Raw genomic sequence first — 57,671 nt, 5'->3', positions numbered from 1 at the left:
ACGCGTTTGATTGCAACCAGCAGGTACTTAAGCCCTCACGTTGGCCGGCAATACCAGGAAAATACGGCAGAACCGTATGCTGACAGCGCCGAGTTCGTACATGATCTTGATATCGTTATTCGTTCCTTGAAACAACACCAATCAAACAAGCTGGCTCAAGGTGCCATACGAGACCTGCGCCGTGCGGTAGATGTATTTGGATTTCACCTCGCATCACTGGATATGCGTCAGCACAGCAAAATCCACGAACAGGTTGTGTCTGAATTATATGAAAAAAACGCTCAGGACAACCGCAACTATCCTGATTTGACTCGAGCGGAACGTGCTGAATGGCTTCTGGCCGAACTCAAGCGTTCACATCCACTGGTCTCATCCTTGTCTGATTATTCTGATATCACACAGGGTGAGTTGCGAATCTTGAGAATGGCCGCCGAAATCCAGCGTCGCTTTGGCCATGTCGCGCTGCCTAACTATATTATTTCCATGGCAACCGGGGTCATCCACATACTAGAAGCAGCATTGTTGCTGAAAGAAGCCGGGCTACTACAGTTTGGCGAAGCTGCACGATCGACTGTAAACATCATCCCGTTGTTTGAAACAATCGATGATCTGCGCGGTTGCGCCAATGTCATGGAAGAACTGTTTTCACTGCCCGAGTATCGTAAAATGTTGCGATCCAGGAGTAACTTGCAAGAAGTTATGCTGGGTTATTCAGACAGCAACAAGGATGGCGGATTTGTTACCTCCAACTGGGAAATACACAAAGCCGAAATCGAACTCACCAAGGTATTTAACCGTCATGGAGTACGGCTGCGCCTATTTCATGGGCGCGGTGGCACGGTGGGACGCGGCGGCGGTCCCAGCTATCAAGGAATACTTGCACAGCCTCCTGGCAGCGTCAACGGCCAGATCAGATTGACCGAGCAGGGAGAAGTCATTGCCAGCAAATATACAGATCCTGAAATCGGGCGGCGTAATCTTGAAACGCTAGTGGCTGCCACCATTGAATCCACCTTGCTTGATCGTGATGCTATCCACTGCCACACACCACAGTGCTATCAGATTATGGAAGAACTGTCTGCCAGCGCATATGCAGCCTATCGCGACCTGGTCTATAAAACACCTAATTTCACACAGTTTTTTCAGGAATCCACACCCATCCGTGAAATTGCCGGCTTGCATATCGGCAGCCGCCCGACTTCACGTAAACCTTCCAATAAAATAGAGGATCTGCGTACCATCCCCTGGGTTTTCAGCTGGAGCCTGAACCGCACTATGATTCCTGGCTGGTATGGATTCGGTACCGCTGTCGAGAATTTTGTGCAACAGGCCGGAAATACGCAGGACGTATTAATACAGATGCAAAAAATGTACCGAACCTGGCCATTCTTTCAAACCTTGCTTTCCAATATGGATATGGTGTTGGCCAAGAGTGATCTGGGCATTGCCTCACGCTACGCAGAACTGGTTACTGATTCTGAATTACGCCAGTATGTTTTCACTGCCATCCGGACAGAATGGGAACTTTGTGTGAAATGGCTGTTTGCCATCACCGGGCATACCGAACTTCTACAGGACAATCCCACGCTGGCGCGCAGCATCCGGATCCGCACGCCCTATATCGATCCGATGAATCATCTTCAGGTCGAACTCCTTCGCCGCTATCGCTCAGGGGATGATGATGATGCGATCCGGCGTGCAATTCATCTGACCATCAACGGCGTGGCCACCGGGTTAAGAAACAGCGGTTAGTATTTTCGAAATACCTTATTCAATCAGCTATTGTGAATTAAAGTACTGTGCCTTACAGTAATAACAACTACGATCTAGGGAAAGATGCTGGTAAGTAGTCGTTTTCAGATCGTATACTCAGCACCTCATGTATATTTAACGAAAAAAATTGAAGACTACGATTAAAGGTTTATCTCTGATTTCGGTTTATCTCCGAATCTAACTTTTGATGCTGAAAAAATTATGAAAACAGAGAGCCCTCAACTGGAAAACACCATGTCTATCGCAGAAAGGGCTCGCTCTTTCATAAATCGCCTTGCTCGACTCAAGCCCACCAGGCTGCTAATCTTTACCGTAGTTTTTCTATCTTGCCTGTTACTTTCTCTCGGTGCCGTTTTTTTACAACCCGCGATTTACCAGAGTTACGCCACCTTGCTGACAGTCGCCAAAACAGCGATTGATCAAGCAAGCAGGGAAGCAGATATTCAGCATGTCACCATTCAAAAGCAGGTTCTCCTTGGCCCAGAGCTATTAACTGAAACAGCAAGCCGTCTGCGCGAAGGAAGTGACACTGAAGCAGGCATTGATCTGACACCCGCAACCATTCGCGACATGCTGGATGTTCGGCCAATAACCGATACTAATCTAGTCGAAATGGTTGCCGAAGGAAGCGATCCTGCGCTGCTCCCACGCCTGATCAATACCTGGATTGATGTCTATCTGGATGCACGGGCAGAAGAAGTTGCCCGATCCAAAGGCTCAACAATACAAATGATGCAGGAAGAACTGGCTGCGCTAACTGCAAAAATTGAACAAAAAAGACTTGAGCTTGAGCAGTTTAGAAAACATAACAAAATTATTACAACCGAACGGCAGGATAATGAAGCACTAGCGCGTCTCAAGGGCCTGACCGACTCGTTGAACAAAGCCAGTGAAGAAGAAGTCAAGGCAAAAGCACGACTCGACGCTATCAGAAAGTCGATTGAACTAGGACAGGTTGTCGTACCCACTGAAGATACCCGCACGCTAAGTGCACTCGAAAAACGCGCCCAGGAATTACGGGAACAACTGGAAGAGCTTGACCGGCAATATACCCGCGAGTATATGGCCTTAACCCCTTCCCTCAAGGTTATCCCGGACAAATTGCGGGTATTAGATGATGAAATTCAGCATATCCGCCATAAAGGGCAATCTGTAGTCATCAGTGAAGCCGAACAGAACTATGCTGCTGCTCTACAAGCTACTCGTTCAATACAAGAGCAACTGGACCAGCACAGACAAAAAGCAGCCGAGTTTACTGCTCGCTTCACCGAACATGATGCATTGAAATCTGATCTGGAAGAGCTAGAGCAGCTCTATCGGGACACACAATCAAGACTGGCTCAGATTGAAGCGCAACACACCGGGAGATATCCCTATGTTGATATTATCGAACGAGCTTTTTTACCCCATCACCCAATCAGGCCGGATTATTTATGGAATGCCATGATTGCGACACTGCTATCCTTGCTAATGGGCTTGGCTGCTATCTGGATTTTTGAATTTCTGATGCACAAAGAACAGGAAAAACTAGCCATTCACCTGTCCGATATTCATCTTCACAATCAGAGTAATTTACCTCGCAGCGCTCTTGGCATACCGCCATCAACGCCCACCAATCTGCTTCGAGAACCTATACAGGCACTAGAGCACATCAAAATAGATGAATACACGCCCCGGCAAATTGACGAACTATTTCACGCGGCAAACGCCAAGGAAAAACAGCTGCTTATCTTTCTGCTAAGCGGCCTGACACCTGATGAGATCGCAAACCTGCAAAATGATGACGTTGATCTTGAAAACAACTTGCTCACAATTAGAAATGTATCCACCAGAACAATCCCTCTACACCCTGCCCTGGCTACACTCTACAGTAAACATGGCTGTTGCCTGACTGATCCCACCGGGAATCGGTTGGGTCGGGAAGATCTGGAAGCGTTGCTGACCTGTCTGCAAATTGATGCCGATCTGCTGATAACCAGCCGGATTTCTGCTGAAACACTGCGGCAGACCTATATTCTCTATCTGATCAGACAGGGAATGCGGCTGGCCGACCTCGAACCTGTTGTTGGTTATATCTCGCCGACAGAACTGTCAGAATACGGCGCTTATGCTCCACCGGGAGCCAAGCAGCCGATCGAAGCAATAAACTTATTTTATCCTCTTGAACAAAAACAGGATTTATAACTTTGAGTTTAATAGCGCATCAACCAGATTTTTTTCAATCAAACGATACTGATCATCATGATTGTGAAGGCTTAATAATCCGCTCCAGGCAGGGTTTTGTCTGAGTATATTAATAATTCCATGCCATCCATCAGGTGGATCACCACGCTCCGGTTGTTGATCCACCTGATCAATATGGCGAGCAGCATGGCCCCGGTTCATCAGCTTGTCCAGCAGCTGATGCTGACGCAGATACAGTAACTGTAACGTGTTGTCATCTACACACAACCATCGAGTCCCCTGAAACTTTGCCTGAATCTCCTTACCATAGCGTCTGAATGTAGACCAGCCAGTGCCTGCAATTGCGCCCAATATACTGGCAGTACCAAGACTCAATCCCCCGGTCATCAAATCGATTCCAGCTCCGGCAGCCGCACCTTTTAGCGCGGCACTGCCAATATCCAGCCCATAAGCCTTTAGTATGCCGGGGGCAAACAGATCAAGCTGCCAATATCCGTTTTGTACCGGTATCTTTTGCAGAGCGACATCCTTGTCTGTGAAATTAAACATCTTCAGCAAGTCGGTCAGGCAATTTTGCTCTGCCTGACGCACAAAATCCTGCAACCTTATCGCCGCCGAGGATGTATCCACTGAATTCCGATCATCATCGGTTGGCTCCCGATAACAGGCTGCGGTAATGATCAATCCGGCAATCCGTCTGGCGGCGGATATACAAAGCTGGTTCCATATTCGTGCACGGTGGTCAATCAGGCGTTGCAGACGGGTGTAGTGTATTTCCAACAGGCTTTGTATTTTCTGATACAAACGCTTTTCCGCCTCAAAAGCAAATGCAACAGTATCCAGCTCAAGTGAGGCATAGATGTTGAATGCCGCCAGTTTCTTTCTCCACAGATCAAGCTCGGCCCGATGCGCGGCAGTAAAGTTGAATATCGGAATGATGGGTTTTATTGCTTTGCCAAGTATCTCGATTTCGATGAGATATTTTTCAAGTACTGGCTCACGCACATCAATTACATACAGCAGGACATCGCTGCGCAATATCTGCCGAATAACCTTGGCTTCCTGCTCCAGTGGATCATTGAGGGAGGTGGTTAATACAAACTTCTCCAGCTGCTCATTCGGGGTTAAACGTTTATTCCTGGAAGCGATTATTTGCAGCTCGTCCTGCAGTGCGTACACATCCTCAATTCCGGGTGTGTCATGCAGATTCAGCACTGCTTCGCTGCCTGCAAAAATAGTCGCCCGTTCAACATGCCGAGTTGAGCCGGCAGCATCTTCAACCTTACCAAAGCTGGTACTGCGCAACAAGGTACGAATCAGTGAGGTTTTTCCTGTGTTAGTATGGCCAACAACAGCAATCTCCAGAAGTGGTGCGTCTTGTTCTACAGCCCTCCCGCTTGCTTTCATATCAAAATGGATCGTCATCAGGAAAGAACATGTTCGGCTGGAATTGTACTGGCTTGTGCCAACCGGAACCAGGCTTGTTTACGTGACTCCGTAATTGGAATAGCAGCATTATTTTGCAGTAAAACCAGCCAGATCTGGCCAGATGCCAATGCAGTCAGTTTTTTTATGATCCGTTGCACCCCGCGATCAGGCAGCCGATGCGCAGCCACACCAATGAGCAAGGAATATCTGGATTTCTTGATCATCTCTACCGCCCGCATAAGCGTTTCCTGATCTGCCACATTTTCCTGGCAAACCATTCCTTTCGGCCAGATGATGTGATTATCCAGCTCAATGCCGATCACCAATGCTTCCTCCGGCAAATGCCGATTGTGCCCCTTGCGGGCAACTTGCACCGGCTGCTCTTGTGCGACTCCCGGATCGCGATCGATCACACTCGCCATAAATTCATTTGCAATCAGGCTCTGCCGCAACGTGACGTAGTAGGGCAGGTATAAATCCAGCTTGTAACGATACTCCGATAATTTCAGCATTAAAAATGCGAACAAAGCCAGTATTATCCGAGGCAACACTCCATAAACAATCAGCGCTCCCACCAGAAATTTCGCCCAGGCGTTTCTGATCGAAGCATCTTGCATGCCTGCCCCAATCCGGCTGGCTGCGATCTGCTGACTGTCAGGAGAGGCCAGGCCGATCAATTCCATGGGGGCAGCCAGAAGCCGGGTAAGTTCAGGCAGACTGTTTTCTGGTAACAACGTTGTCCCCCAAACAAAATCGTACTGTTTTGCCAGCATCAACAGGATTAGTGTTCCCATCCCTGCAAGCAGATAAATCATCCAAAACTGGTGAGTCAGCAGGCTGATTCGCCACTTACCCACCTTGCCGAACAGACAGGTTTCCCACCAGGCGTGCGCAGCAAGCGTGCCAATGGAATCCTTCTCCTTTTTCTTGAGCTGGAGGAAGGGCAACCAGCGCGCCAATTGTGCAGCAATACCCGAACTTAACCCTTGAATACCCAGCGTAATCCCCGCACTCCACAGCAGCATCGAGAAAAAATTGAATCCGAGTAACACAACCAGCAGCCAATAAATATTCAGCGTCGAAGAATCACCGGTTGCATTAATCGCTGCCAGTCCGCCAAGAATTGTTGCCAGAACCAGAATGACTCTGCCCGCGCGCACAAACAGCTTCTCTGGCTGTTGGAGAATATCGTCCAGGTGATTATCGTGAATCAGATGATGGGCACGATTCAGAAGTCTTTCCAGAAAAGCTGCGTAACTGAAACCAGCAACAGGATACGATTCCATATTGGCAACACCCGCATAGGAAAGCGTCTTCGCCTGACCGGTTTCAATATGCCGCAGCTGCTCCAATCGAACCAGATCATTAAAATCATGGTTTTTAAAAGCCATTACTATTGATATATCAAAGCAGAAGAAATAAAAATCAGATTACCCCAGAATACCCGGACGGCGACCTGAAAACCCTGTCATCAGGCAGTACAAACTACCAATATATGGCAACAGGAAGCGGCTATCACATGGCAGATCGTAATACAAGCTTCCACCCGCAAAAACCCGGAAAACCGTACAATTCACACGCTACTGAACAAAACAGAATACCCGAAAGGGAACAGTGAAATCCGTTCATTTATTCCAGGAAGGATATTATTAATGAAACCCGTCGCAATTCTCAGGTTTTTCCCACTTGAAGGGCCCGGCTATTTTGCCACATTTCTTGATCAGCATCATATTCCCTGGCAGCTCATCTGCCTGGATAAAGGCATGCTTCCTCCGAATAATCCAAGGGGATACAGTGGTTTGGTATTAATGGGCGGGCCAATGAGCGTGCATGATGATCTTCCCTGGATCAACCTCGTATTATCACTCATCAGGCAGACAGTAGCCATTGATATCCCGGTGCTGGGCCATTGCCTGGGTGGGCAACTGTTATCAACCGCCCTCGGGGGTATCGTAACAAGTAACCCAGTTAAGGAAATTGGCTGGGGACAAGTGCATATTGAAGAAAGCACACCTATCGCACAGGATTGGTTTGGCAGCGATCTCTCAGAATTTGACGCCTTTCACTGGCACGGTGAAACCTTCAGCATACCGGCAAATGCTGTACGACTGCTATCCAGCCCTTATTGTCCTAATCAGGCTTTTGCACTGGGCATCCATCTGGGTATGCAGTGTCACATTGAAATGACAGCGGCGATGGTCAAAGCATGGTGCGAAGCGAATATTGATGAGCTGTTGCGTAACCATGGAAATCCCGCCGTCAGTAGTAGTGAGGAAATTCAGACGAACCTGGAGGAGCGCATTACTGCATTGCAATCAGTTGCAGATCGTCTGTACAAAAAATGGATAACTGCATTAAAAAATTGATGGCCGCAAGCAATACGGCCATCTATCAGGAGATTACATAAAGCAGTTGTTAAATAGCTATTTCAGCTCGCATTTTCTTCATGGCCTTAGCTTCAATCTGGCGCACCCGTTCGGCAGAAACACCCAATTCTTTAGCCAGTTCATGCAGGGTTGCGGCCTTATCTTCCCGCAGCCAGCGGGCCTCAATAATACGACGACTGCGCTCATCCAGGCTATCTAGAGAATCTTTCAGTTTCGCATGCGTCAACCGCTCCAGCTGTTCTTTTTCCAGCTCTCTGGACGGGTCTGATCCATCTGTCAGATAAGCAATCGGGCTGAAATCCTCTTCATCACTGTCCGTTAGCGGCTCAAGCGAAATATCCCGACCACTAAAGCGTGTTTCCATCTCGACAACCTCTTCCGCCTTAACGCCCAGTTGCTCTGCCATGGTCGCAACCTCTGCCTGATTCATCGTATCCAGCCCTTCTTTCATGCTGCGCAGATTGAAAAAAAGCTTTCTCTGCGGTTTGGTGGTGGCAATCTTGACCAACCTCCAGTTGCGCATAATGAATTCATGGATTTCCGCCTTGATCCAGTGAATTGCAAAGGATATCAGGCGAACACCGCGTTCCGGATCAAAACGTCTGACAGCCTTCATCAAGCCGATATTACCTTCTTGTATCAAATCAGCATGCGGCAACCCATAGCCCAGATAACCACGTGCAATCATCACAACTGTACGCAAGTGAGAAAGTACCAGTTGATGCGCTGCATTGATATCCCCATTTTCCTGCATTTTTTTAGCCAGCGATATTTCCTCTTCCCGTGATAAAACAGGAAAACTGTTAGCTGCACGAATATAGCTCTCCAGATTCCCTCCACTTATTACCGGTAAAGTTAAAATCTCACTCATATATATTTTCCTCCTGATTTCCGAATGAATATTACGGAATATAAAATCAACAAGCATATTTTAGCACTCTCACCCCTCGAGTGCTAATTCAATATTAAGGTAAAACAACAAAAGATCCTGTCATCAAACAAAGAACAAATATGCTTTTATTTGAGGCTGTTCTCTCTGCGAAATATCCCGAAATATTTGATCACAAACCACAGCAACTATCCAAAAGATAAAAGATGACACCTGGCGATCCGATTGGCAAGCAGCAGAGGAAAAGCTGAATAAATTATAGTGGTCAAGATGGTTGAAATCCGGTTCCGTAGGAGTATGCTATTTTTTCAATTTTCATCACAACACCATACATCTTGATCAGTCCGCATTTTTAGATACCCACTGGAAATTGTAATAGTTGCCAAAGGAGACCCAATGAAAATGTATCATTTATTACTTCTACTATGGCTGGGCGCAGGAGCGCCATCGCTCAGCCACCCGCTGTAGAAAAGGCAGCTTTTAATCCTCCTGATGAATCCACCATTCCTGCCAGCCCGCAGGGAGATGCCATTCGTCTGGGTCAGAAGCTCCTGTTTCAGACATCTCTGCTTCTAAAAAATAATTCAGGGAGTGCATTGAACTGTACAAGCTGCCATCTCAATGGCGGCCGCCAACCCAATGCCGCACCCTGGGTCGGAATTTGGGGAGCATTCCCTAGGTACCGTGCCAGAAACGCCAGGATCAATTCTTTGCAAGATCGGATTAACGACTGTTTCGAGCGTTCTTTGAACGGAAAAACATTACCCTACGAGTAATGAAATGCTCGCCATTCTCGCCTATATGCACTGGCTATCAAAAGATGTCCCAACTGGCGTGGATGTAGAGGGTCGCGGTTTTATCAGAATTACCGCGCCTCAACCTCCAGATATGGAAAGAGGGAAAAAAGTTTATGCCGATAAATGTGCTATTTGTCATTAGCCGGACGGGCAAGGGCAATATGGGCCAAACGGTGAAGTAATTTTTCCTGCGCTATGGGGAGACAAATCCTTTAATATCGCTGCCGGCATGGCCAGACTAAATACAGCGGCTGCGTTTACCAAAGCCAATAGCCTCTTGGGCAAGGCAATACATTAACCGATCAAGAGGCCTTTGATGTAGCACTATACTTTACTCGACAACCTCGGCCGGATTTTGTAAAAAAACTCCAGGACTGGCCTAAGGGTAAGAAACCGAAAAACGCACGCTATTAACTTATCAGCCAATTTCCGGTTCACATCCGAACCACGAACCCAATCGAGTAGCTGTTGAACAGCTCCCCGGACCACCTGTCGACAACTTGTATTCTCCCTTCTGGGAAGAGATTTTCTGCTTCAGATAAAAACAAATGAAATATTTCAGCTGGATATGGCTTATCCAAGCCATTTTTTCTTCTACCAGGCCATAATTCACGCAGATAGTAGTTTGTTACCCGCCAAAGATCGCCAAATCGAACAAACGGACATCAACACCATTCAAATCGTGAATCGTCTACCTTTTATCGCCGTTCACGTAGTTATTATGTGAGTCACTCTACAACGTGATCATCCCGCATATGTCCGCAACCTTTCTCAAGCCGGAATTGATGCTTTCAAGAATCTTTACTGGCTGGATGCCGGGCTAGAGAACCGCACATATTATTAATTTCACAACAACGATATCCGACGCTCACAAATCACCAATGATTATCCCATTTTGCTCAGATCAAGGGTTTAGCGAGTTTGTAAAGAAACAACAATTGGTGACACCAGGAAAAGTTACTAACTCCCCTAATCTGTTTTATATCGAAGTATCAATCCACGCCTTCTAATAACATCTGATCACCCTTGAATAAACTGACGGGTGAATTACCAACAATTTATTCGAAAAAAATCTGCGGCCTACAAAGCAGCACGAGCAGCAACAAAAAGCCCTTGATTACCCGGGTTGATCTTCACTCAACCGCGTTTCTCAGCTACTTATCAAACTCTCCTCACAGCTGAGTCATTTTCTTTATATTCAAAATAACAATAAAGAAATCATTATTTATTATTTTTAATAATAAGCGATCGTTGGTATCTTCTCCCCACTCATGCGGAAACACCGAGAATCATCAACTGACAACCACAACAAGAATAATTGTCATTATTGAAAATATTGCAACCATCCGGCCAGAAGAACTGGATAACTTCTTCCCGACACGGGGTATGAATGAAACGCCCAACATGGATATGGCTTTACCTGATTATATTTTTGTCACAGACAAATATGGCTTACGCAAAAGAAGATTTCACAACAACTGGAAGCAGCCAAACGATACAGACAACGTCATGGCCAAATTTATACCAGCGCGCTCGCAGCTACAGTACGCACCCGGAATCCGATCCACCTCGTTATGTTCGTAATCTGTCTCAAACCGGGATTGATGCCCTCAAAAATCTTTACTGGCTGGATGTCGGGCTGGATTACCGCATACGTTATGAACATCGCCACAATGATATCCGGCGCTCACGCATTACCACAGATAACCCTGTTCTACTCAGAACACGAGCCTATCTAGGTATCAGGGAAATTCTGGATCCCCTGCGCTTCGTCGTCGAATTTGAAGATGCTCGCCGCTATAACAGTAAATTCCCTAAAGATAATCGCGACTGGAATGAATTCGAACTGATCCAAACCTATGGTGAACTCTATTTTAAGGATGCGCTGGGGCGGGATGACCTGGGTAATCATCGCCCTGTCAGAATTCGAGGTGGCCGCATGGTATGGGAAGCACTGGATCGGCGCTTACTGGCCAGCAATCAATGGCGTAACACTACCAATAATTTTGAGGGTTTCCGCATGACATTAGGCCAGGAATCGAATAACTGGGAATTTGACGCATGGGGCGTGCAGCCGGTCATAAGACTGATAGACAAATTTGACCGGCGCGACAAAGGTCAGTGGTTTTATGGCGTAATCGGACATTTTCGCCAGTGGTCAAAAATAGTCACCATCCAACCCTATTACATGGGACTGATACAGGATGACGATGGTGGAACACGAGCCAAACGTGAAATCCACTCTCCCGCCATCCGGGCCTACGGCATTGTACCTGACACTGAAGTGGATTTCGATCTCGGCGCTGTTTATCAGTTTGGGCGCGACGGCGGACAGAAAAAATCAGCGCACGCCTATTTACTTGAATTTGGCTATACCTTTCAGCAGGCTGCCTGGAAGCCTCGCATGAGTGCCTTTTACGGTTATATAAGCGGTGATCGTGATCCCAATGACCATACAAATAACCGTTTTGAAAGATTTTTCGGTTTCGGACGTCCCTGGTCAGCTGATGACTATGTCATTATGGAAAATATCCAGGCACCAAAAATCAAAGTAGAGTTCCAGCCACACCCGGATTTACAAATCGATGGTGGCTATAACGGCTTCTGGCTCGCCAGTAAAGCCGATCGTTTCAATAACCTTCTCAGTAGCAATGGAAATAACCGTGATCGCAGTGGTAACAGCGGAAGCTTTCTCGGACATTCAGCCGATATTCGCGCCCGTTACAGGCTGACGCCCCATATCAGTACCACACTGGGCTATTCGCATTGGTTCAACGGTGGATTTGTAAAAAATCGGCAACTGGCGGAACTAGGAGAAACAACTGCCGGTACGGACTTTTTTTATGTAGAAATCGCTGTCAGCGCATTCAAATAACATCGACTTATTTACAAAAGGAAATCAAATGCAATTCAACACATGGTTGTCAGTCGGTCTATTAATATTGGTTATGGTAAATTCTAATCAGGCACTTGCTGATCGGGCCATTCTCAATGTTTCCTATGATCCGACACGCGAGCTGTATGAGGAATATAATCGTAAATTCACCCGCTACTGGCAGGAAAAAACCGGAGAGAAAATTACTGTCAGACAGTCTCATGGCGGCTCCGGCAAGCAGGCACGTGCGGTCATCGATGGTGTGCCTGCAGATGTAGTGACACTTGCCCTTGCTCACGACATCGATGCAATCAGCGAACAATCCGGACTGATCCTGGCCGAGTGGCAGAAACGCTTATCCAACAACAGCTCACCCTATCTCTCAACAATCGTCCTGCTGGTACGCAAAGATAATCCCAAAGGAATCAAGGACTGGGATGATTTGATCAAACCGGATGTCGCCGTCGTAACCCCCAACCCGAAAACATCGGGTGGCGCACGCTGGAATTATCTGGCAGCGTGGGGTTTTGCACTAAAAAAACATGATGGTGATGAAGCAAAAGCACAAGAATTCCTCACCAGACTTTATAAGAATGTCTCGATACTCGATTCAGGGGCGCGTGGATCAACCATCAACTTCATCCAGCGCGGTATAGGGGACGTTCTGATTTCCTGGGAAAATGAAGCTTTTCTGGCACTCAAGGAATATGGCCCGGAGAAATTCGAAATAATCATGCCTTCGATCAGTATTCTTGCCGAACCCCCTGTCACCGTCGTTGACAAAAATGCTGACAGACATGGCGTACGTAATATCGCGCAGGCCTATCTCGAGTATCTATACAGCAAAGAGGGACAGGAAATTGCTGCACGCAACTTCTATCGGCCGAGCGATCCGGAAATAGCCAGGAAATACGCTCACCAGTTTCCGGCAATCGATCTGTTTACGATAAATGAAGTATTTGGTGGCTGGCCGAAAGCGCAGAGCATCCACTTCAAGGATGGCGGCCTGTTCGACAAAATATATGTAAATCAATGATTGATTCTGTATCCAGCATATTGACTGCTCATAAATTCAAATTCAAGAAGACCCGGAAATGTCAGATTTTTCTGAGTGTACACCCACGCCTATTGAGTAGTAACGAGCTACCGCACTATCAGATGGATGGCTATTCAGAAGACAGCAGCACTCGTGATACCAGATCCCTCCTGCCTGTCAGAAAAATCGAAATACAAGAGCAACTAACAGCAGCAAAGCAGGCGGATATGTATTATCCGCAGGGCGGTTTTTAGGACAGGCAGCATAACTCGCAATATGATCTCGGCAGCCATCTAGCAAAGATTTTCACAATCGAATAACAGGAGCTTGAATTTTGAGCACTTTCAAACAATACAGTGTGTTACCCGGGTTCAATCTGGCACTTGGATTCACCCTGCTCTACCTGAGTCTGGTCGTGCTAATTCCCCTGTCGGCAGCATTCATCCACAGCGCGAAACTGACCTGGCCGGAATTCTGGAGTACCGTGACCGCACCCCGAGTTATCGCATCCTATCGACTGACATTTGGAGCCTCATTTGCAGCCGCAGTGGTCAATGCATTTTTCGGATTGCTGGTAGCCTGGGTGCTGGTACGTTACCCGTTTCCGGGCAAGCGTCTGGTCGATGCCCTGATCGATCTGCCTTTCGCACTGCCCACCTCCGTTGCCGGCATCACACTCACCGCAATTTACGCGGGGAACGGCTGGATCGGACAGTACCTGGAACCACTGGGAATCAAGGTTGCATTCACACCCATCGGCGTATTTGTTGCCCTGACATTCATCGGATTGCCGTTCGTTGTGCGTACCGTTCAGCCCGTACTGGAAGATATCGAAAAAGAACTGGAAGAAGCTGCAGCCATGTTAGGTGCAACTCGCTGGCAAATTTTCCGGCGCATTATTTTCCCCACAATTCTGCCCGCACTGACCACTGGCTTTGCATTGGCGTTTGCCCGCGCTATCGGGGAATATGGATCAGTGATTTTTATCGCCGGCAATATCCCGATGATTTCGGAAATCACGCCGTTACTGATTATCACCAAACTGGAACAATATGATTACACCGGTGCAACTGCTATTGCTGTCGTGATGTTGGTGATTTCATTCATTCTTTTGCTGATCATCAACCTGTTGCAATGGTGGGTTCACCATCGCGGCATAAAAGTATAAAGGAATCATGACTACCATCCCATTACTTCAAGCCTCTTCGGCACCGCACAAGATACTGGTTACACAGGAATCACCATGGGCACGCTGGATACTCACCCTGCTGGCGCTCTCCTTCCTATCCCTTTTTCTTTTACTACCGCTGGTAGCAGTCTTTTTTGAAGCGCTGAAAAAAGGATGGGATGTTTACATCGCTGCTATCACCGAACCAGATGCTCTCGCTGCCATCCAGCTCACACTGACCGCTGCAGCCATTGCCATACCACTTAATCTGGCTTTCGGCATTGCGGCTGCCTGGGCAATTGCCAAATTCGAGTTTCGCGGCAAAAGTATTTTGATCTCCCTGATTGATCTGCCCTTCTCCGTCTCTCCCGTCGTTGCCGGATTAATTTACGTACTAATATTCGGTCTGCAGGGCTGGATGGGACCGTGGTTGAGAGAGCACGATATTTCTATCATTTTTGCAGTGCCCGGCATTGTTCTGGCCACCATCTTTGTGACTGTGCCATTTATCGCACGCGAACTGATTCCACTGATGCAAGCCCAAGGAACAGAGGAGGAAGAAGCGGCCATCATTCTCGGGGCGAATGGCTGGCAGACGCTCTGGTATATCACTCTTCCCAACATCAAGTGGGGATTGCTGTATGGCACCATCCTTTGCAATGCAAGGGCAATGGGCGAGTTCGGGGCGGTATCGGTTGTTTCTGGGCATATTCGCGGCCTGACCAATACACTTTCCCTGCACGTCGAAATTCTTTACAACGAATACAACTCTGCTGCTGCTTTTGCAGTGGCCTCCCTGCTGGCGTTACTGGCACTGATTACGCTGGCACTAAAAACATTTATTGAATCCAGAGTTGCGCAGAAAACATCCAGATAAGGAAATTACACATGAGTATCGAGATACGCAATCTTTCCAGGCAGTTTGGCTCTTTTGTTGCCCTGCATAATATTAATTTACAAGTTAATCCAGGCGAACTGCTCGCCCTGCTTGGCCCTTCCGGTTCTGGTAAAACCACGTTGCTGCGCATTATTGCTGGCCTGGAAACTGCTGATTCCGGGCAGGTGTTATTCAACCAGGAAGATTCAACTACCAAACATGTCCGTGACCGCCATGTTGGTTTTGTTTTTCAGCACTATGCGCTGTTTCGTAATATGACCATTTTCGAGAATGTGGCATTTGGCCTGCGTGTGCGCCCCCGAAAAGAGCGTCCCAACACCCGAGAAATCAATCGTCGCGTGACCGAGCTACTGCAACTGGTGCAACTCGACTGGCTGGCAGACCGTTATCCACACCAACTTTCCGGAGGTCAGCGCCAGCGCATCGCACTGGCACGGGCACTGGCGGTCGAACCCAGCGTTTTATTACTGGACGAGCCTTTCGGCGCGCTGGATGCCAAGGTGCGTAAAGAATTGCGTGCCTGGCTGCGCAAACTGCACAACGACATGCACATTACCAGTGTCTTCGTTACACATGATCAGGAAGAAGCACTGGAAGTGGCAGACCGGATCGTCATCATGAACCGGGGGCGTATCGAACAAATCGGCACCCCTGATGAAGTTTATGAAAAACCAGCCAATCCATTCGTGTATGAATTCCTGGGCCACGTCAATCTTTTCCATGGCCGTGTACACCATGGTCAGGCATGGATCAGCGGCTTGAAAATCGATGTGCCCGAACATGCTGCAGCAGAAGATCTCAACGCCATTGCTTATGTTCGCCCCCATGATATTGAGGTGAGCCGGGCCATAAACGGTGAATCCGCACTGGCAGTACATGTTGTTCACATTCTCTCAATTGGCCCGGTAGTACGACTGGAACTGATGTATGGAGATAATCCGACCCAGCACACCATTCACGCCGCAATCAGCAAGGAACATTTTCGTGAATTACAGCTGGTAAAAGGAGATCAGGTTTTTATCAAGCCCCGTCGTCTCGCCTTGTTCCCAAACCATGATCAGGAACAGCTGATTTATTAATAGGGTAACGGTATTCTTTAAATGCTCTTTATTGAAAATCAGCCTTGATTGCCCTGATTATCGCTCGAGTTATAACCGCTTGTATCAGCAGGCCAGGCAGAAAATGGAAATGGACGCCGCTCGCTATTGAAGGTCAGAAACAAACTGATCTGATAGTCATACATTGCCAGTTGACGGCCCAGCTTAAGCAGCTGAGTATTGGTTTGTCCGGCCAACAGGGTTGAGACTGTCTGGAATACCGCTAGCAGCATAATCAGAAATTTTACTCCTCCCTGGACGAAAAAAAACAACAGCATAAAAAGTACCCGGGTCCAGGTTTCAGTATTTTGCAAACGTTGTTTTACTTCATCATTCATGGAGAAAATACCAGTGAAATAAGGTTGATAATCAGCGAGTTCTCCCTGTTCTTTTCTGCAAAATTTTGAGCATTTCCTGCAAAAAATGAATCGACCAGGTAACGCCGAACCCGGTAACATCCGTACTGACCGCGCCCAATCCATCCTGATGACGGGAAGCAGAAAGATCCATATGCAACCAGGGAATATCATTCACAAAATGTCGCAGGAAACAGGCGGCAAGAATATGGTCTGCCTCACTTTCTATGGAGCACTGCTTGATGTCGGCAATTTTGCTTTCGAGATCAGCTTCATAATCATTGTCCACCGGAAACACGCATACCCGTTCGCCACTTGTTCTGCCCACTGCCACCGCATTTTGCGCCAGATAATCACGGTTGGTAAAAACACCGCTGTAGCGAGTGCCCAGTGCGGTAATCAGGCTGCCTGTCAACGTAGCATAGTCGATAATCAGATCAGGTTTTTCTCTGGCAGCAAGTGTCAGCGTATCCGCCAGTACCAGTCGCCCTTCCGCATCCGTATGAACGACTTCTACCGTCATACCATTCAGAGCAGTAATCACATCATTTTGCTTGAACGCATCGGGGCTCACGTGGTTCTGGGCAATAGCAAGCCAGCAATCTATGTTGATTGGCAGATCGGCCCGGGTTGCAGCCAGAAGTGCCCCAAGCGCTACCGCTGAACCATTCATATCCTCATGCATGCCATACATATAGCGCGCCGATTTAAGATTATGTCCGCCTGTATCAAAGCAGATACCCTTTCCCACCAGGGCGATTGTTCTGTTAGTTTCACTGTTTTTTGCCGTTCTACGTAAATAAACAATTGCCGCATCATCCGTCAAGCTGCCCTGCGCGACGGCTGTAAATGCACCTGCCCCCATCTCGCGCAACCGGGATAATTCATATTCCTGGTATTGCCAGTTTTCACTGGCAGCCAGCTTTTTTATTTGTTCACGGTAAGTCTTGGGAGTCAGCTCGTTGGGAGGCAGGATAGTCAATCCTCTGGCAAGAAAATTTCCCTCTGCCTGTGCGCACTGTATGGCAAATCCAGTGGAATCAGCCGCGCCATGCAAATAAATTCTCTCCAGTGGCTTGTCATCCGCCTTACGCTGTTTACGTATCGGTAGTATTGCCCCGTTAATCCAGGCGATATAAACTGCGAGTTCGGCCAGATGTCGTCTTTGTGTCTCATCTCCATAAACAGCCAGATGAATTTCAACCGGGTTCTCATTCAGCAGCAGTTGCATTGCCTTGCGAATTCCGGTTTGTTGTTCAAATACCGATTTGCCGGTATCCACCATCGTCCAGGCATAAAGCGCACCACTCTGCAGGTTGACAGATAACGGTGTTTCCGCCAACCGGCCTGGCGATGCGCCTTGCCGCTGCAGTAAATCATTGAGCACCTGCTCAGCAGGCAATGGGTATTTCCCGGGTATTTTCTCTGTCTTGGGAAAGATGATCAGTAAGTGAGAAGCCTGAGTCGATTCGTCAAAAGTATCGTCGTTTTGAGTAAGAGTTGCGAGCATTATTTTTTTAAGTAAACTGGCTTTAAAAAAGCCACCTGTACTATTCAATTGATATAGCGCTCTATTATATCTGCTTGATTCATACTTTCAGGATTATTCATGCATCCATACCTTGATCTAATGCGACATGTGTTGCAATACGGTCATAAAAAAACTGATCGCACCGGTACCGGGACACTTTCCATCTTCGGTTATCAGATGCGTTTTGATCTGCAACAGGGGTTCCCGTTGGTAACAACCAAGCAATGCCATGTCAAATCGATCATCCACGAATTGCTGTGGTTTCTGCGCGGCGATACCAATATTGACTATCTGAAGAAAAATGGTATTTCCATCTGGAATGAATGGGCAGATAAAAGCGGGGAGCTGGGACCGGTTTATGGCCACCAGTGGCGTTCCTGGACTGTTTCCGGTGACAAATCCATCGATCAGATTGCGCAAGTAATCCAGCAAATCAAAGCAACACCGGATTCACGCCGGATGATTATTTCTGCTTGGAACGTGGGAGATCTCGACAAAATGGCACTCGCTCCCTGCCATGTCCTGTTTCAGTTTTATGTGGTGGATGGCAAGCTCTCCTGCCAACTTTATCAGCGCAGCGCGGATATTTTCCTGGGTGTTCCATTCAACATTGCTTCCTATTCGTTGCTGACACTAATGATCGCGCAGTGCTGCAATCTCAAGCCTGGTGAATTCATCCATACATTTGGAGATGCACACCTGTATCTGAATCACCTTGAACAAGCTCGCCTGCAACTGACTCGTGAACCAAAATCCCTTCCCATAATGGAGCTGAATCCGGCAATCAGAAATATTCTTGATTTCAGGTACGAGGATTTCACCTTACATAATTATGATCCACATCCGCCCATCAAGGCGCCTGTTGCCGTATGACTATACTGCAACCTGCCACCTCCCGGCTTGCCATTCTAGCTGCCATATCAGCCAACCGAGTGATCGGATTGAATAATTCATTACCTTGGCACTTACCAGCAGATCTGAAGCATTTTAAACAGCTAACCACCGGTCATATCGTTGTGATGGGGCGTCGTACATTTGATTCCATTGGCAAACCTCTGCCTGACCGCACCAATGTTGTGCTCTCTCGTCAGCATGTTCTTGATGTACCAGGAATTATCACGGCACACTCGATTCAGGAAGTGCTGGATCACTTTGCCAATGATGACAGGCAGATTTTTGTCATTGGAGGTGCTGAGCTATACCGACAAACACTACCACTGTGTCAGCGCCTGTACCTGACCGAGATTCAGGAGGATTTTGAAGGCGATACTTTTTTCCCGGAGTACGATCACGATGACTGGCAGGAAATTTCTCGCGAAATCCACCATGAAACAGGAGGTAGTGGCCTGGAATACCACTTTGTGATGCTGGATCACAAGCTGCCAGATTCTGGTGGCTGAACAACATAACCTGGCCTACCTGCTGAAGAACTCTACTGCGCTTGCTCCTCACCCCCGGAAACGAGTGATTCAGCTTCTATTCGAGCACGCCACTTTTTCACCCAGCCACCCAGTTCTTCAGCTGGCATAGGCTGCGCAATAAAGTTGCCTTGCGCCAGATCACAGCCGGTCTGGCGCAGTAATTCCCAGTCTTCACGACTCTCCACCCCCTCGGCGACTACTTCCATATTTAACTGCTTCGCCAATGCCAGACTGGCATCATAAATTGCACGCAGCGTTACATCCTTGGAAGCGTGATGCACAAACCCTTGATCAATCTTGAGTTCATCAAACGGAATATCCCGCAACTGTGTCAGTGAAGAATGTCCCGTACCAAAATCATCAATAGACAAATGAAAACGTTTCAGGCGCAAGCGGGTTAGAATTTCCAACGGAACCCGTTCATCTCCCATCAACTGACTTTCAGTAATCTCCAACACTATTCTATTGGGAGGAATCTCAGTCTCGGCAGCCAACCTAACTACTGTATCTTGAAAATCAAGGGATGTCAGGTTGTCCATTGACACATTGACGGCCACTTTTAGATCACAACCCAGCTTCTGCCATATTCCCGCCTGAGCAAAAGCCTGCTCGAGTACCGTTTGAGTGAGGTGATTAATCAGGCCATATTTTTCCGCAGCACCAATAAACTGATTGGGATAAATCACTCCGTCCACGGGATGATGCCAGCGCACCAGTGTTTCAACTCCAACTATTTCCCCGGTCTCTACTCGGACTTTTGGCTGGTAATAGTTGACCAGCTCTCCGGAATTAAGCGCATTTTTAATTGCTTCCACATCATAGGTTTTGGGGACGGCTCCCTTCTCACTCTGTCCGGATAACGACGAAGCCAGCTTCATCAATTGCATTCGTAGCGCCTCAGGCTGTACCGGTTTTTGCAAGTAACCCAGAATGGGAATCTTGTGTGCCTGTACCAGTTTTTCCGTCGTTTTGAGCATGCGCTCATCCTCACCACTGACAAGAATCAAGCTGCCAGTAAATTTTCGTTCAACCAGATAGCGCACAAATTCAATACCATCCATACCGGGCATGTTGAGATCCAACAAAATCAGATCAGGCCGGGTAGTAGCATCATCCAGCAACTTCAATGCATCCACACCGTTTTCGCAACAATCAACAGACGGAAATCCCAGATTGATCAACATACGCGCCAACAACTTCAGTATGAACGGATCATCATCCAGGATCAGGATTCTGGTTGTAGATATATCAGTCATCATCGCCTTTATCAATTATCTGTGTACAAATTTCAGCAACCTGACAAAAGCATAGCACGCCGAAATAATCCCGGACGGAGTTAAATAAAATTTCTCATCATAATAGGCAGGTAATTCTTCCTTTGTTTGCTAACTAAGAGCGACTTCAAGCACAGCAGAATACCAAAAACCTGATCTCTAAAAACCATTCCAGGAATCTGAAAGATATGAATACTGGAAAAAATACGACTTTTCTAGCTCATGTCCGTCATGATAAAGAAAATCTCTGGCATGAACACGCCCTGGATGAACACTTGCGTGAAGTCGGTCGCCGTGCAGGTGAAGCAGCCAATGCTTTTGGTAGCGCCGACTGGGCCAGGCTGGCGGGAATTTGGCACGATTTGGGGAAATACAGCAATGAATTTCAACGATACATCAAAAATGCAAGCGGCTACGAAGCTGCCGAAGCACATATTGAAGGTGCACCGAGCCGTGTGGATCACTCCACTGCCGGAGCTATTCACGCAATACGTCAGCTGGGTAAATCTGGTCGCATTCTGGCTTATCTGATTGCAGGTCATCACGCTGGCCTGCCGGACTGGTCCGCTTCGGAAACCGGCGGCAAGTCGCTTTCCGTACGTTTGAACTCGGAACATGACTATCTGCTCGATCGTATCCCGCCCCAAGCTGTTCCCGCAGATATTTTTGATCAAACCCTACCGACCACCAAACCTAAAGGGGGCACGAAAGGATTGCATCTTTGGTTGCGCATGCTGTTTTCGTGTTTAACCGATGCTGATTTTCTCGATACCGAGGCTTTCATGGATGGCAGCAAAGCCGCCGTCCGCAAAGGTTATCGCGATTTGGCCGACTTGCTGGAAACATTTGATAACTACATGATGAGTAAAGCCAAAACTGATACACCGGTTAATGTCATCCGTACCGCTATCCTGAACCAATGCCGGAAAAAAGCGCAGCTTGCACCGGGAATGTTTTCCCTGACGGTACCGACAGGAGGAGGAAAAACCCTGTCCGGAACAGCCTTCGCATTAGAGCATGCGATATGGCACCAGAAGCGGCGCATTATCTATGTCATTCCGTACACCAGCATCATCGAGCAGACTGCCACTATTTTTCGCGATGTTTTTGGTGACAACATCGTTGAACATCACGCCAATCTCGATCCCGACAAGGAAGATGCCTGCTCCAGGCTGGCAACGGAAAACTGGGATGCACCGATCATCGTCACCACCAATGTCCAGTTTTTTGAATCCCTGTTTGCTGCCCGCACCAGCCGCTGCCGCAAGCTGCACAACATCGTTAATAGTGTCGTCGTGCTGGACGAAGCACAATTGCTGCCACCAGAATTCTTGCAGCCAATCGCTGACATCATGAATCTGCTGGCAGCTCATTACGGCGTGACATTCGTACTTTCCACTGCTACCCAACCGGCATTGGATTCTTTTCAATCTTTCGGTGAACAGCCTTTTCGCGGACTGGATAATGTGCGCGAGATCATGGATGACCCGGACAGCCTGTACCGGAAACGGGTTGAAGTCACAGTTCCCGATGATCTGACAACGCCTGACAACTGGCAAAGTATCGCCAATGCACTGCAAAAACACTCAACCGCACTTTGCATTGTCAATCGCCGCGACGATGCACGTGAACTGTACCGATTGATGCCGGAAGGAACCATACATTTATCGGCACTGATGTGCGGAGAACACCGCAACCACGTCATCGCTGACATCAGGGCAAAATTGAAGAATAACCAGTCTGTTCACGTGATCAGCACGCAACTGGTAGAAGCCGGCGTGGATTTTGATTTTCCGGTAGTGTATCGCGCACTGGCCGGGCTGGATTCAATTGCGCAGGCTGCCGGGCGCTGCAACCGGGAGGGTAAACTTTACACACCGGGGAAAGTAGTGGTTTTCGTCCCCCCCAAACCTGCGCCTCCCGGCTTGTTGCGCCAGGCTGCACAGATCTCGGTCAGTCTGTTATCCGGCAATAAAAATGATGTGCTGGAACGCGGACTTGCCAAGCGGTTCTTCGAACATCTTTACGTGCTCCTTCACTCGACAAATATGGCATCCATGATTTGCTTACACGCGATGCCGGCGATGGTGTAATTCAGTTCCGCACCGCAGCAGCCAGATTCCACCTGATAGATGACAGTGCTTACCAAACCATACTGGTGCGCTATGACAACAATGATGCGCTGCTCGGCCAACTGAAAAAGGAAGGGCCACACCGCTGGTTGATGCGCAAGCTGCAGCGTTACTCGGTCAATCTGCCCAGGCATGTATTCGCACAGCTTGAAGCAAAGGGCGACGTATATCAGATATGGCCCGGCATTTACGCGCAGACAAGTGCAGCACTTTACAACGATAAGCTCGGCGTGGTGTTCGACAGCAACATCACGCCGGATAGCCTGGTGATTTGAAAAAGGATAGAAAACATGAAAACCTATTGTCTGGAAGTATCGGGTGATTTCGCCTGCTTCACTCGGCCGGAAATGAAAGTCGAACGTGTCAGCTATGACGTGATGACTCCTTCTGCCGCACACGCTGTGTTTGAAGCCATTCTGTGGAAACCTGCCATTCAGTGACATATCACCAAAATAGAAGTGCTAAATCCGATTAAATGGATCAATCTGCGGCGCAATGAAGTCGGGGCGGTTATATCAACGCGCAATGTACAGACTGCTATGAACAGTGGTAGCGGTGACCTTGGCCTGCACATTGAGAATGAACGCCAGCAACGTGCTGGGTTATTCCTGCGCGATGTTGCTTATCGTATTCATGCACACTTCGAAATGCGCGATGCCTCACGGCACAAGCATCACTATCCGCATCTGGTGAAACATTCCATCAATGATGCGGAAGAACGGCAAGCGGCTGGCATAGTCAATACCGCGGCAAAATTTCTCGCCATGTTCGAACGTCGCGCTGCCAAAGGACAATGCGTAAACCAGCCTTATCTGGGTTGTCGCGAATTTTCTGCCAGCTTCAGGCTGATCGAGGATATTTCTGCCGAGCCCTCGCCAATTACCGAAACCCGTGATCTGGGCTGGATGCTGTACGACCTGGATTATTCCAACTCCGCCAGCCCCGATCCGCGCTTCTTCCGGGCTGAAATGAAAAATGGTGTGCTGGATTTGAACAACGTGGAGGTGTGAGGATGATTTTGCAAGCGCTATGTAAATACTACGAACGCAAGCCGGACTTACCTCGCCCTGGTTTTGAAATCAAACCCATCCCGTTCATCATCGAGATCAATGCTGATGGTAGATTCGTACAGATCGAAGACACGAGAACCATGGCAGGCAAGAAAAAAATTGCCCACAGCTTTCTGGTACCCCAAGGGGTAAAGAAAACTTCCGGAATTGCAGCCAATCCATTGTGGGATACCACTGAATATGTGTTGGGCGTAACCAGTACAGGAAAACCGGAACGGGTACAGGAACAGCACGCAGCATTCCTGGCAAAACTGGAAGTATTAGCCAACGAGATTAATGATGCCGGATTGAATGCTATTTGCACATTCCTGCACTCTCCTGAAAAAGAGCGATTGGAGAATAACCCGCTCTGGTCAGAAATTCGTGACACCAACTCCATTCTTACCTTCCGGCTAAGTGGTGATAAGGAGCTGGTTTGCCAGCGCCCGGCAGTCTACACCCTGTTTGAAAATGCAAGTACAGAAACAGAAAAAATCATCTGTCTGATTACTGGCAAACCTGACCACTTCGAGCGCCTGCATACCGCCATCAAAGGTGTCTGGGGCGCCCAGACCAGCGGTGCGAATATAGTTTCCTTCAATAAGGAGGCATTCAACTCTTTTGCCAAAGAACAGGGTGCCAATGCACCCGTTGGCAAACATGCTGCTTTTGCCTACACCACTGCACTCAACCATTTATTAAGCAGAGAAAGTACCCAGCGCATTCAGGTGGGTGACGCTTCTACCGTGTTCTGGTCCGAGCAATCTTCTCCACTGGAGGATTCATTTGCCAGTATTTTTGATGAGCCGCCCAAGGATGATCCAGCAAGACAAACGCGCGCCATTGAAGCCTTATTCAAGTCACCAGAGACCGGCACATTTTCCAATGAGGGGGGTGATACTCCTTTTTATGTGCTGGGGCTGGCTCCCAATGCAGCGCGCATCAGTGTGCGTTTCTGGCTGACAGGCACGGCTGCCGGAATGTCGCAGCGGATACGTCGGCATTTCGAGGATCTGAAGATTGTTCACGCCAGCTTCGAGAAACCTTATCTCTCGCTTTTCCGTCTGCTGGTTTCCACAGCCGCACAAGGCAAATCGGAAAACATTCCGCCCAATCTGGCCGGTGATTTCATGCGAGCCATTCTGGAAGGGTTACCTTATCCGCAAACTCTGCTGGCTGCCGCTGTGCGCCGCATTCGTGCAGAACGGGAAATCACCTGCCCTCGTGCCTCACTCATCAAAGCCTGTTTGAACCGGCAGGCACATCGTTCATCCTCTCAAGAAAAGGAGATCACAGTGTCACTCGATAATTCCAATACCAATCCCGGTTACCGTACCGGCCGTCTGTTTGCCGCGCTGGAAAAGATACAGGAAGAATCCAGCCCGGGGCTAAACGCCACGATTCGGGATCGCTTCTATGGCGCAGCCTCCAGTACGCCGGTTACCGTATTTGCCAACCTGATGAAGCTGAAAAATCATCATCTTGCCAAGCTGGAAGAAGGACGTAAACGCTTTTTTGAAAAACTTATCGGCGAAATTATGGCCAGTATCAGCGACTTCCCGGCACATCTAAATCTGGCCGATCAAGGGCGTTTTGCTATCGGATATTACCATCAACGACAAGCCTTCTTCACTAAATCCGAACCTGCTAATAAAGGAGAATAATCACCATGACACTGAAAAACCGCTATGACTTTGTATTGCTATTCGATGTAAAAGACGGCAACCCGAATGGCGATCCAGATGCAGGCAATCTGCCGCGTGTCGATGCGGAAACCGGGCTGGGATTGATGACGGATGTCGCCCTGAAACGCAAAGTGCGTAACTTTGTCAGTATGACCAGGGATCAGTCAGAAGTAACAGAATCCTTGAATGGAGACAAAAAACGCTTCGAGATTTACGTTAAAGAGAAAGCCATTCTCAATAACCAGAACAAGCGCGCCTATGTCGGCATCGGCAAACCCGAGCTGCTGGAAGGAGAGGATAAAAAGCGTAAAGGAGGCAATGCCGTTGAAGAAGCTCGTCAGTGGATGTGTAAAAATTTCTATGATGTACGCACGTTTGGGGCTGTCATGTCTACTGGCATCAACTGTGGCCAAGTACGCGGCCCGGTACAACTCACCTTTGCCCGCTCTATCAATCCTATCGTGGCGTTGGAGCATTCCATTACCCGCATGGCTGTCGCTACTGAAGTGGAAGCTGAAAAACAGTCTGGCGACAACCGTACCATGGGCCGCAAATTCACCGTACCGTACGGTCTCTACGTTGCCCACGGTTTTATCTCTGCCCATCTTGCCAACCAAACCGATTTTGGTGAAGACGACCTCGAATTGCTGTGGCAGGCACTCGAAAGCATGTTCGAGCATGATCGCTCTGCTGCACGAGGTGAAATGGCAACCCGGGGGCTGTATGTGTTCAAACATAACAGCGAACTGGGTAACGCTCCGGCTCACAGTTTATTCGCACGCATTCAGCCCAAACTGAAAAATGAAAATTCCATCGTACGTGACTTTAGTGATTACACCGTTATGGTAGATGAGGCGGACTTGCCACAGGGCGTGACATTACAGCGTATTGTTGGCTGATAGCAGCATGAGTGGTGAATCCGACGACCCCATCATGCTTTCCGCCCTCCAGCACTGGAGCTACTGCCCGCGCCAGTGCGCATTGATCCATCTGGAGCAGGCCTTTGATCAAAACGTTCACACCATGCGAGGTAACGCCGTCCATGAGCATGTGGACGACCCTGGTTTCGAAACCTTTGAAGGCGTACGCAGCGAACGTTCTTTACCGGTATGGTCCGATCGGTTGGGGCTGATCGGCAAGTGCGATATCGTTGAATTTTACCCCGACGGGCAGATTCATCCGGTGGAATACAAACATGGGAAAAAACGGGCCAAACTGCATGATGATCTGCAACTCGCCGCTCAAGCAATATGTCTGGAGGAAATGACCAGCAAACCCGTCACGCACGGTTCAATTTATCACCATTCCTCACGGCGCCGGCGGGAAGTCATCATCACCTCTGCTTTGCGAGCGCAGGTGGAAAAAACAGTTGCTGCCATTCGTGCATTGCTGGCGACCGACACTTTACCACCTCCTGCAAATGACGCACGTTGCAGGGAATGTTCGCTGAAAGACATTTGTCAGCCAGAAGTATTGGCGCAGAAGTCGAATTACCGAACAGCACAGGCAGCGTTATTTACTGTCAATGATTAACTGATCAAAACAGACTATGCGCCAGATTCTCAATACCCTTTATATCCTGACTCCCAACGCTTATGCACATCTGGAAAACGATACCCTGCGCATCGATGTGGAACGAGAAAAGAAATTACAGGTACCGTTACATCATCTGGGCTCAGTCGTATGCTTTGGTAACGTGCTGCTTTCCCCGGCCCTGATGCATCGTTGTGCCGATAATGGCATCAGCCTCGTACTGGTGGATGCTAATGGCCGCTTCAAGGCTCGCCTGGAAGGTTCGGTCAGCGGCAATGTTTTACTACGCCAGGCTCAGCATCGCAAAGCGAACGATAAAAATTTTGCGTTGGCAACTACACAGGCAATCATTGCCGGCAAATTGCGCAATGCACGGCAGGTACTGCTACGCGGTGCACGCGAAAGTAACGACGAGGCTGACCAGAGAATATTGAGCGGTGCCTCGGAATCTCTGGCCTTCTCAATCCGAAGCTTGCCACAATCAAGAAATCTTGATCATGTACGCGGGATTGAGGGAGATGCGGCTAAAACTTATTTTTCTGCTCTGCCCCATCTGGTCCGCAAAGATATACGTAAATTCTTTACAATGGACGGACGAACACGCCGCCCGCCACGTGATCGTTTCAATGCCATGCTTTCATTTATTTATTCCATGGTCATGAATGATTGCCGCTCGGCACTGGAAAGTGTCGGACTGGATCCGCAAATAGGTTTTTTGCATGCAATACGCCCAGGAAGAGCTGCACTAGCACTGGATCTGATGGAGGAATTCCGTGCATTCCTGGCCGACCGGCTGGTACTGACGCTGATCAACCGCGGGCAGATCACCGCACAGGATTTGCAGGTGCGGGAAGGCGGGGCAGTCCATCTGGAGGACAAAGCCAGGAAAGCTGTAGTTGTTGCTTATCAGGAACGCAAGCAGGAAGAAGTTACCCATCCGTTACTGGGAACCAAAGTGCCTATCAGCCTGCTGCCGCAACTTCAGGCAAGATTCATGGCCCGTGTTATACGCGGCGAAATGGATGGTTATCTCCCTTTCCTGACCAGATAGTGATGCTGATTATTGTTACCTACGACGTTTCAACAGAAACCAAAGCTGGCCGCAAACGATTGCGACGAATCGCAAAAGTTTGCGAAAGCATCGGGCAGCGTGTGCAAAAATCCGTATTTGAATGCCGTATTGATTTGATGCAATATGAAGAACTGGAACGCCGCCTGCTGGCAGAAATAGACGAGCAGGAAGATAATCTGCGACTGTATCGGTTAACCGAACCAATTAAACTCCACGTAAAAGAATATGGAAATTTCAAGGCAGTTGATTTTGAAGGGCCACTCACCATCTGATACGCGCGAACCTGTAGCATCGGCCAAATACCGATCGGTTCGCGCCACATCTAACTACATGATACAGAATAGAAAAATAATTTACCCCTCCTTTTATCTGTTACATGCAGTCAAGGAAAATCTCATGTTCGCGCAAACTGCTCGAATTTTGATGATGTATCAAGAAGTTGTAACTGTACTGTAGCGCCCGGTCACCCGACTGGGCGAGGATTGAAACGCATTGCCAATTAATTTTTTTTTATTTACAAATTGTAGCGCCCGGTCACCCGACTGGGCGAGGATTGAAACCCGACAATGATTGTGTTGGCGGCAAGCGTACTTACACGTAGCGCCCGGTCACCCGACTGGGCGAGGATTGAAACATGAGAATGATCCGGTGGAGCGCGCCGGGATTGAGTAGCGCCCAGTCGGGTGACCGGGCGCTACTCAATCCGTTGGAAGTGACTATACAACCTGGCGCGAGGTCAGCAGTAGCCCAGTTAAAAACCGCTTTGTGCGTAAAACCAGAGCTTTGATAGGCTTGTTTGGGTCACTATGCGCCTTATCATAGAAAAATCGGGCTTGGCTGAACCATCTTTCTAATCAGGAAAAATTATGCCACACTCATTCTTCTCCAAATTAGTGGATTCTATCTTTCACCAAAGTTATTTTTCATGCTAAAGTAGTAATCAATTACTTACTTTAAAGGTGTAGGCAGTGAATGAGCGTCCTCAATACTTGTCCGCTGAAGAGCGACGAGCAGCCACAGTGCAAGCAGTGCTCGATTTGGCTGCCGAGCAGAACCCGGCCGAGATCACAACCACAGCCATTGCTGACCGGATGGGTTTGACGCAGGGCGCGTTGTTTCGTCATTTCCCCACCAAGGACGCCATCTTGGAAGCAACGGTGTCCTGGGTTGGCAAACGCTTGCTGACCAGTGCGGACAAGGCGGCAGCTGACGCTGTATCCCCTGCAGCAGCGCTCGAAGCCATGTTTATGACACATATCGACTTTGTCGCCAAACACCCTGGTGTGCCACGTATGCTGTTTGGAGAATTACAGCGCTCTGGTGAAACGCTCACCAAGCATATGGCGCAGACCTTGATCCGTCAGTACCGACAGCGGCTGCGTCACCTGGTGGAAGCTGGCAAAGCTCAGGGTGAGCTAGACGCAGAGCTGAACGTGGATGCCGCTACTACGTTGTTCATAGGCACTATCCAGGGATTGGTCATGCAGGCACTGTTGGCCGGCAAGGTCAATCAGATTCGACGCGATGCACCAGCCGTGTTTGCCATCTATCGCCGTGGTATTGGAGCGACAAAATGAAAACTCTCTGTGTTAGTACATCCAGTCTGCCAACGTCGAACCAGAGCACCATAAAACTCCGGCTTCAGCACATGAAAGGCGTGCAATGAGTAAAATCATTTTCGCTCGCGCCACAAAGCTGATCATCGTCATCGTGGTGGTTACTACTCTAGGTCTCGGTGGCACATTCCTGTGGATGCAGCATGTTGATCAAGATGAGAATCTGCTCTATCTGTATGGCAATGTCGATATTCGGGAAGTACAACTGGCTTTCCGCCAACCTGGGCGAGTTGAGCAAGTTTTGTTTGATGAGGGAGACTTTGTTGCCGCCGGCACACGGGTGGCAACACTGGATGCTCAACCGTATCAGGAAGCATTTGCGGCAGCAGAAGCCTCCGTGCAGGTGGCGCAGGCAGAGCTGGCCAAGATGCATAGCGGCTCACGCCCACAAGAAGTCGCCCAGGCACGAGAAGCGCTCAAACAGGCACAGGCACTTGCGTATCAGACCGAGCGTAATTATGCACGTGCACGTAAACTGCTGCCTTCCAAAGCCAGCAGTCAGCAAGATGTAGACAATACCCGTGCTGCACGTGATCGGGCTGTCGCTGGAGTCAAAGCAGCCACAGCGGCCTTATCTCAGGCAGAAGAAGGGTTTCGAAAGGAAGACATTGCCGCAGCCGAAGCCCGGCTGGCAGCTGCGATGGCCGCGCGGGATCAGGCTGCTACTGCACTGGCAGATACCGAACTTTTTGCACCTAGTAATGGCACGGTGATTGCACGTATCCGAGAGCCTGGCAGCATGGTAACCAGTCAGAACACCATCTACAATTTGAGTCTTGATTATCCAGTCTATGTGCGCGCCTATATTAATGAAACTGTATTAGGCCGTATTGCTCCCGGCACTCCCGTTCGGGTGCGGAGCGATTCCTCGGAAAAAACCTACCATGGCCAGATCGGTTTTATTTCACCCCGCGCTGAATTTACCCCCAAAACAGTGGAAACTATTGAACTACGTACCGATCTGGTTTATCGCTTACGGATTGTAGTGAACGATGCTGATCCAGCACTACGTCAGGGGATGCCGGTTACGGTTACGGTAGCGGTAGATACGCATCCTGCGACTGATCTGCCAGTTGATGACTTCTGATATGGATGCTGCAGCGGATCCATCTATTTCTACTATTGCCACACCTGACAATGCAGCCGTTGTTATTGATCAACTCAATAAATCTTTTGGTAATGTACACGCCCTACACAACCTGAGTGCCAGAATTTTCTATGGTTGCCTGACTGGCTTGGTTGGCCCGGATGGTGCGGGCAAAACAACTTTGTTGCGTATCCTAATTGGTTTACTCAAACCGGATAGCGGCCATGCCACGCTGGCCGGTTTTGATACTGTGACAGACAATGATGCCATTCATGTGGTCAGTGGCTACATGCCGCAGCGCTTCGGCCTGTATGAAGATCTGTCGGTGATGGAGAACATGCGCTTGTACGCGCAGTTACGCGACATGGATGCCGACCATAACACTGATCTCTTTGCCGAATTGCTCGATTTCACGCGGCTCGCACCCTTCACCAAGCGCCTCGCCGGCAAGCTCTCCGGTGGCATGAAGCAGAAACTCGGACTAGCCTGCGCGCTCATGGCACGACCCAAGGTACTACTACTGGACGAGCCCGGAGTGGGTGTCGACCCAGTCAGCCGTCAAGATTTGTGGCGCATGGTGCAAGTGCTCACCGACGAGGGCATGGCCGTGGTTTGGTCCACCGCCTACCTCGACGAGGCCGAGCGCTGTGAAAGCGTGCTGTTGCTGAACCAAGGGAAACTCCTGTTCGATGGTCCTCCACAAGATCTGACTGCACAGCTTGAGGGCCGCAGTTTCCGACTCGAAAATGTCGGTGCCCAGCGCCGATCGATCCTTACTGAAGCGCTCAATCTCGACAGCGTAAGCGATGGAGTGATCCAGGGTGCCGGTGTACGCGTGGTGCTGCGCGTGGGTGTGAGTACAGAGCAAATCCAGGCACTGGCCGATCAGGCGCAAGTACACCTGGTACCGGTACCCGCGCGCTTTGAAGATGCTTTCATCGATCTGCTTGGCGGCGGCCCTGGCGGCACTTCAACCCTGGCTGAACGTCTGCCGCCGATTGAGCTCGGTTCGGATATTGCCGTGTCGTGCCACAACCTGACCAAGCGCTTCGGCGACTTTACCGCCACCGACAATGTCAGCTTCGAGGTGCGAAAGGGCGAAATCTTCGGCTTGCTCGGCCCTAACGGCGCCGGCAAATCCACCACCTTTAAAATGCTGTGTGGGTTGCTTAAACCTACCAGTGGTGAGGCGCATGTAGTCGGATTGGATCTACGCCGAGCACCTGGTATTGCCAAGGCACAATTAGGCTACATGGCACAAAAATTTTCACTTTATGGGTTGCTCTCAGTACAGCAAAATCTGGAATTCTCAGCAGGTGTCTATGGATTAGACAAGGTCACGCGGCGCGAGCGCATTGCAGAAATGATCAACATCTTCAATCTGCGCAACTGGTTATCCGCCGCGCCTGGTTCATTACCACTAGGACACAAACAACGCCTGGCATTGGCCTGCGCACTGATGCACCGTCCACCTGTACTATTTCTGGATGAGCCGACTTCAGGCGTTGATCCGATCACACGTCGTGAATTCTGGACGCATATCAATGGTCTAGCGCGTAAAGGGGTCACCATTATGGTGACCACCCATTTTATGGATGAAGCTGAATATTGTGACCGTGTAGCTGTGCTTTATCGTTCGCGCCTGATCGCGCTAGATACACCTGACACACTGAAAAAAAATGCGGCCAACACTGATTGCTCTGATCCAACCATGGAAGATGCTTTTATTCACCTGATAGAAACTTCAGCACTAGCTGATGAAGCGGAAGCGTGAGTAATACAGCTAACCAGGAACAAATAACAGTACGCCGTTTTGATCCGGTGCGTTTCCTTGCATTGGTACGTAAGGAAAGTCTGCAAGCTATGCGTGATCCATCAACGTTGCTGATCGCTCTAGTGCTGCCACTGATTCTACTGTTTCTATTTGCCTATGCTGTCTCACTGGATGTGCGCCATGTGCGCATCGGTGTCGTGCTGGAATCCCCGGGAGCAATCGCACGCACGCTGGCAGAAGCATTTTCCGGCACGCTTTATCTGGATGTAACCTACGCACATGATCGTCGCGAAGTCGCCGAAAAATTAGTTAGTGGAGAATTACGTGGTTATGTCGTCATTTCACAGAATTTTGAGCAATATTTTGCGGAAACAGGCCAACCACTGGTGCAGATTATCACTGATGGTTCACAACCCAACACGGCCAATTTTGTTGCCAATTACAGCCAAGGAGTGATACAAACCTGGGCAGCTGATCTTACTGGAATAACTCCTATACCGGCGGTTCAACTGGAGCCGCGTTACTGGTTTAACCCCGAACTGGCCAGCCGGCGCGCACTGGTACCAGGCGCCATTGCCATCATCATGACTATTATTGGCACCCTGTTGACAGCGCTAGTAGTGGCTCGTGAATGGGAGCGCGGCACAATGGAGGTTATCTTGTCCACACCGTCATCCGTGCTAGAAATTTTAACCGGCAAGCTGTTGCCCTATTTCGTACTAGGCATGCTTTCCACACTGATGGCAGCAACGCTAGCCGTATTCCTATTTGACGTACCATTACGAGGCTCACTGCTTGCTCTGTTGTTGCTTTCAGCTGTTTTCATGATCCCGGCTCTGGGTCAGGGATTATTGATTTCATCACTAACACGCAACCAGTTCCTTGCTTCACAACTAGCCTTGTTTTCCGGCTATCTACCTGCATTTATGCTATCTGGTTTTCTGTTCGAAATCGATGCTATGCCCGCCCCTGTCCGGGCAATTACCTGGCTGATTCCAGCACGTTATTTCGTCTCTTCACTGAAAACAATATTCCTGGCAGGCGATATTTGGGGTGTTTTTATCCCTGATCTGATCGGTATGGCGACAATTGGCCTGGTGTTTTTTCTGATTGCGCAGCGCCACACACGTAAAAGTTTGGAGTAGCGACGATGTCTTACCAGCATTTCCGCGTTATTCTCATTCGCCTGTACGCTCAGTTCGTCAAGGAGCTGCTCTGTATCCTGCGTGATCCACGTAACCGAGTCGTAGTGTTTGTGCCACCATTGTTACAACTGCTGATATTTTCTTACGCCGCTACCCTGGAAGTAAGCAATGTCGATATTGCTGTGTATAACCAGGATACGGGACGAGAGGCACAGGAAGTCGTATGGCGCCTGGAAGCTGCCCGCTTCATTACACAGGTTCATCATGTCCACAGTAATACGGTGTTACGTGAGCAACTAGCACAAGGCAAAGTAATTGCTGCCATTGCTATTCCATCTGATTTCTCTCGTACTGTTGCGATTGAGGGAAGTGGCCGTGCACAGGTATTAGTCGATGGTCGCCGTAGTAATTCCGGCCAGATTGTTGTCGGTTATCTCTCCGTCATCGCCAAAAACATTCACTTTACAGCTGATCCTACTCCACTACCGGAAACATCCGTAGTGGTACGTCACTGGTTCAATCCCAATCTGGTTTATCTCTGGTTCATGGTTCCCTGTTTAACCGGTACACTCGCCTTTTTTAGTGCACTCATGATCACAGCACTTTCTATTGCCCGGGAACGCGAGCTTGGAACCTTCGATCAACTGCTGGTATCGCCCGCTTCAACGCTGGAAATTATTTTATCTAAATCACTACCGGCACTGGTCATCAGCACCTTACTCGCACTTTTAATGATCAGCATGGCAATCTGGTTTTTTCGCATTCCATTTACGGGATCATTTGGATTATTACTCATCGGACTCATCCTGTTTATCCTGTCGGCAGTAGGAATCGGCTTGGTGGTTTCTGCCATCAGCATGACGCAACAGCAGGCCATTCTGGGTGGATTCGTTATTGGCGTACCGACCGTATTGATCTCCGGCTTTGCCACACCAGTAGAGAACATGCCTGCCGTCTTGCAATGGCTGGCCCAGGCTATTCCGCTGACGCACTTCTTGGTCATCATCGAAGGCAGTTTTCTCAAGGCGATGCCGCCAGGAGACATTCTTGCCAGCCTGTGGCCACTGGCAGTGATCGCCGCGGTGACACTCACGATGGCGACCGTATTTGTCCGAGGACGCCTACAATGAGATCTGGACTGTGTATGTCATCGCCATGGAGAACGATCATCTGCCCCGGTGCCAATAAACAAGGACGCCTGCCCATGCTGGTGCTGGATTTTGCGATGCTAACAGGTTACGGTACCCGAGTATGGCCATGCACTGCGCTGGCCGGATTTTTGGCGAATGAGCAATGAACCTCCTGGCGGATTTTGATGCGCACCAATCCGGAGGATGTTGGGCTGAGGCAAGAGCTTGCCAGAGCCCGTGGCCGGGTCGATCAAGCACACCACTACGAACAAGCACCCAACCCCCTGCATGTGCCTGGAACTGACGTTCCGATTCCACTATTTCGCACTGCGCAAGATGCACTTTTTGCTGCACGCAAGGGAGTTGGTGGCTTTCCCTGGTGGCTATGGAACGCTCGATGAGCTGTTCGAGGTGCTGATCCTGATCCAGACCGGCAAGATGCAGCGGATTCCGCTGGTGCTGGTGGGCTGCACGTTCTGGCGTCACATGATTGATTTCGATCTTCTGCTCGACGAATCTATGTCTTTCCATCCAATCTCGACTTGTTCACTTGCGCGGACGAAGCCGAGGAAATCCTCATTACCCTCGAACGCTTTTATATCAACGAGGCAGCAGGACATGAACACAAAGCAGCGGTCGATCGCTGAATCTGGGATCATGATGCATACGGTTGACTCGCTGCTCGATACGCAGCGAGCTGCAGCCGGCGGTGCACATCAATGCGGTCAAGCTGCAACAACATGTGGCGCGCCAGCGTGCCGACATTCTCAGCAGCAGGATCCTCAGCGCGTCGACTATGCAGACCCTCAGCATGAGCGGCCTGGACCTGCAGCCGTGCGCCACGCCATCCTCAAGTACCTGCCATTCCGGCGCTGGCTGCGGCACCCGGCTTGTCGAATGAAGACAGGTTCCGCATTGGCCGAACTCTGGCTGCAGCAGGCCATGGCAGCACAGCCGGCAAGGTCTGCAAACTCCGCAGCCGCAGGCCTGCAACCCTGGCTGGAGACAGCACGCCACGCCTGGGCATACCTCTTTTTCACCGAACACACGCCAGGCGAGCGTGCGTTTGACGAGCGCCAGGCGCAGGTCCGTGACTGGTACAACGTCGCGTTGTTATCCGACTGTTCCAGGCCCACGGCGCTCAGTCAACGACGGCAACTCACATTGAGGATACCGCCAGCACCACCATGAGCAGGGACAATTGGCACGTGCGCGTTCGCCTGCAGGCACGCTTGCCTACCAGCGTGACCGCGCCGCAAAAATTGCTGCCGGCGGCACAGTTGGATTTCCAGGGCGTGCGCAGCATGCATCGCCGCGCCGGATTCGGCGCAGAGCTGGTGGCCGTGCTGCATCCGCAACGCCGCATCATCATCATCATGCAGCCATTCGCCAGTTGCTGATTCAGTCCCGTGATCACTTTGATCCGGACGGCACTGTGTCCACCTTGAAAAACATGGTGGTCATCGGCCATAGCATGGGGGGAATGATTGCTCGCCTGCTGGTCTCATCGGCTGACAATCAACTGCACGACTGGGCCATGGCCGATGCAAGAACCGACCCGAACCAGAACGACCCCGAGCGCACGCTGCTGGATCCCATGTTGCGCTTCGAATCCCTTGCCGGTATTGAGCGTGCAATTTTTATCGCGACCCTGCACCGGGGCACTGCAATCGCTGGCTACCAACCTGTGCGCTGGCTGTCCGGCTTGTTTCGGTTGCCATTGACGGCGCAGGAAGCCGTGACCGACGCCGTGGTCCCTTCAGTTCAGGCCACAGGGCAGACTCAGGATGGCTATCTGCAAGGAACCCTGAACAGCATTGACCATCTCAATCAGGACGATCCCTTTGTTCAGGCTGCCACAAAACTGCCGATCTCACCCGAGGTACGTTACCATTCCATCATTGCCCGCACCAATGCCGACGGGCCGCTGGCCGATTCCGACGCCGGCCTGGTACCGTATCGCAGCGCGCACCTGCCGGACGCTGTATCTGAAAAAATCATCATCTCAGGCCACAAGCGTGCAGGAAAACGTCGCAGCGATCCTAGAAGTACGCCGCATCCTGCGGAGGATTTGGCCGCCTCCACACAAGTATCACCACACTAGGTTAAGGGTAAACGGGCAAGCGCGTCGCTCGGCAGGGCCAGTTGCCAGTCGTGAGCAGCCAGTGTGAGTCCGTCCGGCAGTGGCAAGCCCAGGTGGTATGCCTTACGACTGGCAACTGCAATGTAATTTTGCCCCCCTGAATTAAGTTGGTCATTTTTCTACGAAGTGGCTGCTATTCTATTGTTAACACAGGAGAGGGCAATGACCATTAGGGTATTAAAGAAACAGGGAAAGAGGATTAAAGCAAACTGGTATATCACGCAATACGGTTAAAAAATATCTCGACGATCAAGTGATGCCGCGTTACAGCAAACTCGACCCGTTTAAAGCCTATATTCAGCAGCGCATCCAGGCCGCACATCCTGACTGGATTTACAGCGGTAATGTTATCAGGAGATACTGGCACAGGGTTACCAGGGCAAGATACGGGTATTGAGCAGCTATATAGCTTGTTTGAAACCGTGAGCAAAGCCATATCCAGTAGTGCGTTTTGAAGCAGAAAATGGCTGGAAAAAAAGCTATGTTTTGCCTGAAATTGATAAAATTTTAGGAAACATTAAAGAAATCATAATTTTTGGATCAATGATGGTTATCGGTACAAAGACTCCTTAATCACTACATCCAAAAGTAAAATACATGTAAAAGTTATAAACTATAAAATGTACCACGCGTATCCATGGGGCAAAAGAATAGAAAATGAGTTGGTACAACTTCAAATATCAGTATCTGGTACGTTTTTGGTTACCTGTACCTGCAGTGATTGCAGCCGGTATTCTCTCTGCCTTTTACTTCGGCGTTACCGGCACTTTCTGGGCCGTAACAGGTGAATTCACCCGCTGGGGCGGTCATATCCTGCAATGGCTGGGCCTGGATGTTTCCCACTGGGGTTATTTTCAGGTCATCGGTCTGCAGGGCTCACCGCTGACACGTATTGATGGAGTGATGATCCTCGGTATGTTTGCAGGGTGTTTCTCGGCAGCATTATGGGCCAATAACGTCAAGTTGCGTTTACCACAGCACCGCATTCGTGTGTTCCAGGCCATTGTGGGGGGCATTATTGCCGGCTTTGGAGCGCGCCTGGCTATGGGATGTAATCTGGCGGCGTTTTTTACCGGTATTCCACAGTTTTCTTTGCATGCCTGGTTTTTTGCTATTGCTACCGCAATCGGCTCGCTGGCGGGCGCCAAGGTCAGCCTGTTACCGGTATTTCGCATCCCGGTACAGCTGCAAAAAGTGTCGGCAGCGCAACCGCTTAATCAGCATGCAACCCGGGAACGGCAACACTTTTGCATCGGCATGCTATTGTTTATCGCTTTTGTGCTGTGGGCGGCTTCCAAGGCGCTGGATGAACCCAAGCTGGGTTATGCTGCCTTGTTTGGCCTGGCTTTTGGCCTCATTATTGAACGTGCGCAGGTGTGTTTCACTTCAGCGTTTCGTGATCTGTGGATTACTGGTCGTACACAAATGGCTAAAGCGATTATCGCGGGTATGGCAGTAGGCACAATTGGTGTTTACAGCTACGTACAACTGGGAATGGATTCTAAAATATTCTGGGCCGGGCCAAATGCAGTCATTGGTGGATTGTTGTTCGGCTTTGGCATCGTGCTGGCAGGTGGTTGCGAAACAGGCTGGATGTATCGCGCTGTGGAAGGACAGGTGCATTTCTGGCTGGTGGGATTAGGTAACATCATCGGTTCCACACTGCTGGCACTGGTGTGGGATGATCTGGCACCCCTCCTTGTCGTAAATTTTGACAAGATCAATCTCCTTAAAACATTCGGACCGCAAGGCGGTCTACTGGCCACCTACATTATGCTGGGTGTATTTCTGGCACTGGTGCTGTACTGGGAAAAATATTTCTTTGCCCGGAAAGCCCGACAAGCTTCGCAAACAGCCTGAACATAAGCGCTTCCCATGAAATCAACTACCATCATCCCTGATTTTCGTCTCGATATGATAGGAGAACCCTGCCCCTATCCTGCTGTAGCAACGTTGGAAGCTATGCCCCAGTTGCGGCCGGGGCAGATTCTGGAGGTGATTTCCGATTGCCCGCAGTCAATTAACAACATCCCGATTGATGCCAGAAATCATGGCTACGAGGTTCTGGAGATTCAGCAGGATGGTCCCACTATTCGTTATTTGATCCGCCGTTAAGATAACGCCCGTCACCAAATCAGCTGAGGTTTGAGGCTAAGGGTGTTTCGAGTAGCCAGGTGTGTTTCCCAAAGATTCTGAAGTCGAATTGAACCAGGCAAGTCTCTGACGAAGCTTGACCACTTCTCCCACAATAATGAGTGTTGGCGGCTTCAATGGATTTTCCTGAATGATTGTCGGCAACGTTGCAAGTGTGCCGGTGAGAACACACTGATTGGGGGTTGTACCCTGCTGAATAATAGCAGCTGGTGTCGTTTTTGGCAGACCATGAGCAATCAACTGTCGGCATAACTCGGAGACGCCCAGCAATCCCATGTAGACGACAATCGTCTGGTTAGGACGCGCCAGCGCTGACCAGTCAAGCTGTACAGTGTTGTCTTTCAGATGTCCGGTTACAAAAACGCAGGAATGCGCGTAATCCCGGTGGGTCAAAGGGATACCTGCATAACTAGCTACACCGGATGCGGCTGTAATTCCGGGAACAACCTGGAATGGGATCTGATGTTGTGACAAAGTTTCGATTTCCTCGCCCCCTCGTCCAAAAATAAAAGGATCGCCACCTTTCAACCGCAGCACACGTTTACCTTCTTGCGCCAGCTTGATCAACAGGTTATTGATTGATGTCTGCGGCAAAGTATGTCGATTACGCTCCTTACCGGCATAGATACGGTCAGCATCCTGTCTGACCATATCCAAAATGGCCGGAGCAACCAGCCGATCATAAATCACCACGTCTGCCTGCTGCATCAGGCGCATAGCGCGGAAAGTCAACAGATCCGGGTCTCCCGGGCCTGCTCCCACCAGATAAACTTCCCCGATCGGAGGTTGATCCACACTATTATTCAAGGTTTCTAATAAATAATCCTGGGCAGCCTGATCCTTGCCGGCAAATACCATTTCTGCAAACGGCCCTTGAAGCATTTTTTCCCAAAAGAAGCGACGATTTTCCTGACGAGAAAAATGCTGCCTGACTTGCCCGCGAAACTGCGCAGCATAAGTCGCCAGTCGACCATAAGCAGCGGGGATTAATGCTTCCAGTCGTGCACGCAACAGCCTTGCCAGTACTGGAGAACCGCCACCGCTTGATACCGCAACGATAATCGGAGAGCGATCCAAAATGGAAGGCATGATAAAGGTGCATAAATCCGGATTATCGACAACGTTTACTGGAATACCTGCTTTCCGGGCTGCAACCGAGACAGCCTGGTTGGTTGCTCGATCATGCGTAGCGGCAATAACCAGCACCCTACCCTGCAAGTGATCCGGGCGGAAGGTTTCAGCGTTATGCGAGATTGAAGAGAATTGCTGCAACAAACCAGTAAATTCCGCATTAATTGTGGGGGAAACGACATGGATATGCGCCCCTGCTCGCAGTAGCAACTTCGCCTTGCGGGCTGCAACACTTCCTCCGCCAACAATCAGACAATTTCGCTGTTTAATGTTGAGAAAAACTGGAAAGTAATCCATACAGACAAAATAGGGCTTAATAAACAAGGAGCCGTCTGGCCTGTTAAAGGTTAATCAGAACGATGTAATAACCTCTTATTCCGGAATTACATATCCGGTTCAGTATCTGTACTTCTGTTACTGCTGATATGTGTTATCTCTTGCCCACGATCAGAACTCAGGCCATGGATGTACCGGTTATTGAACTCTTTCCCGCTTATACAGTTCCTCAATGGTCATACTCATGCCAGCTTCCCCACCGAATACTGTGCCGAGTGTCTTGTTCTGGAGATGTTTGATATTGAAATCGTAGAATTCCTTTTTTAGCGGGAAATATCTTACTTCCTCAATCAATTGCTGTGCGTGTTGCATGTAAAAGATAACAAATTCCTTTATTTCCGGTTTGTTTGCTGATTTTGCATTTACATAAATAAAGAGAGGACGCGATAATGGCTGGTAACTTCCATTTTGTACGGTAAGCATGGAAGGTAGAACACCGCCAGCACCATGATCAATCGCCACAGCTTTCAGTTTCTTCTGATTTTCGATGTAGTAGGCAAAGCCAAAGAAACCTAATGCATTTAAATCGCTCGCCACACCCTGAACGAGTACATTATCATCTTCCGAGGCAGTAAAATCTCCACGACTGGATTTTGCCTTACCGACCACGGCTTCGGTGAAATAGTCGAATGTACCTGAATCAGCTCCTGCGCCGAAAAGTTTGATTCTGGCATCAGGCCAGGCCGGGTTGATTTGATTCCAGTTAAGTATCTTTTCTTGCGCTGCAGGCTCCCACATTTTTTTTAACTCGGCGATTGTTATGGATTTAATCCAATTGTTCCTGGGGTTGACCGCCACCGTCAATGCATCAAAAGCAATTGGCATCTCGATGTACTGCACACCATTCTGCCTACATTGCTCCATTTCAGAAGACAGGATCGGGCGAGATGCATTCACAATATCAATTTCCCCTCTGCAGAATTTTTTGAATCCCCCGCCCGTACCGGAGATACCAGCGGTAACCATAGTGGCCCCTTTTTTAGCAGTTTGAAAATCCTCAGAAACAGCTTCTGTAATCGGGAAAACAGTACTCGATCCATCTATCTTAATAAGCGACCTGGCTTGAATATACCCACTGATTCCACTCAAAAGGATAAAGGCTGTAATTAAAAATCTGGCTCTACTACTGGATTTTGATAAAAACTGTTGCATGATAGTCATCCTGATATTCAAGAATTAAAGAAAAGATATCTGACCTGTATACCCTACAACTCTAACTTCAAGTATTCACCAAAGATAAACGAGATATATTACAGCCTTGTGATGATAAGCTCAGTGCCCAACAGTTGAAGCAACAGCCTGTTGCTGAATTGTTCCAGCAATTTTCTCAGCCCAGTATTCAATCTGTTGAGGGTCTTTTCCTTCCACCATCACCCTGATTAACGGTTCAGTTCCAGAAGCACGCAGCAAAATACGCCCATCATTTCCCAATGCCTGTTCCGCCTCATTTTTGCATATCTCTACTGCTTGATCGTTCTGAAAATCAAAATCTCTGGAAATCTTTACATTGATTAACCGTTGGGGAAAGAAAGTAACATCATGCATCAAGTCGGCAAACATCAAACCCGTGTCACGTAATGCGTACAAAACCTGGAGGGCTGAAATAATTCCGTCACCTGTCGTATGTTTATCACGGCAAATAATATGGCCGGAATTCTCGGCACCCAAGTACCAGTCATTTTGTTGCAGCAATTCAGACACATAACGATCTCCGACATTTGCCCGGGCAAATGGAATCCCAATCCGCTCAAAAGCTTGCTCAACAGCCAGATTGGTCATGAGTGTCCCAACTACTCCACCTTGTAGTACACCACGCTGTTGTCGATGTTTAGCGATAATGTAGGCCAGACTGTCACCATCGTATACTACCCCTTCTCCACTCACCATCAGCACCCGGTCGCCATCGCCATCTACAGCAATACCAAAATCTGCACCGTGTTGCAAAACTGCACCTTGCAGCGTCATGATATGGGTTGCACCACATTCATGATTAATGTTGAATCCGTCCGGATTTGCATGAATAGTTACAACATCAGCGCCCAGTTCATGCATCACATGCCCGGCGACCTGGTAATCTGCACCATTGGCACAATCAACCACGATTTTCCAGCCTCGTAAATCAAGCTGATTAGGAAAAGTACTTTTACAAAATTCGATATATCGGCCTTCTTCATCCTTGAGACGTTGTACTCTACCTAATTTGATAGAAGGTGCTGTTTCTATAGGAAAATCCAGTTCAGCTTCGATTTGAAGTTCCATACTATCAGGTAGTTTTGAGCCTTCAGAAGAGAAAAATTTAATGCCGTTATCATAAAACGGATTATGTGAGGCAGAAATAACTGCTCCAGCCTGAATGCGCAGCGCTCGCACAAGGTAGGCCACAGCAGGGGTTGGTAATGGCCCGGATAGCAGAACATCTACCCCTGCCGCTGAGAAACCGGCTTCCAGCGCAGATTCCAGCATGTATCCGGATATGCGTGTATCTTTTCCAATCAGGATGGTTGGTCGTTTATCTGCAGCCAGTTTCCAATCGGACGCCAGCAATACTTTGCCAACAGCATACCCCAGACGCAGGAAGAATTCGGGCGTGATCGGAAATTCCCCTACCTTTCCACGAATGCCATCTGTACCAAAATATTTTTTCTTCATATCAGTGTCGCTTCCCTGTTGAATTCCAAATCAAAGCATGTAACCGGATTCACAATATCGCAATCAACATCCCACAGACGCGAGCGTCTGATAGATCAACAGCAACCAGCCACTCAATCGTCATATTTGTATTATATGGGCCTTGTTACTGATTACCGTACAACCAACTATTGGCCGGGTGACGGGTATATCAGAAAACCCGGATGAATACGATCCATTGCCGCAAACACTGAAAACGCATCACGAGTTGCCTTGACATCATGTACCCGTACAATCCTGGCACCTTGTCCCACTGCCAGAAGAGCGGCTGCCACACTGGCATACACACGATTATCAACTGGACTGCCCGTAATCATTCCCAGCATTGATTTACGTGAAATGCCGGCCATAACAGGTAGATCCATAGCAATGAATTGATTCAGATGGTGTAACAAGGCGAGATTGTGCTCCAGTGTTTTACCAAAGCCAAAACCGGGATCAATAATGATTCGCTCACGCGTAATCCCGGCTGATACTGCCAATGCAACATGTTGTTTCAGAAAAGCCATAACCTCGGCAACTACATCCGAATACTGCGGATCAAGCTGCATTGTCTCCGGCCGTCCTTGCATGTGCATGAGACAAGCCATAACAGAGCTGTCTGCAACAACTTCCAGTGCACCGGGAGCTTGCAGCGCATTGGTATCATTGATAAGAACAACCCCGGCATTAATAGCGGCTTGCATCACTTCCGGTTTGGCAGTATCAACCGAAACTGGAATATTCATATTCAGTGCAAATTCTATGACGGGCATGATTCGTGACAGTTCTTCGTCCGATTCAACAGATCGACTCCCAGGACGGGTAGATTCACCCCCGATATCAAGGATATCTGCACCTTCCTGAGCCAGGCGACTCACTTGTTCAATCGCTTTCTCCGTTGTATCAAAACAGCCACCATCAGAAAAAGAATCGGGCGTGACATTGATCACCCCCATGATCAGCGGGCGGTTTTCTTGAAGAATCCTTTGCAGTTTATTCACTTGGATAAGAAAAAATGGCCTGTACGTTTTATTTCCCGTACAGGCCATTAATTAAGAATACTACAATTTTTCTAGGCTTCTACTTTTTGAGCAGGTGCTTCTTCTGTTGTTGCAGGCTCACTTTCGGGTTGTTTTACCTCACCGCTTGTGCTGGTTGAACCTTTATCCTGCCGTGGAGAAGAAGAAGGTGATTGCGGCGGACGCGGCGGGCGACCTTCCATAATATCTTTGATCTGGTCACTGTCTATCGTCTCCCATTCAAGCAATGCTTGTGTCATCGCCTCGATTTTATCCTTATTCTCCTCGATGATCTTGCGCGCAAGTGCATATTGCTCATCAACGATCCGACGAATCTCGGCATCGACCATTTTCATGGTTGCTTCACTCAGATTCCTGTGCGTAGTAACTGAACGCCCAAGGAACACCTCTCCCTCGTTTTCACCATACACCATAGGTCCCAGCGTATCGGACATACCCCATTGCGTCACCATCTTGCGGGCGGTATCTGTTGCCCGTTCAAAGTCATTAGATGCGCCGGTTGTCATCTGGTTCATGAACACTTCCTCTGCAATACGGCCGCCAAACATGACAGCAATCGTCTGCAAAATCTGATCGCGATCCATACTGTAACGATCTTCAGCAGGAAGCTGCATAGTTACACCTAGTGCACGTCCGCGCGGGATAATTGAAACCTTGTGAACCGGATCGGTTTTAGGCAGCAAATAAGCCACTACCGCATGCCCCGATTCATGATAAGCAGTATTGCGCCGCTCATTTTCGGGCATAACAACGGAACGACGTTCTGCACCCATCAGAATCTTGTCTTTTGCACGTTCAAAGTCATCCATATCAACCAGACGTTTGTTGGATCGTGCAGCAAACAAGGCGGCCTCATTGACCAGGTTGGCCAAATCAGCTCCTGACATACCAGGTGTACCCCTTGCCAAGATACTGGCTTTCACATCAGGGGATATAGGAACTTTGCGCATATGTACCAGCAAAATCTGTTCCCGACCACGAATATCCGGCAGCGGGACAACAACCTGTCTATCGAATCGACCTGGACGCAGCAAAGCAGGATCCAATACATCCGGGCGGTTGGTGGCAGCAATAACAATTACACCCATATTGCCTTCAAAGCCATCCATTTCAACCAGCAATTGGTTCAACGTCTGTTCGCGCTCATCATTTCCACCTCCCAGACCTGCGCCACGCTGACGGCCGACCGCATCAATCTCGTCAATGAAGATAATGCAAGGTGCATGTTTTTTCGCCTGCTCAAACATATCTCTCACTCTGGAGGCACCGACACCGACAAACATTTCGACGAAATCCGAACCGGAAATACTGAAAAATGGTACTTTTGCTTCACCGGCAATGGCGCGGGCAAGCAGCGTTTTACCTGTTCCCGGATTACCACACATTAGTACACCGCGAGGAATACGACCACCTAGTTTCTGGAATCGGGAAGGATCCCTCAAAAACTCGACCAACTCGGCAACTTCTTCTTTGGCTTCTTCACAACCAGCCACATCCGCAAAAGTCACGTTGTTACTCTTATGATCAAGCATCCTGGCTTTACTTTTCCCGAATGAGAAAGCACCGCCGCTACGACCGCCCCCTTGCATCTGGCGCATGAAAAAGATCCAGACAGCAATTAACAGCAACATCGGGAACCATGACACAAGGATGCTCATCAGCATGGAAGGTTCTTCTTCCGGCTTAGCTTCCACAGCCACTCCAGCCTTTAGAAGATCACTTACCAGCCACGGATCGGAAGGTGAATGGACAATAAACGAGCGGCCATCTGTTTTTGCACCTCTCAAGGTACGACCGTCGATTACTACCTTGGCAATCCTGCCTTGGTGCATTTCACTGATAAATTGTGAATATTCCATGGGAGGCTGTGATGGCTGTCGGGTGGAGAACTGATTGAAGACTGTCATCAATACCAATGCAATCACCAGCCAGATAGCCATGTTCTTAATCAAATTATTCATATTAGCTCCTCAATTTTGCTTCTCGACGAAACCGAATTTTTGAAACGCTGCGGTTTATCTGTATCTGTTACAGGACTGTTACCGCAGTCTATCAGATTATTTTTTCCAGTCCCAGCAAATATAACTCTTTACTTCGATCTCGCGAAGCCTTTGGTTTCCTGATGACGACTTTTGCAAAATCAGCCTGCATTAATTGTCGGAATGCCTCAAAGTCACTCCCCTGAAATACTTTGACAAGAAAGTTTTCACCGGGGTTCAAATGTTCGCGACAGAACATCAAAGCAAGTTCTGCCAGATACATGCCGTGAGCCTGATCACTGACACGAATACCGGTAAGATTGGGTGACATATCGGAAATTACAAGATCTGCCCGTTTCCCATCCAGAACTTTCTCCAATGCGGCCAGAACACCATTTTCACGAAAATCGCCTTGAATGAATGTCGCACCAGGTAAGGATTGCATATCCAGCATATCCAGCGCAAAAACCTTTCCGGTCGGCCCGACAGATTCGAGTGCCACTTGTGACCAGCTGCCAGGCGACGCTCCCAGATCAACAACCGTCATTCCCGGTGAAAAAAGTGCATCGCGCTCGGCGATTTCCTGTAATTTGTAGGCCGCACGCGAACGATAACCTTCGTGGTTAGCCTTGCGGACAAAGTTATCGTTGATATGCGCTTTTATCCAGGCTCTGCTGGTTCTGGCAGATTTCATCAGGTAAAATCCAGTGTTTTTAGGAAGGTTGTAATGCTTGAACTTGATATGGCTCTGCGCCGGCAGCTTACGGCCAGTGCGCACCACCTGAATCCGGTAGTAACGATTGGCAAGGATGGCCTGGCAGAAAGTATTATTAGTGAGCTCGATCGGAGTCTTTTGAAGCATGAGCTTATCAAGATTAAAGTGCTTGAAGGCGACCGGGACCAGAGAACTTCTTTGCTGGAGAAAATTTGCCTTTCTCTAAATGCCGCACCTATCAAGCAGATCGGTAAGATTTTGATTATATACCGGATCAACCCGGATAAAAAAAACGTCGAGACCACGGCTTTGAGCATATCCAAGTCTGGCTTTAAACCAAAACGCAAACCCAAACCTGCGCAACGAATGAAGAAAGCCCTACCGAGAAAATAAACAGCCGAAGAAACTGATTGCTATTTCTCTCGGACAAGATTCCCTAATACTTAGTGATCTGGTATAACTCAGACCAGTTTACGCATATGGAGATGCTTATGAGTACAAAACTGGAACTGCCGATTCAGGAATTTACCACCCCCTATCCGGTCACCGCGCGCGAGGATAGCTCAATTGAGGAGTTACTGGATATCGTCAAGAATCTCAAGGTGCGCCACATTCCCATCATGTCGAATGGAAAAATCACGGGCATCGTCAGCGATCGGGATCTCAGAATCGTTTCGGCATTGAGTGCCCGTGAAAAGTTCCTGGTCCGAGCAGATGATCTAATGACGTCCGATCCCGTGACTTTTCAGGGCAACACCTCCATCGAGGATGTGATTCTGGAAATGTCAGAGAAAAAAATCGGCAGCGTTCTGGTGGCAGATGAAAAGGGAGATCTGCAGGGTATATTCACAGTAACTGATGCACTGGATGTTCTGATTGAGATATTACGAGGCAGAAAATGACACAAGTTCGTGATCTGATGACGCCTATGCCTCAAACCATAGGCTTCGATATTTCAGTGGAAAAAGCCCTGGAGATAATGAAAGAATGTGCCTGCCATCATCTCCCCGTACTGGATGGTGGAAAACTGGTTGGCGTATTGAGTGACAGAGATCTATCAATGGCCAGACATGACTCAAATGATGTTAAAGCCGAACATCTTGTCAAGGATCTCATGAGTGATGCACCCATCGTAATCGAACCTTCCGCCGAAATTAATACCGCTATCCGGACAATGCTGGATAACAAAATCAACAGTCTTATTGTCAGAGTAGAAGGGAACCAGCCGTGGGGTATCCTTACTTCAACTGATCTTTTGCGCCACATTGTAGAAAAAACCTAAAGCAAACCACGCCGACAAGCCTTGGAGGAAATAAAGAATATCTACTTTATTTTCTCCAGCAGCGCTATTAAGTATAAAAATCAAGCCAATAATTTCAGAAACACACTTCCAGCTTCCGGGTTATCACAAACCACATCAGCCCTTACTGACAAGGACTCGACTTACTCGCTTCTGCAGAAATTCAGCGAAATGGACGACTTAGAAAGCGCGACCCAGCCAACCCAAAACGCCAGGGTATTTCTTTTGCCCTGGAGATACCAATACGCGGCCCGGTAATAACTGTTACCGGAGTTGTGGCCGGCAGAAGCTGAAACGGAGGAATATCAACCGGCATGCCACTATGCGCCATAGTAATTCCGAGCGCCTGACAAAGCCGCCCGGGGCCTGCGCAGAGCAAACGTACATTATCCAGCCCGCGTCGTTTCCGCATAACATCCAATCCTCCTGCCAGCGGCTCCAGTGCGCGGATCAGCACCCCGGCACCATGGCCTGGCGGACAGCACACAATATTGAAGCACCAATGTATGCCGTAAGAGCGATAGACATACGCATGGCACGGTGGCCCGAACATCACCTGATTGCGCGGCGTTATTCCACCAAAACAATGTGAGGCAGGATCCTCATGATCATAAGCCTCCACCTCCACAATCCGACCACCTACACCATTCAGCATAAGCGTCACGCCTATCAGGGAACGCGCCACTTCAGCAGAGGGAGCTGAAAAATCAATATCAAGAGATGAAACCAGATTCATACACGACAAACATTCAATAAAATTAGAGCAACTGTTCGATATCTCCAACCAGAGATTCCGGCTTATCAACTGGCGCATAACGTTTAACCACTTTCCCGGTTCTATCTACCAGAAACTTGGTGAAATTCCATTTGATACCCTTGGAACCCAGCACACCAGGTTTTTCATTCTTCAGATATTGGTAGAGCGGATGGGTATTGGTACCATTCACCTCAATCTTTGCAAATAAAGGAAAGCTGATGTTGTAACCGGATGAGCAAAATTCCTGAATTTCACGTTCATTACCCGGTTCCTGGCGGCCAAATTGGTTACAGGGAAAAGCAAGTACAACCAGCCCCTGATCCTTGTATCGTCGATATAACGCTTCCAAACTCTGATACTGAGGTGTAAAACCACATTTACTGGCCGTGTTCACTATCAGCAAGACTTTACCCTTATAATCGCTGAGCAGTTTATTCTGCCCATCAATCGTTTTTATACCATAGTCATAGATATCCATCGCTATTTATAATGCTACTCAGAAATTATCATGATTAGAAAAAACCCCACGGGTGATCAGCCGATCGTCCACGAAAGTGCTTTTGTTGATCCCACTGCCATTCTCTGTGGACGTGTTGTCGTACACGAAAATGCGTTTATCGGGCCATACGTTGTCATTCGGGCGGATGAGGTGGATGAAGCCGGAAATATGGAACCCATTACAATAGGTGCGCATTCCAATATTCAGGATGGCGTAGTCATTCACTCCAAATTGGGTGCAGCAGTTACTATCAGGGAGCGCACCTCAATCGCCCACCGGGCAATTGTACACGGGCCTTGTACTGTCGGCCCCGGAGTGTTCATTGGATTTAACAGTGTACTGTTCAACTGCACAATCGGTGAAGGATGTGTCGTTCGCCACAATTCAGTCGTTGATAGCTGCGATCTGCCACCAGGCTTTTATGTTCCTTCCACACAACGCATCAGGCCAAAAACCGACCTGGCTTCCATCAAAAAAGTAACCCCCCAAGCATCAAAATTTTCTGAGGATGTCGCCAGAACCAACAAAATACCCTTGTACAAGGGTATAAGCGTATTCAGAATGAACTTTAGGGAACTTCGGACAACCCGCAGCGTAAATTGATCATCACCCAGATGCTGCTCATACTCCCTCTTTTATTTTAATATCGCTCAAATCCAGCTTATGAAAAAATCCATATTGATTACCGGTTGCTCCAGCGGCATTGGCTATTGCGTTGCGCATGAATTGCAGACGCGCGGTTACCGTGTTTTTGCCACCGCCCGCAGGCAGGAAAGTGTGGACATGTTGCTTGCTGAGGGATTAGAAAGTTTCCAACTTGATCTGAACGATTCCAGCTCAATTCAACGCGCAGTTGAAGAAACCCTGAATCGCAGCAATGGCCAATTGTATGCATTATTTAACAATGGTGCATATGGCCTGCCTGGGGCGGTTGAAGATCTCAGTCGGGAAGCCATGCGCGCCCAATTTGAAACCAATTTTTTTGGTTGGGTGGAGCTGACCAATCTGATCTTGCCCGTCATGCGCAAGCAGGAACAGGGTCGTATCATACAAAACAGCTCCATACTTGGCTTTGCTGCCATGCCGTTCCGTGGCGCGTACAACGCCTCCAAATTTGCAGTCGAAGGCTGGAGCGATACCTTACGGCTGGAACTGAGAGGGAGCAATATTTTTGTCAGCCTGATCGAACCAGGGCCAATTGCCACGAAATTCCGTGCCAACGCAATGAAGGCGTTTGAACGCTACATCGATATCGAGCACAGTATTCACCGCGAGAAATACCTCATTGTTCAGGACCGGCTGAACAAGCAGGGACCCACTGTCCCTTTCACTCTGCCTCCAGAAGCCGTATTGAAAAAGGTGATCTGTATACTTGAATCACGTACCCCTGATGCCCGCTATTACGTTACCTTTCCGACCCACATGTTTGGCCTTCTCAAGCGCATCTTGCCCGTTTCTGTACTGGATAAATTATTGGCTAAGGCCGGGCACAAGCATCAGTAAAGAAATATAGTGCTCAAATATTTCCAGACACATAGTTAGATTCTTTTCAAGAATTATGCATAATGAATGCTTGGTAATTTATCGTTGCAGCCGAAGGGCAAACTATTGATCGGTATGCTACTGGCTCTCCCGAAAATTGATGAAAATTAGAAATATTCTATGACCATCCCTTCCTATCCCCTGCTGTATCAGCTCAACGCCCGCATCAGACAGTACGAGCTTTCACGCGCTGCTATCTCACCTCCCCCACTGAATGATTGGCCTGATAGTGAATGGGATCGGTTAGCTGAACTGGGGTTTGACTGGGTATGGCTGCTTGGCGTATGGGAAACCGGAAAAGCTGGCCAGCGTGTTTCACGTACACAGCCTGGTTGGCAGAAAAGCTTTAAGGCCACCTGCTTACCGGATCTATCCGAGACAGATATTTGCGGTTCCTGCTTTGCCATTACCCGTTATCAGGTGGCCGACAGACTGGGAGGAAACAAGGCGCTGCAGCACCTGCGCCACAAACTCAATGAACGCGGATTGCGCCTCATGCTCGATTTCGTTCCTAATCACACCGCACTGGATCATCCCTGGATGCAGACACACCCCGAGTTCTATATCAACGGGACACGGGAGGATTTACAGCGCAATCCACAAAACTATGTTGCACTTGTATCGAATTCATCTGGCAAAGATCAGCGAATTTTTGCCTATGGCCGTGACCCTTACTTTGATGGCTGGCCAGATACCCTACAACTGGATTACAGCAATCCTGCCGTACAACAGGCGATGCAAGTAGAACTGCTAAACATTGCCAAGCTGTGCGACGGCGTACGTTGTGATATGGCCATGCTGTTGTTACCGCAAATTTTTGAACGTACTTGGCAGCGCTCTATTACCTCCTTCTGGCCTGCCACCATTCAGGCAGTCCGCAAACAATTTCCGGGTTTCCTTTTTCTGGCTGAAGTGTACTGGGATCTGGAATGGATGCTGCAGCAGCAAGGATTTGATTACACTTACGACAAACGATTATATGATCGGCTACTTAGCCAAGTTCCCAAACCTGTGCACGACCATCTCACAGCAGATATCACTTATCAGCGCAAACTCGCCCGGTTCTTGGAGAATCACGATGAGCAGCGCGCGGCAACTGTTTTTCCACCGACTGTGCATGAAGCAGCAGCCATGATCAATTATCTGGCACCAGGGATGCGTTTTTTTCAGGCTGGACAACTGGAAGGCAAGCGGGTACATATCCCGATTCACTTATGCAGAAGTCCGGTTGAGCCGACAGACTCCAGACTCAGTCACTTTTATCAACAGCTACTGCAGATTCTGAAAAATCCGGTGTTACGACAGGGAAACTGGGTATTGCTGGAATGCTTGCCGGCCCAGAAAGAGAATGGGACTTGGAATAATTTCATCGCATACCGCTGGCAGGGAGAAAACAGTGACTCTCTGCTAATCATCGTCAACTACGCACCCCATCCGGGCCAATGTCTAGTGGAGTTTGCTGATTTACAACCAAAAGAAAGTACCGGGAGCTGGCATGATCTGATGAATCCGAGTGAATCGTTACCAGTTCGGATAGAAAATATTACTCAGCTTTTTGTTGACCTGCCTGCCTGGGGTTACCGCATTCTGGAAAAGCAACCTTAACCTCAACTCATTCAGTGGAGGCACGCCGGGAGAGATGCAATTTATCCACTGTCTGCATCACCAGGGAATAAACGGCCGGCACCACCACTAATGTAAGCAGTGTTGAGGAAACCATGCCCCCGATAACTGCAACAGCAAGCGGGCGATTGGTTTCAGCACCGGCCCCCAGCCCCATCGCTGCCGGCAGCAGTGCGAGGATGACAGTCAACGAGGTCATCAGCACTGGCCGCAGCCGGATCGGACAGGCCTCCTTAAGAGCTGCATCAATAGACTTGCCCTGTTCACGCAGTTGATTAGTTAGATCAATCAACAGGATGGAATTTTTTGCCACCAGGCCGATCAGCAACACCAGCCCGATCATAGAAAAGATGTTGAGTGAATTGCCCGTCAGCCACAAGGCAAAAATACCGCCAATAATGGCAAGTGGCTGTGCCACCATAATGATAAGCGGCTGCAGAAAGGAATTGAACTGACTGGCCAGCACCATGTAAAGCAAAATCAGTGCAAGCGTAAAAATAAATACGGTACTCTTCATCGTCTTGGCCAATTCTTCCGCCTGCCCGGTAAGTTTTACCGTATAACCCGGCGGCAATAATTCAGTAGCCTGCTGAAATACACTATCGGTTGCTTTATCCAGCGGCAGTATAGGGTTGATATAGAACATCGCCGCATATTGCAGATCAAAGCGCCCGATTAACGCGGCACCCAGGGTATCCCGAAATTCAGCAACCGCATCCAGTCTTACCAGCTCATTCCCGTTACTTCTCAGATAAATCTTTTTCAGATCGTCCAACTGGCTAAACCGATCTTCCTTACCTTTAATCCGGATCTCATAGCGTTGCCCATCCCCGGGATCATCGTTGAATCTGGCCACGTCAACACCACCGGTAAACATATTGATTGCCGTGGCAATATCGGTTGCAGATATACCGAGACTGGCAGCACGTGTCCGGTCTATATTCACGATCAGCTGCGGCAAATCAAGATCAAGATCAAGATCAACCTTGCCCATCCCTGGAATTCTTCCCAACCGTAGCTGCATTTCCTTAGCCAGACGCCCCACTTTCTGCAGATTGGAGCCAGTCAAATTAAATTGTAATTTTTCTGAGCGTTGGCCACGCACAATGGAAATCGGGGCAGGAAACGCCCGGACGCCAGGAATTTTATCGAAATGTTCTCTCAGTTCACGCATCAACACCTTCTGGCTCATATTACGGGCGTTTCGATCATACAAGCGTACATTGACAAACCCTTTATTCACCTGGCCATCCTGCCCGGCCCCAATCATTCCAAAATAACTGATAACCTCTGAGGGATACGTTGCCAACACACGCTCGATCAACCTGAGGCGGGAATCGGTATAGTCAATACTTGAACCAAGTGGCGTTCTGAACGTTATTGTAAATACACCTTCATCCGTTTCTGGAGAAAATTCCTTATCTACTTTCCCAAAGAAGAAAATACTGCTCAATACCATTATGATGGTAAGCACAATGACTTTCCAACGATGCTGTATGGAAAACGTCAGCAGCAAAACATAACGCTGATCCATACGATCAAACCAGTTATCCAGCCAATAATAGAGACGACCATGTTTCCGATCGACACGCAAATAACGTGAACACAGCATAGGTGTCAGCGTTAATGAAACAAGCAGGGAAATCAGCACACCAAAGGTAACAACCACAGCAAATGACTTGAAGAATTTGCCGATGATACCTTCCATAAAGATTACTGGTGCAAAGATACATACCAGCGCCAGCGTAGCTGCCATGACAGCGAATACCACTTCGTGACTGCCTCTAATCGAGGCAGCCACCACATCCACTTTACCGTGCCTTGCCTGATCGCGACTCATATGCCGGAAAATATTCTCCAACACCACGATGGCATCATCCACCACCACCCCGATCAGCAACAGCAAAGCCAGCAACGTCATGGTGTTAAAAGTAAAACCCGAGAAATACATGACAGCAATGGCACCCATCAGTGATACCGGAATTGCAGTCGCAATAATCAGCGTTGAACGCACTGAACGCAGAAACAACCAGACGATCAGCGCAGCTAGCAAGGTACCTTCGACTAGATGTTCCTGCAGTGCATATACCAGCTCCTTGATAAAAATCGCATCACTGGAAGAAATACTGATACGCATCCCGGGCGGCAAGCTCGGATTGATATCTTCTGCCAGCCGGCGCTCAACTTCATCGATAATAGCAACCGTGTTGGCATTTGAAACCTTGACAATTCCCAGTCCTAGCGAGGGTAGCCCATTGAATCGGGCCACTTGGCGGTAATCAGCCAGATCATCCGCAATCTCTGCAATTTCCTTCAATCTGATCGGAGCACCTTCACGGTAAGCTACGATCAGATTGCCCACATCTTTTAGATTATGAAACTCTAAATCCAGCTTGATTAATCTCTCCGTGTTTTTACCTGTCAGGAAGCCACCCGGTAGCTGAATATGCTCGCGCCGAAAAGCATTGATGACATCGCTGGCAGCCAGGTTATAGGTAGCCATACGCTCGGGCAAAACATTGATTCGTATCGTGCGATCTCGCCGCCCTCCCAGACGAACCTCACCGACACCATCAATGGTTTCCAGTTTTTTCTTGATGACATTAAATCCATACAGATTAAGTTGCTGTAAAGTCCGATCACCCTGCAGCGACAGCCACATCACAGGCTGTGCGTTAGTTTCGATTTTGCGTACGATTGGCGGGTCGGTATCATCTGGCAAACGTTTCAGAATCTGGCTGATATTTGCCTGCACCTCGTTATAGGCAACATCAATATTCTTATCCAGAACGAAGGTGATTGTTGTCGTTGAGACACTCGGAGAAGAGCTGGATTGCACATGTTCAATACCGGGAATGGTATTAATGGCGGTTTCAATAATGCCGGTAATACTGGCATCAACAATATCAGGGTTTGCTCCAGCCAGTGTCGTAGTTACCGAAATGACTGGAAATTCGATATATGGCCAGCGATCCATTCCAATTCGCTGATAACTGATAACACCTAGCAATACCAGTAATCCTGAAACCATCCACGCCAGCACATGGCGCTTGATCGACAGCTCTGGCAGCGTCATGAATTCGCTTGCCCCAGTATTTCCCTTTGTATAGTGACCTTGGTGCCGTCGGTAAGAAAAGCTGCACCATCCAGCACTATCTGCTCACCTGCTTGTACGCCATCAATGATTTCAACCATTCCATCCTGATTTAATCCGGTTCGCACGACACGCTGTTCAACCTGCTCGCCATTGATAGCATAAACCACCTGGCCTGCCGGCCTGAGCACTACACTCTGCTCCGGCACAACCACTACATTCTCACGCACGCCAAGGATGACCACACCACTAACGCTTGCACCCGCGTGCCAACCAGGCTGGTTCTCAATATAGACAAGTGCATCAATCGCCCGATTGCTAACACCAATTGCAGGCTTCAATTCCCTGATATGGGAAATAATTTCAGTATCAGAGGTAGGTGTGCTCAGCCTAACTTCAAGATTCGGTCTGATATATGAAGCAATACTTTCCGGGAATGGCAGATGTGCACGCAAATGCTGATTACTGATAATTTGTAGCAACGGATCGCCAACCTTGACATAGTCTCCCTCAACAACGGTCTGGGATTCAATTTTTCCATCCATTGGCGAAAACAGGCGTGTCTTAGATTTATTATGTTCAATTGTGGCCAGACGGGATTTCGCTCCTTCCAGCTGCCGGCGCAATGCTATTTCCTGAGTCTTGACATCATCCAACACGATCTGGGAAATAAAATTTCGTTCTACCAGCCGGGTATTACGTTCGACTGAACGCTGTTGGTTTTCCAGCAACGCCTCCAGTCTTGCCACCTCGCTGAGCGCTTCACGTCGTAGCAGCTGATGATCCGCCGGATCCAACAAAGCAATTTCCTGTCCTTTTTTCACATGTTGCCCCTGGCGCACCAATACTTTAAGGACACGCCCAGATACTTCCGCCGCGATCGTGGGATCCATTATGCCCTCCAGTGAACCAATGGATTCCTCTCGTACTTCTATAGACACATTCCTGGCCGTAGCTACACTGACTGCTGGCGGGTTAGCTATTTTTATAACCTCTTCCTGCTTACCACAAGCAGTAAGCATCAGCATCAGAACGATACACAACAGTTTCTCTGCCCTACTCAACACCACAGTCAACGCTCTCCTGTAATCCACAAATGGCAACCACGTGATCTACCACATCAAGATTATCCCAGCTGTAAATTTACCGGATCACTCGGTAGACAGCTGTCTCACACACAATCAGAATGTGTCCCCCGCAAGAGGTAAAGAATCGAGGAATATTATCAAATATATACCCTTTATCTTCTTAAAAATAAAAAGTCTTTTCCTTTTCGTGAGATTTGGAAACAAATGATAAAGCTAGAGTATAGGGCCTGAGAACCTGTTCAAAATCTCTGGGAGTATGAGAA

Annotated in this window: 54 protein-coding genes and 1 pseudogene (1 of these 55 running past the window's edge); 38 read left to right on the top strand and 17 right to left on the bottom strand. The window is 48.8% G+C overall.

From position 1 onward, the window contains the following. Together ppc and C8R14_RS06430 are read left to right on the top strand one after the other, a co-directional pair. Window positions 1–1,752: the 3' portion of a phosphoenolpyruvate carboxylase gene (gene ppc / locus C8R14_RS06435; RefSeq protein WP_011634115.1), read on the top strand. Its footprint begins 1,050 nt before the window's first position; only the last 1,752 of its 2,802 coding nucleotides appear in the window; its start codon lies beyond the left edge, outside the window; the stop codon is at window positions 1,750–1,752. A 255-nt stretch (window positions 1,753–2,007) separates the two neighbouring features. Next, window positions 2,008–3,957: a GumC family protein gene (locus C8R14_RS06430; RefSeq protein ID WP_242500217.1), complete on the top strand. Its 1,950-nt coding sequence runs from the start codon at window positions 2,008–2,010 to the stop codon at window positions 3,955–3,957. On the opposite strand, the gene C8R14_RS06425 is transcribed toward C8R14_RS06430, so the two are convergent. Together C8R14_RS06425 and C8R14_RS06420 are read right to left on the bottom strand one after the other, a co-directional pair. Continuing rightward, window positions 3,952–5,382 carry a DUF3482 domain-containing protein gene (locus C8R14_RS06425; RefSeq protein WP_011634113.1) on the bottom strand — a complete coding sequence of 477 codons (1,431 nt, stop codon included), beginning with the start codon at window positions 5,380–5,382 and terminating at the stop codon, window positions 3,952–3,954. The genes C8R14_RS06430 and C8R14_RS06425 overlap by 6 nt on opposite strands. Beyond that, window positions 5,382–6,776: a DUF2868 domain-containing protein gene (locus C8R14_RS06420; protein WP_011634112.1), complete on the bottom strand. Its 1,395-nt coding sequence runs from the start codon at window positions 6,774–6,776 to the stop codon at window positions 5,382–5,384. The genes C8R14_RS06425 and C8R14_RS06420 overlap by 1 nt, the downstream gene beginning before the upstream one ends. Window positions 6,777–7,037: 261 nt before the next feature. Here C8R14_RS06420 and C8R14_RS06415 point away from each other — a divergent pair, with 261 nt between their 5' ends. Next, on the top strand, window positions 7,038–7,751 hold the full coding sequence (locus tag C8R14_RS06415; RefSeq protein ID WP_011634111.1) for a type 1 glutamine amidotransferase: 714 nt from the start codon (window positions 7,038–7,040) through the stop codon (window positions 7,749–7,751). Window positions 7,752–7,800: 49 nt separating this feature from the next. On the opposite strand, the gene rpoH is transcribed toward C8R14_RS06415, so the two are convergent. Continuing rightward, window positions 7,801–8,643 (bottom strand): RNA polymerase sigma factor RpoH, encoded by an 843-nt coding sequence (gene rpoH / locus C8R14_RS06410; RefSeq protein WP_011634110.1) that lies wholly within the window; start codon window positions 8,641–8,643, stop codon window positions 7,801–7,803. A 443-nt stretch (window positions 8,644–9,086) separates the two neighbouring features. Here rpoH and C8R14_RS06405 point away from each other — a divergent pair, with 443 nt between their 5' ends. The 7 genes from C8R14_RS06405 to C8R14_RS06375 all read left to right on the top strand — a co-directional run bounded on the left by C8R14_RS06405 (window position 9,087) and on the right by C8R14_RS06375 (window position 16,514). Next, entirely contained in the window at window positions 9,087–9,437 is a 351-nt protein-coding gene (locus C8R14_RS06405; RefSeq protein ID WP_049753093.1) for a c-type cytochrome, read from the top strand. Window positions 9,438–10,848: 1,411 nt separating this feature from the next. Further along, window positions 10,849–12,333, top strand: a complete 1,485-nt coding sequence (locus C8R14_RS06400) for an alginate export family protein (RefSeq protein ID WP_011634109.1) — start codon at window positions 10,849–10,851, stop codon at window positions 12,331–12,333. Window positions 12,334–12,361: 28 nt separating this feature from the next. Continuing rightward, on the top strand, window positions 12,362–13,369 hold the full coding sequence (locus tag C8R14_RS06395) for a sulfate ABC transporter substrate-binding protein (RefSeq protein WP_011634108.1): 1,008 nt from the start codon (window positions 12,362–12,364) through the stop codon (window positions 13,367–13,369). Continuing rightward, window positions 13,366–13,623, top strand: a complete 258-nt coding sequence (locus C8R14_RS06390; RefSeq protein WP_011634107.1) for a hypothetical protein — start codon at window positions 13,366–13,368, stop codon at window positions 13,621–13,623. Before C8R14_RS06395 ends, C8R14_RS06390 begins: the two co-directional genes overlap by 4 nt. A gap of 80 nt (window positions 13,624–13,703) precedes the next feature. Continuing rightward, entirely contained in the window at window positions 13,704–14,537 is an 834-nt protein-coding gene (gene cysT, locus C8R14_RS06385) for a sulfate ABC transporter permease subunit CysT (RefSeq protein ID WP_011634106.1), read from the top strand. A gap of 7 nt (window positions 14,538–14,544) precedes the next feature. Continuing rightward, window positions 14,545–15,414: a sulfate ABC transporter permease subunit CysW gene (cysW, locus tag C8R14_RS06380; RefSeq protein ID WP_011634105.1), complete on the top strand. Its 870-nt coding sequence runs from the start codon at window positions 14,545–14,547 to the stop codon at window positions 15,412–15,414. Between the two features lie 11 nt (window positions 15,415–15,425). Next, window positions 15,426–16,514, top strand: coding sequence for a sulfate/molybdate ABC transporter ATP-binding protein (locus C8R14_RS06375; RefSeq protein WP_011634104.1), 1,089 nt, complete (start codon window positions 15,426–15,428; stop codon window positions 16,512–16,514). Between the two features lie 38 nt (window positions 16,515–16,552). On the opposite strand, the gene C8R14_RS06370 is transcribed toward C8R14_RS06375, so the two are convergent. Beyond that, window positions 16,553–16,870 carry a DUF4389 domain-containing protein gene (locus C8R14_RS06370; RefSeq protein ID WP_011634103.1) on the bottom strand — a complete coding sequence of 106 codons (318 nt, stop codon included), beginning with the start codon at window positions 16,868–16,870 and terminating at the stop codon, window positions 16,553–16,555. 31 nt (window positions 16,871–16,901) lie between these two features. Beyond that, the gene (locus C8R14_RS06365) at window positions 16,902–18,398 is read right to left on the bottom strand and encodes a M17 family metallopeptidase (protein WP_011634102.1); all 1,497 of its coding nucleotides are present in this window, start codon (window positions 18,396–18,398) and stop codon (window positions 16,902–16,904) included. A gap of 99 nt (window positions 18,399–18,497) precedes the next feature. On the opposite strand from C8R14_RS06365, the gene C8R14_RS06360 reads away from it, so the two are divergent. Both C8R14_RS06360 and C8R14_RS06355 read left to right on the top strand, forming a co-directional pair. Then, window positions 18,498–19,292, top strand: a complete 795-nt coding sequence (locus C8R14_RS06360; protein ID WP_011634101.1) for a thymidylate synthase — start codon at window positions 18,498–18,500, stop codon at window positions 19,290–19,292. After that, window positions 19,289–19,819: a dihydrofolate reductase gene (locus C8R14_RS06355; protein WP_011634100.1), complete on the top strand. Its 531-nt coding sequence runs from the start codon at window positions 19,289–19,291 to the stop codon at window positions 19,817–19,819. The genes C8R14_RS06360 and C8R14_RS06355 overlap by 4 nt, the downstream gene beginning before the upstream one ends. A gap of 32 nt (window positions 19,820–19,851) precedes the next feature. On the opposite strand, the gene C8R14_RS06350 is transcribed toward C8R14_RS06355, so the two are convergent. Beyond that, window positions 19,852–21,099, bottom strand: coding sequence for an EAL domain-containing response regulator (locus tag C8R14_RS06350; RefSeq protein WP_110332583.1), 1,248 nt, complete (start codon window positions 21,097–21,099; stop codon window positions 19,852–19,854). A gap of 203 nt (window positions 21,100–21,302) precedes the next feature. Here C8R14_RS06350 and cas3 point away from each other — a divergent pair, with 203 nt between their 5' ends. The 17 genes and pseudogenes from cas3 to C8R14_RS06275 all read left to right on the top strand — a co-directional run bounded on the left by cas3 (window position 21,303) and on the right by C8R14_RS06275 (window position 37,441). Further along, window positions 21,303–23,207 (top strand): CRISPR-associated helicase Cas3', encoded by a 1,905-nt coding sequence (cas3, locus tag C8R14_RS06345; protein WP_207204484.1) that lies wholly within the window; start codon window positions 21,303–21,305, stop codon window positions 23,205–23,207. After that, window positions 23,177–23,521, top strand: a complete 345-nt coding sequence (locus C8R14_RS13735; protein ID WP_204987595.1) for a hypothetical protein — start codon at window positions 23,177–23,179, stop codon at window positions 23,519–23,521. The genes cas3 and C8R14_RS13735 overlap by 31 nt, the downstream gene beginning before the upstream one ends. 15 nt (window positions 23,522–23,536) lie before the next feature. Continuing rightward, window positions 23,537–24,256 (top strand): annotated as a pseudogene (gene cas5c / locus C8R14_RS06340) (type I-C CRISPR-associated protein Cas5c). A 2-nt stretch (window positions 24,257–24,258) separates the two neighbouring features. Next, complete coding sequence (cas8c, locus tag C8R14_RS06335; protein ID WP_011634098.1) at window positions 24,259–25,959, top strand: type I-C CRISPR-associated protein Cas8c/Csd1; 1,701 nt, start codon at window positions 24,259–24,261, stop codon at window positions 25,957–25,959. A 5-nt stretch (window positions 25,960–25,964) separates the two neighbouring features. Then, a complete protein-coding gene (cas7c, locus tag C8R14_RS06330) occupies window positions 25,965–26,879 on the top strand; it encodes a type I-C CRISPR-associated protein Cas7/Csd2 (RefSeq protein ID WP_011634097.1) in 915 nt (304 codons plus the stop codon). A gap of 7 nt (window positions 26,880–26,886) precedes the next feature. Then, window positions 26,887–27,513 (top strand): CRISPR-associated protein Cas4, encoded by a 627-nt coding sequence (cas4, locus tag C8R14_RS06325; RefSeq protein ID WP_011634096.1) that lies wholly within the window; start codon window positions 26,887–26,889, stop codon window positions 27,511–27,513. A gap of 16 nt (window positions 27,514–27,529) precedes the next feature. Continuing rightward, window positions 27,530–28,564 carry a type I-C CRISPR-associated endonuclease Cas1c gene (cas1c, locus tag C8R14_RS06320; protein WP_011634095.1) on the top strand — a complete coding sequence of 345 codons (1,035 nt, stop codon included), beginning with the start codon at window positions 27,530–27,532 and terminating at the stop codon, window positions 28,562–28,564. 2 nt (window positions 28,565–28,566) lie between these two features. Further along, window positions 28,567–28,857: a CRISPR-associated endonuclease Cas2 gene (gene cas2, locus C8R14_RS06315; RefSeq protein ID WP_011634094.1), complete on the top strand. Its 291-nt coding sequence runs from the start codon at window positions 28,567–28,569 to the stop codon at window positions 28,855–28,857. A gap of 696 nt (window positions 28,858–29,553) precedes the next feature. After that, entirely contained in the window at window positions 29,554–30,162 is a 609-nt protein-coding gene (locus C8R14_RS06310) for a TetR/AcrR family transcriptional regulator (RefSeq protein ID WP_011634093.1), read from the top strand. Window positions 30,163–30,247: 85 nt separating this feature from the next. After that, the gene (gene hlyD, locus C8R14_RS06305) at window positions 30,248–31,288 is read left to right on the top strand and encodes a secretion protein HlyD (protein WP_011634092.1); all 1,041 of its coding nucleotides are present in this window, start codon (window positions 30,248–30,250) and stop codon (window positions 31,286–31,288) included. Continuing rightward, window positions 31,278–33,062, top strand: a complete 1,785-nt coding sequence (locus C8R14_RS06300) for an ATP-binding cassette domain-containing protein (protein ID WP_011634091.1) — start codon at window positions 31,278–31,280, stop codon at window positions 33,060–33,062. Before hlyD ends, C8R14_RS06300 begins: the two co-directional genes overlap by 11 nt. Then, the gene (locus C8R14_RS06295) at window positions 33,059–34,207 is read left to right on the top strand and encodes an ABC transporter permease (protein WP_011634090.1); all 1,149 of its coding nucleotides are present in this window, start codon (window positions 33,059–33,061) and stop codon (window positions 34,205–34,207) included. Before C8R14_RS06300 ends, C8R14_RS06295 begins: the two co-directional genes overlap by 4 nt. 5 nt (window positions 34,208–34,212) lie before the next feature. Next, window positions 34,213–35,337: an ABC transporter permease gene (locus tag C8R14_RS06290; RefSeq protein ID WP_011634089.1), complete on the top strand. Its 1,125-nt coding sequence runs from the start codon at window positions 34,213–34,215 to the stop codon at window positions 35,335–35,337. A 14-nt stretch (window positions 35,338–35,351) separates the two neighbouring features. After that, on the top strand, window positions 35,352–35,504 hold the full coding sequence (locus C8R14_RS13515) for a hypothetical protein (protein WP_166484992.1): 153 nt from the start codon (window positions 35,352–35,354) through the stop codon (window positions 35,502–35,504). 18 nt (window positions 35,505–35,522) lie between these two features. Continuing rightward, the gene (locus tag C8R14_RS14055) at window positions 35,523–35,738 is read left to right on the top strand and encodes a hypothetical protein (RefSeq protein ID WP_242500214.1); all 216 of its coding nucleotides are present in this window, start codon (window positions 35,523–35,525) and stop codon (window positions 35,736–35,738) included. Beyond that, window positions 35,674–36,528: an LOG family protein gene (locus C8R14_RS14050; RefSeq protein ID WP_242500213.1), complete on the top strand. Its 855-nt coding sequence runs from the start codon at window positions 35,674–35,676 to the stop codon at window positions 36,526–36,528. The genes C8R14_RS14055 and C8R14_RS14050 overlap by 65 nt, the downstream gene beginning before the upstream one ends. 10 nt (window positions 36,529–36,538) lie before the next feature. Next, window positions 36,539–37,441: a hypothetical protein gene (locus C8R14_RS06275; RefSeq protein ID WP_011634087.1), complete on the top strand. Its 903-nt coding sequence runs from the start codon at window positions 36,539–36,541 to the stop codon at window positions 37,439–37,441. A 256-nt stretch (window positions 37,442–37,697) separates the two neighbouring features. Here C8R14_RS06275 and C8R14_RS13510 read toward each other — a convergent pair whose 3' ends face one another. Continuing rightward, on the bottom strand, window positions 37,698–37,847 hold the full coding sequence (locus C8R14_RS13510) for a hypothetical protein (RefSeq protein WP_160803607.1): 150 nt from the start codon (window positions 37,845–37,847) through the stop codon (window positions 37,698–37,700). 77 nt (window positions 37,848–37,924) lie between these two features. On the opposite strand from C8R14_RS13510, the gene C8R14_RS14045 reads away from it, so the two are divergent. From C8R14_RS14045 to yedF, 3 genes are all read left to right on the top strand, one after another. Then, window positions 37,925–38,053, top strand: coding sequence for a hypothetical protein (locus C8R14_RS14045; RefSeq protein WP_256328330.1), 129 nt, complete (start codon window positions 37,925–37,927; stop codon window positions 38,051–38,053). A gap of 84 nt (window positions 38,054–38,137) precedes the next feature. Next, complete coding sequence (gene yedE / locus C8R14_RS06270; RefSeq protein WP_011634086.1) at window positions 38,138–39,340, top strand: selenium metabolism membrane protein YedE/FdhT; 1,203 nt, start codon at window positions 38,138–38,140, stop codon at window positions 39,338–39,340. 15 nt (window positions 39,341–39,355) lie between these two features. Further along, window positions 39,356–39,595, top strand: a complete 240-nt coding sequence (gene yedF, locus C8R14_RS06265; protein ID WP_011634085.1) for a sulfurtransferase-like selenium metabolism protein YedF — start codon at window positions 39,356–39,358, stop codon at window positions 39,593–39,595. A gap of 36 nt (window positions 39,596–39,631) precedes the next feature. Here the strand turns inward: yedF and cysG are convergent, their stop codons facing one another. From cysG to C8R14_RS06235, 6 genes are all read right to left on the bottom strand, one after another. Continuing rightward, window positions 39,632–41,062, bottom strand: a complete 1,431-nt coding sequence (gene cysG / locus C8R14_RS06260) for a siroheme synthase CysG (RefSeq protein WP_011634084.1) — start codon at window positions 41,060–41,062, stop codon at window positions 39,632–39,634. Between the two features lie 177 nt (window positions 41,063–41,239). Beyond that, window positions 41,240–42,253, bottom strand: a complete 1,014-nt coding sequence (locus tag C8R14_RS06255; RefSeq protein ID WP_011634083.1) for a PstS family phosphate ABC transporter substrate-binding protein — start codon at window positions 42,251–42,253, stop codon at window positions 41,240–41,242. 120 nt (window positions 42,254–42,373) lie between these two features. After that, on the bottom strand, window positions 42,374–43,750 hold the full coding sequence (gene glmM, locus C8R14_RS06250) for a phosphoglucosamine mutase (protein ID WP_011634082.1): 1,377 nt from the start codon (window positions 43,748–43,750) through the stop codon (window positions 42,374–42,376). A gap of 167 nt (window positions 43,751–43,917) precedes the next feature. After that, on the bottom strand, window positions 43,918–44,772 hold the full coding sequence (gene folP / locus C8R14_RS06245) for a dihydropteroate synthase (protein WP_041353462.1): 855 nt from the start codon (window positions 44,770–44,772) through the stop codon (window positions 43,918–43,920). Between the two features lie 71 nt (window positions 44,773–44,843). Further along, window positions 44,844–46,772, bottom strand: coding sequence for an ATP-dependent zinc metalloprotease FtsH (gene ftsH / locus C8R14_RS06240; RefSeq protein ID WP_011634080.1), 1,929 nt, complete (start codon window positions 46,770–46,772; stop codon window positions 44,844–44,846). Window positions 46,773–46,863: 91 nt separating this feature from the next. After that, window positions 46,864–47,484, bottom strand: a complete 621-nt coding sequence (locus C8R14_RS06235) for an RlmE family RNA methyltransferase (protein ID WP_011634079.1) — start codon at window positions 47,482–47,484, stop codon at window positions 46,864–46,866. A gap of 33 nt (window positions 47,485–47,517) precedes the next feature. Here C8R14_RS06235 and yhbY point away from each other — a divergent pair, with 33 nt between their 5' ends. From yhbY to C8R14_RS06220, 3 genes are all read left to right on the top strand, one after another. Next, window positions 47,518–47,898 carry a ribosome assembly RNA-binding protein YhbY gene (gene yhbY / locus C8R14_RS06230; RefSeq protein ID WP_011634078.1) on the top strand — a complete coding sequence of 127 codons (381 nt, stop codon included), beginning with the start codon at window positions 47,518–47,520 and terminating at the stop codon, window positions 47,896–47,898. A gap of 98 nt (window positions 47,899–47,996) precedes the next feature. After that, window positions 47,997–48,407, top strand: coding sequence for a CBS domain-containing protein (locus C8R14_RS06225; RefSeq protein ID WP_011634077.1), 411 nt, complete (start codon window positions 47,997–47,999; stop codon window positions 48,405–48,407). Next, window positions 48,404–48,787 carry a CBS domain-containing protein gene (locus tag C8R14_RS06220; RefSeq protein WP_011634076.1) on the top strand — a complete coding sequence of 128 codons (384 nt, stop codon included), beginning with the start codon at window positions 48,404–48,406 and terminating at the stop codon, window positions 48,785–48,787. The genes C8R14_RS06225 and C8R14_RS06220 overlap by 4 nt, the downstream gene beginning before the upstream one ends. Before the next feature lie 181 nt (window positions 48,788–48,968). Here C8R14_RS06220 and C8R14_RS06215 read toward each other — a convergent pair whose 3' ends face one another. Beyond that, window positions 48,969–49,541, bottom strand: coding sequence for a DNA-3-methyladenine glycosylase (locus C8R14_RS06215; protein WP_011634075.1), 573 nt, complete (start codon window positions 49,539–49,541; stop codon window positions 48,969–48,971). 22 nt (window positions 49,542–49,563) lie between these two features. Further along, a complete protein-coding gene (locus tag C8R14_RS06210; protein ID WP_011634074.1) occupies window positions 49,564–50,040 on the bottom strand; it encodes a glutathione peroxidase in 477 nt (158 codons plus the stop codon). A 30-nt stretch (window positions 50,041–50,070) separates the two neighbouring features. Here C8R14_RS06210 and C8R14_RS06205 point away from each other — a divergent pair, with 30 nt between their 5' ends. The 3 genes from C8R14_RS06205 (at window position 50,071) to C8R14_RS06195 (ending at window position 53,208) form a co-directional block, all read left to right on the top strand. Continuing rightward, complete coding sequence (locus C8R14_RS06205) at window positions 50,071–50,664, top strand: gamma carbonic anhydrase family protein (protein WP_011634073.1); 594 nt, start codon at window positions 50,071–50,073, stop codon at window positions 50,662–50,664. A gap of 60 nt (window positions 50,665–50,724) precedes the next feature. Then, a complete protein-coding gene (locus tag C8R14_RS06200; RefSeq protein WP_011634072.1) occupies window positions 50,725–51,564 on the top strand; it encodes an SDR family oxidoreductase in 840 nt (279 codons plus the stop codon). Between the two features lie 159 nt (window positions 51,565–51,723). After that, entirely contained in the window at window positions 51,724–53,208 is a 1,485-nt protein-coding gene (locus C8R14_RS06195) for an alpha-amylase family glycosyl hydrolase (RefSeq protein ID WP_011634071.1), read from the top strand. A gap of 7 nt (window positions 53,209–53,215) precedes the next feature. Here C8R14_RS06195 and C8R14_RS06190 read toward each other — a convergent pair whose 3' ends face one another. Together C8R14_RS06190 and C8R14_RS06185 are read right to left on the bottom strand one after the other, a co-directional pair. After that, window positions 53,216–56,302 carry an efflux RND transporter permease subunit gene (locus C8R14_RS06190; RefSeq protein ID WP_011634070.1) on the bottom strand — a complete coding sequence of 1,029 codons (3,087 nt, stop codon included), beginning with the start codon at window positions 56,300–56,302 and terminating at the stop codon, window positions 53,216–53,218. Then, window positions 56,299–57,390, bottom strand: a complete 1,092-nt coding sequence (locus tag C8R14_RS06185) for an efflux RND transporter periplasmic adaptor subunit (protein WP_011634069.1) — start codon at window positions 57,388–57,390, stop codon at window positions 56,299–56,301. The genes C8R14_RS06190 and C8R14_RS06185 overlap by 4 nt, the downstream gene beginning before the upstream one ends. Window positions 57,391–57,671 lie beyond the last annotated feature (281 nt).

Source organism: Nitrosomonas eutropha, assembly GCF_003201195.1.
GTDB lineage: Bacteria > Pseudomonadota > Gammaproteobacteria > Burkholderiales > Nitrosomonadaceae > Nitrosomonas > Nitrosomonas eutropha.
This window is presented reverse-complemented; position numbering and strand designations above follow the sequence as displayed.

What these genes read in the sequence shown, in the direction of transcription:
- C8R14_RS06430 (WP_242500217.1), top strand. Translation starts at nt 2,008, where the DNA reads ATGTCTATCGCAGAAAGGGCTCGCTCTTTCATAAATCGCCTTGCTCGA.
- C8R14_RS06425 (WP_011634113.1), bottom strand. Translation starts at nt 5,382, where the DNA reads ATGACGATCCATTTTGATATGAAAGCAAGCGGGAGGGCTGTAGAACAA.
- C8R14_RS06420 (WP_011634112.1), bottom strand. Translation starts at nt 6,776, where the DNA reads ATGGCTTTTAAAAACCATGATTTTAATGATCTGGTTCGATTGGAGCAG.
- C8R14_RS06415 (WP_011634111.1), top strand. Translation starts at nt 7,038, where the DNA reads ATGAAACCCGTCGCAATTCTCAGGTTTTTCCCACTTGAAGGGCCCGGC.
- rpoH (WP_011634110.1), bottom strand. Translation starts at nt 8,643, where the DNA reads ATGAGTGAGATTTTAACTTTACCGGTAATAAGTGGAGGGAATCTGGAG.
- C8R14_RS06405 (WP_049753093.1), top strand. Translation starts at nt 9,087, where the DNA reads ATGGCTGGGCGCAGGAGCGCCATCGCTCAGCCACCCGCTGTAGAAAAG.
- C8R14_RS06400 (WP_011634109.1), top strand. Translation starts at nt 10,849, where the DNA reads ATGAAACGCCCAACATGGATATGGCTTTACCTGATTATATTTTTGTCA.
- C8R14_RS06395 (WP_011634108.1), top strand. Translation starts at nt 12,362, where the DNA reads ATGCAATTCAACACATGGTTGTCAGTCGGTCTATTAATATTGGTTATG.
- C8R14_RS06390 (WP_011634107.1), top strand. Translation starts at nt 13,366, where the DNA reads ATGATTGATTCTGTATCCAGCATATTGACTGCTCATAAATTCAAATTC.
- cysW (WP_011634105.1), top strand. Translation starts at nt 14,545, where the DNA reads ATGACTACCATCCCATTACTTCAAGCCTCTTCGGCACCGCACAAGATA.
- C8R14_RS06375 (WP_011634104.1), top strand. Translation starts at nt 15,426, where the DNA reads ATGAGTATCGAGATACGCAATCTTTCCAGGCAGTTTGGCTCTTTTGTT.
- C8R14_RS06370 (WP_011634103.1), bottom strand. Translation starts at nt 16,870, where the DNA reads ATGAATGATGAAGTAAAACAACGTTTGCAAAATACTGAAACCTGGACC.
- C8R14_RS06365 (WP_011634102.1), bottom strand. Translation starts at nt 18,398, where the DNA reads ATGCTCGCAACTCTTACTCAAAACGACGATACTTTTGACGAATCGACT.
- C8R14_RS06360 (WP_011634101.1), top strand. Translation starts at nt 18,498, where the DNA reads ATGCATCCATACCTTGATCTAATGCGACATGTGTTGCAATACGGTCAT.
- C8R14_RS06355 (WP_011634100.1), top strand. Translation starts at nt 19,289, where the DNA reads ATGACTATACTGCAACCTGCCACCTCCCGGCTTGCCATTCTAGCTGCC.
- C8R14_RS06350 (WP_110332583.1), bottom strand. Translation starts at nt 21,099, where the DNA reads ATGATGACTGATATATCTACAACCAGAATCCTGATCCTGGATGATGAT.
- cas3 (WP_207204484.1), top strand. Translation starts at nt 21,303, where the DNA reads ATGAATACTGGAAAAAATACGACTTTTCTAGCTCATGTCCGTCATGAT.
- cas8c (WP_011634098.1), top strand. Translation starts at nt 24,259, where the DNA reads ATGATTTTGCAAGCGCTATGTAAATACTACGAACGCAAGCCGGACTTA.
- cas7c (WP_011634097.1), top strand. Translation starts at nt 25,965, where the DNA reads ATGACACTGAAAAACCGCTATGACTTTGTATTGCTATTCGATGTAAAA.
- cas4 (WP_011634096.1), top strand. Translation starts at nt 26,887, where the DNA reads ATGAGTGGTGAATCCGACGACCCCATCATGCTTTCCGCCCTCCAGCAC.
- cas1c (WP_011634095.1), top strand. Translation starts at nt 27,530, where the DNA reads ATGCGCCAGATTCTCAATACCCTTTATATCCTGACTCCCAACGCTTAT.
- cas2 (WP_011634094.1), top strand. Translation starts at nt 28,567, where the DNA reads ATGCTGATTATTGTTACCTACGACGTTTCAACAGAAACCAAAGCTGGC.
- hlyD (WP_011634092.1), top strand. Translation starts at nt 30,248, where the DNA reads ATGAGTAAAATCATTTTCGCTCGCGCCACAAAGCTGATCATCGTCATC.
- C8R14_RS06300 (WP_011634091.1), top strand. Translation starts at nt 31,278, where the DNA reads ATGACTTCTGATATGGATGCTGCAGCGGATCCATCTATTTCTACTATT.
- C8R14_RS06290 (WP_011634089.1), top strand. Translation starts at nt 34,213, where the DNA reads ATGTCTTACCAGCATTTCCGCGTTATTCTCATTCGCCTGTACGCTCAG.
- C8R14_RS13515 (WP_166484992.1), top strand. Translation starts at nt 35,352, where the DNA reads ATGTCATCGCCATGGAGAACGATCATCTGCCCCGGTGCCAATAAACAA.
- C8R14_RS14055 (WP_242500214.1), top strand. Translation starts at nt 35,523, where the DNA reads ATGCGCACCAATCCGGAGGATGTTGGGCTGAGGCAAGAGCTTGCCAGA.
- C8R14_RS14050 (WP_242500213.1), top strand. Translation starts at nt 35,674, where the DNA reads ATGCACTTTTTGCTGCACGCAAGGGAGTTGGTGGCTTTCCCTGGTGGC.
- yedE (WP_011634086.1), top strand. Translation starts at nt 38,138, where the DNA reads ATGAGTTGGTACAACTTCAAATATCAGTATCTGGTACGTTTTTGGTTA.
- yedF (WP_011634085.1), top strand. Translation starts at nt 39,356, where the DNA reads ATGAAATCAACTACCATCATCCCTGATTTTCGTCTCGATATGATAGGA.
- cysG (WP_011634084.1), bottom strand. Translation starts at nt 41,062, where the DNA reads ATGGATTACTTTCCAGTTTTTCTCAACATTAAACAGCGAAATTGTCTG.
- C8R14_RS06255 (WP_011634083.1), bottom strand. Translation starts at nt 42,253, where the DNA reads ATGCAACAGTTTTTATCAAAATCCAGTAGTAGAGCCAGATTTTTAATT.
- glmM (WP_011634082.1), bottom strand. Translation starts at nt 43,750, where the DNA reads ATGAAGAAAAAATATTTTGGTACAGATGGCATTCGTGGAAAGGTAGGG.
- ftsH (WP_011634080.1), bottom strand. Translation starts at nt 46,772, where the DNA reads ATGAATAATTTGATTAAGAACATGGCTATCTGGCTGGTGATTGCATTG.
- C8R14_RS06235 (WP_011634079.1), bottom strand. Translation starts at nt 47,484, where the DNA reads ATGAAATCTGCCAGAACCAGCAGAGCCTGGATAAAAGCGCATATCAAC.
- yhbY (WP_011634078.1), top strand. Translation starts at nt 47,518, where the DNA reads ATGCTTGAACTTGATATGGCTCTGCGCCGGCAGCTTACGGCCAGTGCG.
- C8R14_RS06225 (WP_011634077.1), top strand. Translation starts at nt 47,997, where the DNA reads ATGAGTACAAAACTGGAACTGCCGATTCAGGAATTTACCACCCCCTAT.
- C8R14_RS06220 (WP_011634076.1), top strand. Translation starts at nt 48,404, where the DNA reads ATGACACAAGTTCGTGATCTGATGACGCCTATGCCTCAAACCATAGGC.
- C8R14_RS06215 (WP_011634075.1), bottom strand. Translation starts at nt 49,541, where the DNA reads ATGAATCTGGTTTCATCTCTTGATATTGATTTTTCAGCTCCCTCTGCT.
- C8R14_RS06210 (WP_011634074.1), bottom strand. Translation starts at nt 50,040, where the DNA reads ATGGATATCTATGACTATGGTATAAAAACGATTGATGGGCAGAATAAA.
- C8R14_RS06205 (WP_011634073.1), top strand. Translation starts at nt 50,071, where the DNA reads ATGATTAGAAAAAACCCCACGGGTGATCAGCCGATCGTCCACGAAAGT.
- C8R14_RS06200 (WP_011634072.1), top strand. Translation starts at nt 50,725, where the DNA reads ATGAAAAAATCCATATTGATTACCGGTTGCTCCAGCGGCATTGGCTAT.
- C8R14_RS06195 (WP_011634071.1), top strand. Translation starts at nt 51,724, where the DNA reads ATGACCATCCCTTCCTATCCCCTGCTGTATCAGCTCAACGCCCGCATC.
- C8R14_RS06190 (WP_011634070.1), bottom strand. Translation starts at nt 56,302, where the DNA reads ATGACGCTGCCAGAGCTGTCGATCAAGCGCCATGTGCTGGCGTGGATG.